Origin of the sequence: Streptomyces phaeofaciens, assembly GCF_014648915.1 — a bacterium.
Lineage (GTDB): Bacteria > Actinomycetota > Actinomycetes > Streptomycetales > Streptomycetaceae > Streptomyces > Streptomyces phaeofaciens.
In genome coordinates, this window is sequence record NZ_BMSA01000046.1 from 1 (window position 1) to 43,525 (window position 43,525).

Annotated in this window: 41 protein-coding genes; 11 read left to right on the forward strand and 30 right to left on the reverse strand. The window is 72.4% G+C overall.

The genetic code is table 11. The annotated features are described in order from the left end of the window. Positions 1-98 precede the first annotated feature (98 nt). The 5 genes from IE275_RS42225 to IE275_RS42245 form a co-directional block, all read right to left on the reverse strand. Complete coding sequence (locus IE275_RS42225; protein ID WP_189718011.1) at positions 99-782, reverse strand: hypothetical protein; 684 nt, start codon at positions 780-782, stop codon at positions 99-101. A 68-nt stretch (positions 783-850) separates the two neighbouring features. Next, positions 851-2,476: a chaperonin GroEL gene (groL, locus tag IE275_RS42230; protein ID WP_189718012.1), complete on the reverse strand. Its 1,626-nt coding sequence runs from the start codon at positions 2,474-2,476 to the stop codon at positions 851-853. Between the two features lie 112 nt (positions 2,477-2,588). After that, positions 2,589-2,897, reverse strand: coding sequence for a co-chaperone GroES (gene groES / locus IE275_RS42235; protein WP_020132158.1), 309 nt, complete (start codon positions 2,895-2,897; stop codon positions 2,589-2,591). A 293-nt stretch (positions 2,898-3,190) separates the two neighbouring features. Beyond that, positions 3,191-4,036, reverse strand: a complete 846-nt coding sequence (locus IE275_RS42240) for a polysaccharide deacetylase family protein (RefSeq protein ID WP_189718013.1) — start codon at positions 4,034-4,036, stop codon at positions 3,191-3,193. Next, positions 4,033-4,899 carry a polysaccharide deacetylase family protein gene (locus tag IE275_RS42245; protein WP_229871226.1) on the reverse strand — a complete coding sequence of 289 codons (867 nt, stop codon included), beginning with the start codon at positions 4,897-4,899 and terminating at the stop codon, positions 4,033-4,035. Before IE275_RS42245 ends, IE275_RS42240 begins: the two co-directional genes overlap by 4 nt. A 258-nt stretch (positions 4,900-5,157) precedes the next feature. Between IE275_RS42245 and IE275_RS42250 the strand changes: the two genes are divergently transcribed. Further along, complete coding sequence (locus IE275_RS42250; RefSeq protein ID WP_229871218.1) at positions 5,158-6,354, forward strand: THUMP-like domain-containing protein; 1,197 nt, start codon at positions 5,158-5,160, stop codon at positions 6,352-6,354. Here IE275_RS42250 and IE275_RS42255 read toward each other — a convergent pair. The 6 genes from IE275_RS42255 to IE275_RS42280 form a co-directional block, all read right to left on the reverse strand. Further along, positions 6,332-8,371: a cell wall-binding repeat-containing protein gene (locus IE275_RS42255; RefSeq protein WP_189718049.1), complete on the reverse strand. Its 2,040-nt coding sequence runs from the start codon at positions 8,369-8,371 to the stop codon at positions 6,332-6,334. The genes IE275_RS42250 and IE275_RS42255 overlap by 23 nt on opposite strands. A 94-nt stretch (positions 8,372-8,465) precedes the next feature. Further along, positions 8,466-9,755, reverse strand: coding sequence for an RNA polymerase sigma factor (locus IE275_RS42260; RefSeq protein ID WP_189718016.1), 1,290 nt, complete (start codon positions 9,753-9,755; stop codon positions 8,466-8,468). A gap of 59 nt (positions 9,756-9,814) precedes the next feature. Then, entirely contained in the window at positions 9,815-10,171 is a 357-nt protein-coding gene (locus IE275_RS42265; RefSeq protein ID WP_189718017.1) for a YciI family protein, read from the reverse strand. A gap of 140 nt (positions 10,172-10,311) precedes the next feature. Beyond that, the gene (locus tag IE275_RS42270; RefSeq protein ID WP_189718018.1) at positions 10,312-11,367 is read right to left on the reverse strand and encodes an LCP family protein; all 1,056 of its coding nucleotides are present in this window, start codon (positions 11,365-11,367) and stop codon (positions 10,312-10,314) included. 83 nt (positions 11,368-11,450) lie between these two features. After that, a complete protein-coding gene (locus tag IE275_RS42275; RefSeq protein WP_189718019.1) occupies positions 11,451-12,818 on the reverse strand; it encodes a glycoside hydrolase family 10 protein in 1,368 nt (455 codons plus the stop codon). Between the two features lie 74 nt (positions 12,819-12,892). Then, entirely contained in the window at positions 12,893-14,032 is a 1,140-nt protein-coding gene (locus IE275_RS42280; protein WP_189718020.1) for a LacI family DNA-binding transcriptional regulator, read from the reverse strand. A gap of 128 nt (positions 14,033-14,160) precedes the next feature. On the opposite strand from IE275_RS42280, the gene IE275_RS42285 reads away from it, so the two are divergent. From IE275_RS42285 to IE275_RS42295, 3 genes are all read left to right on the forward strand, one after another. Further along, positions 14,161-16,518 (forward strand): beta-xylosidase/alpha-l-arabinosidase, encoded by a 2,358-nt coding sequence (locus IE275_RS42285; RefSeq protein WP_189718021.1) that lies wholly within the window; start codon positions 14,161-14,163, stop codon positions 16,516-16,518. An 81-nt stretch (positions 16,519-16,599) separates the two neighbouring features. After that, positions 16,600-18,048 carry a M48 family metalloprotease gene (locus IE275_RS42290; RefSeq protein ID WP_189718022.1) on the forward strand — a complete coding sequence of 483 codons (1,449 nt, stop codon included), beginning with the start codon at positions 16,600-16,602 and terminating at the stop codon, positions 18,046-18,048. Continuing rightward, entirely contained in the window at positions 18,045-19,001 is a 957-nt protein-coding gene (locus IE275_RS42295; protein WP_189718023.1) for a hypothetical protein, read from the forward strand. Before IE275_RS42290 ends, IE275_RS42295 begins: the two co-directional genes overlap by 4 nt. Positions 19,002-19,082: 81 nt before the next feature. On the opposite strand, the gene IE275_RS42300 is transcribed toward IE275_RS42295, so the two are convergent. From IE275_RS42300 to tsaB, 4 genes are read right to left on the reverse strand one after another with little or no spacing between them, the layout of a single operon-like run. Next, positions 19,083-19,361 carry a hypothetical protein gene (locus IE275_RS42300; protein ID WP_189718024.1) on the reverse strand — a complete coding sequence of 93 codons (279 nt, stop codon included), beginning with the start codon at positions 19,359-19,361 and terminating at the stop codon, positions 19,083-19,085. Continuing rightward, complete coding sequence (gene tsaD, locus IE275_RS42305; RefSeq protein WP_189718025.1) at positions 19,358-20,449, reverse strand: tRNA (adenosine(37)-N6)-threonylcarbamoyltransferase complex transferase subunit TsaD; 1,092 nt, start codon at positions 20,447-20,449, stop codon at positions 19,358-19,360. The genes IE275_RS42300 and tsaD overlap by 4 nt, the downstream gene beginning before the upstream one ends. After that, on the reverse strand, positions 20,442-20,915 hold the full coding sequence (gene rimI, locus IE275_RS42310; protein WP_373299387.1) for a ribosomal protein S18-alanine N-acetyltransferase: 474 nt from the start codon (positions 20,913-20,915) through the stop codon (positions 20,442-20,444). The genes tsaD and rimI overlap by 8 nt, the downstream gene beginning before the upstream one ends. A gap of 29 nt (positions 20,916-20,944) precedes the next feature. Further along, a complete protein-coding gene (gene tsaB / locus IE275_RS42315; RefSeq protein ID WP_189718027.1) occupies positions 20,945-21,598 on the reverse strand; it encodes a tRNA (adenosine(37)-N6)-threonylcarbamoyltransferase complex dimerization subunit type 1 TsaB in 654 nt (217 codons plus the stop codon). 148 nt (positions 21,599-21,746) lie between these two features. Between tsaB and IE275_RS42320 the strand changes: the two genes are divergently transcribed. Further along, positions 21,747-22,298 (forward strand): hypothetical protein, encoded by a 552-nt coding sequence (locus IE275_RS42320; RefSeq protein WP_189718028.1) that lies wholly within the window; start codon positions 21,747-21,749, stop codon positions 22,296-22,298. A gap of 108 nt (positions 22,299-22,406) precedes the next feature. Here the strand turns inward: IE275_RS42320 and IE275_RS42325 are convergent, their stop codons facing one another. The 7 genes from IE275_RS42325 to IE275_RS42355 form a co-directional block, all read right to left on the reverse strand. After that, positions 22,407-22,586 (reverse strand): hypothetical protein, encoded by a 180-nt coding sequence (locus IE275_RS42325; protein ID WP_189718029.1) that lies wholly within the window; start codon positions 22,584-22,586, stop codon positions 22,407-22,409. 131 nt (positions 22,587-22,717) lie between these two features. Then, on the reverse strand, positions 22,718-23,230 hold the full coding sequence (gene tsaE, locus IE275_RS42330; RefSeq protein ID WP_189718030.1) for a tRNA (adenosine(37)-N6)-threonylcarbamoyltransferase complex ATPase subunit type 1 TsaE: 513 nt from the start codon (positions 23,228-23,230) through the stop codon (positions 22,718-22,720). Continuing rightward, positions 23,196-24,452: an alpha/beta fold hydrolase gene (locus IE275_RS42335; protein ID WP_189718031.1), complete on the reverse strand. Its 1,257-nt coding sequence runs from the start codon at positions 24,450-24,452 to the stop codon at positions 23,196-23,198. Before IE275_RS42335 ends, tsaE begins: the two co-directional genes overlap by 35 nt. Before the next feature lie 63 nt (positions 24,453-24,515). Next, positions 24,516-25,679, reverse strand: a complete 1,164-nt coding sequence (gene alr, locus IE275_RS42340) for an alanine racemase (RefSeq protein WP_189718032.1) — start codon at positions 25,677-25,679, stop codon at positions 24,516-24,518. A gap of 34 nt (positions 25,680-25,713) precedes the next feature. Continuing rightward, positions 25,714-26,598 (reverse strand): L,D-transpeptidase family protein, encoded by an 885-nt coding sequence (locus IE275_RS42345; protein ID WP_189718033.1) that lies wholly within the window; start codon positions 26,596-26,598, stop codon positions 25,714-25,716. Between the two features lie 72 nt (positions 26,599-26,670). Then, on the reverse strand, positions 26,671-28,104 hold the full coding sequence (locus tag IE275_RS42350; RefSeq protein ID WP_189718034.1) for an NAD(P)H-hydrate dehydratase: 1,434 nt from the start codon (positions 28,102-28,104) through the stop codon (positions 26,671-26,673). A gap of 27 nt (positions 28,105-28,131) precedes the next feature. Then, the gene (locus IE275_RS42355; RefSeq protein ID WP_189718035.1) at positions 28,132-28,503 is read right to left on the reverse strand and encodes a holo-ACP synthase; all 372 of its coding nucleotides are present in this window, start codon (positions 28,501-28,503) and stop codon (positions 28,132-28,134) included. Between the two features lie 131 nt (positions 28,504-28,634). Here IE275_RS42355 and IE275_RS42360 point away from each other — a divergent pair, with 131 nt between their 5' ends. Both IE275_RS42360 and IE275_RS42365 read left to right on the forward strand, forming a co-directional pair. Then, positions 28,635-29,585, forward strand: coding sequence for a hypothetical protein (locus IE275_RS42360; RefSeq protein WP_229871223.1), 951 nt, complete (start codon positions 28,635-28,637; stop codon positions 29,583-29,585). Further along, positions 29,582-31,327 (forward strand): M16 family metallopeptidase, encoded by a 1,746-nt coding sequence (locus tag IE275_RS42365; protein WP_189718037.1) that lies wholly within the window; start codon positions 29,582-29,584, stop codon positions 31,325-31,327. The genes IE275_RS42360 and IE275_RS42365 overlap by 4 nt, the downstream gene beginning before the upstream one ends. Positions 31,328-31,365: 38 nt before the next feature. Here the strand turns inward: IE275_RS42365 and glmS are convergent, their stop codons facing one another. Continuing rightward, complete coding sequence (glmS, locus tag IE275_RS42370; protein WP_189718038.1) at positions 31,366-33,213, reverse strand: glutamine--fructose-6-phosphate transaminase (isomerizing); 1,848 nt, start codon at positions 33,211-33,213, stop codon at positions 31,366-31,368. Between the two features lie 513 nt (positions 33,214-33,726). Between glmS and IE275_RS42375 the strand changes: the two genes are divergently transcribed. The 3 genes from IE275_RS42375 (at position 33,727) to IE275_RS42385 (ending at position 36,160) form a co-directional block, all read left to right on the forward strand. Continuing rightward, positions 33,727-34,101 carry a hypothetical protein gene (locus tag IE275_RS42375; protein WP_189718039.1) on the forward strand — a complete coding sequence of 125 codons (375 nt, stop codon included), beginning with the start codon at positions 33,727-33,729 and terminating at the stop codon, positions 34,099-34,101. A 135-nt stretch (positions 34,102-34,236) separates the two neighbouring features. Then, on the forward strand, positions 34,237-35,205 hold the full coding sequence (coaA, locus tag IE275_RS42380) for a type I pantothenate kinase (protein ID WP_373299388.1): 969 nt from the start codon (positions 34,237-34,239) through the stop codon (positions 35,203-35,205). Between the two features lie 16 nt (positions 35,206-35,221). Further along, on the forward strand, positions 35,222-36,160 hold the full coding sequence (locus tag IE275_RS42385; RefSeq protein ID WP_189718041.1) for a DUF389 domain-containing protein: 939 nt from the start codon (positions 35,222-35,224) through the stop codon (positions 36,158-36,160). Positions 36,161-36,506: 346 nt separating this feature from the next. Here the strand turns inward: IE275_RS42385 and glmM are convergent, their stop codons facing one another. From glmM to IE275_RS42405, 4 genes are all read right to left on the reverse strand, one after another. Continuing rightward, positions 36,507-37,865 (reverse strand): phosphoglucosamine mutase, encoded by a 1,359-nt coding sequence (glmM, locus tag IE275_RS42390; protein ID WP_189718042.1) that lies wholly within the window; start codon positions 37,863-37,865, stop codon positions 36,507-36,509. 253 nt (positions 37,866-38,118) lie between these two features. After that, complete coding sequence (gene rpsI, locus IE275_RS42395) at positions 38,119-38,640, reverse strand: 30S ribosomal protein S9 (protein WP_189718043.1); 522 nt, start codon at positions 38,638-38,640, stop codon at positions 38,119-38,121. A gap of 45 nt (positions 38,641-38,685) precedes the next feature. Further along, positions 38,686-39,129 (reverse strand): 50S ribosomal protein L13, encoded by a 444-nt coding sequence (gene rplM, locus IE275_RS42400; RefSeq protein WP_189718044.1) that lies wholly within the window; start codon positions 39,127-39,129, stop codon positions 38,686-38,688. A 203-nt stretch (positions 39,130-39,332) separates the two neighbouring features. Further along, positions 39,333-40,556 (reverse strand): glycosyltransferase family 87 protein, encoded by a 1,224-nt coding sequence (locus IE275_RS42405; protein WP_189718045.1) that lies wholly within the window; start codon positions 40,554-40,556, stop codon positions 39,333-39,335. Between the two features lie 73 nt (positions 40,557-40,629). Here IE275_RS42405 and IE275_RS42410 point away from each other — a divergent pair, with 73 nt between their 5' ends. Next, entirely contained in the window at positions 40,630-41,502 is an 873-nt protein-coding gene (locus tag IE275_RS42410; RefSeq protein ID WP_189718046.1) for a hypothetical protein, read from the forward strand. A gap of 22 nt (positions 41,503-41,524) precedes the next feature. Here the strand turns inward: IE275_RS42410 and truA are convergent, their stop codons facing one another. The 3 genes from truA to IE275_RS42425 form a co-directional block, all read right to left on the reverse strand. Continuing rightward, positions 41,525-42,382: a tRNA pseudouridine(38-40) synthase TruA gene (truA, locus tag IE275_RS42415; RefSeq protein WP_189718047.1), complete on the reverse strand. Its 858-nt coding sequence runs from the start codon at positions 42,380-42,382 to the stop codon at positions 41,525-41,527. 72 nt (positions 42,383-42,454) lie between these two features. Then, positions 42,455-42,955 carry a 50S ribosomal protein L17 gene (rplQ, locus tag IE275_RS42420; protein WP_189718048.1) on the reverse strand — a complete coding sequence of 167 codons (501 nt, stop codon included), beginning with the start codon at positions 42,953-42,955 and terminating at the stop codon, positions 42,455-42,457. Positions 42,956-43,147: 192 nt separating this feature from the next. Beyond that, the coding region (locus IE275_RS42425; protein WP_308435782.1) for a DNA-directed RNA polymerase subunit alpha C-terminal domain-containing protein at positions 43,148-43,525 on the reverse strand (378 nt) is incomplete at its 5' end.

Consider the following 43,525-nt stretch of genomic DNA (forward strand, 5'->3'; position numbering starts at 1 on the left):
CTCCTGGCCACAGCCAGTTGATCACTGTGTTGCGACGACCCCTGGAATGCGCCTCATGGAGCGGGGGCTTCCTCGTGCGCGGCGCGGCCGGTGCCGGGTCAGTCGTCGGCCACCTGGATCAGCGCGGCGAAACGCTCGCCGTCCGTGCCCACGACGAGCCCGTCGAGCGTGCAGCCGACAAGCCCCTCCGAACTGACGTCGTCGGTGTTCGACCACCAGCGCGCCCCGGGCCCTAGGCCGTGTCCGCAAAGTCCCGTCTGGCTCGCGACGCCCGGCACGCACGCTCGCCGCGTTGTCGGGATCACCCGCGTACACCCAGTACGCGGGCGACCCTCCGCCTTGCGATCGCACGCACCGGACGCCGCGAGCCCTGCCCTCCGGGCAGACGACGCCACTTTGCGGTCACGACCTAGCAGTCCGACCACCCGTCCGGCGATCCGTTCGGCGTCGGCCCGGTCCATGAGGGCGTACTCGGGGAACAGCAGATCCGCGGCCGCGAACCGCGCCATCAGCGCGACGGCCTCGGCCGGGTCCTTCGGGTGCAGCGACCACTCGATCCGAGCGACGGGGACCGGACCGGCGCCGTACGTGTACCGGTGCCAGTAGTCCTCGTACAGACCGAGGACCAGGGCGTGCACTTCCTCGGCGATCCTCCTGGTGAGGGGCCGGGCCGAGGTGTCGCTCGGGAGGAGGCCGGAGCGGACGTGGACACGGTGTTCGTGGGCGAGGGCGCCGAGGAGGCTGCCCAACTCGTGGGCGGGACCGGTCGCTTCGCGCGGCAAGGTACTCCCCCTGTGTACGCCGAGACCCGGCACCCACCGGGGTGCCGGGTCTCGGTGATGCCGTGTGCTCAGTGGGAGTGGCCGTGGCCGTGACCCGCGGCGGCCGGCTCTTCCTCTTCCTTCTTCTCGACGACCAGGGTCTCGGTCGTGAGGAGGAGGGAGGCGATGGAGGCGGCGTTCTCCAGGGCGGAGCGGGTGACCTTGACCGGGTCGATGACGCCGGCCTTCACCAGGTCGCCGTACTCGCCGGTGGCGGCGTTGAAGCCCTGGCCCTTCTCCAGATCGGCGACCTTGGAGGTGATGACGTAGCCCTCCAGGCCGGCGTTCTCGGCGATCCAGCGCAGCGGCTCGACGACGGCGCGGCGGACGACGGCCACACCGGTCGCCTCGTCGCCCGTCTTGCCGAGGCCGCCCTCCAGGACCTTCGCGGCGTGGACCAGAGCGGAGCCACCACCGGAGACGATGCCCTCCTCGACCGCGGCGCGGGTCGCGGAGATGGCGTCCTCCAGACGGTGCTTCTTCTCCTTCAGCTCCACCTCGGTGGCGGCGCCGACCTTGATCACGCACACGCCGCCGGCCAGCTTCGCGAGGCGCTCCTGGAGCTTCTCGCGGTCCCAGTCGGAGTCCGTGTTCTCGATCTCGGCCTTGATCTGCGCGACGCGGCCCGTGACCTCGGAGGAGTCGCCGGCACCGTCGACGACCGTGGTGTCGTCCTTGGTGACGGTGACGCGGCGGGCGGAGCCCAGCACGTCGATGCCGACCTGGTCGAGCTTGAGGCCGACCTCCTCGGAGATGACGGTGGCGCCGGTGAGGACGGCCAGGTCCTGGAGCATCGCCTTGCGACGGTCACCGAAGCCGGGGGCCTTGACGGCGACCGCGTTGAACGTGCCGCGGATCTTGTTGACGACGAGGGTGGAGAGCGCCTCGCCCTCCAGGTCCTCGGCGATGATCAGCAGCGGCTTCGAGGAGTTGGTCTGGATGACCTTCTCGAGCAGCGGCAGCAGGTCGGAGATCGAGGAGATCTTGCCCTGGTTGATGAGGATGTAGGGGTCCTCGAGGACGGCCTCCATGCGCTCCTGGTCCGTCACGAAGTACGGCGACAGGTAGCCCTTGTCGAAGGCCATGCCCTCGGTGAAGTCCAGCTCCAGGCCGAAGGTGTTGGACTCCTCGACGGTGATGACACCGTCCTTGCCGACCTTGTCCATCGCCTCGGCGATGAGCTCGCCGACCTGGCTGTCCTGGGCGGACAGCGCGGCGACGGCGGCGATGTCGGACTTCTCGTCGATCGGGCGGGCGGTCGCCAGCAGATCGTCGGAGATGGCCTTGACGGCGGCGTCGATGCCCTTCTTCAGGGCGGCCGGGGAGGCACCCGCGGCAACGTTCTTCAGACCCTCGCGCACCAGCGCCTGGGCGAGCACGGTGGCGGTGGTCGTACCGTCACCCGCGATGTCGTTGGTCTTGGTCGCCACCTCCTTCACCAGCTGGGCGCCGAGGTTCTCGTACGGGTCCTCGAGCTCGACCTCGCGGGCGATCGTGACACCGTCGTTGGTGATGGTGGGGGCGCCGAACTTCTTGTCGATGACGACGTTGCGGCCCTTGGGGCCGATCGTCACCTTGACCGTGTCGGCAAGCTTGTTGACGCCGCGCTCGAGGGCGCGACGGGCGTCCTCGTCGAACTTCAGGATCTTCGCCATGGGAGCGGTTCAGCCCTCTCGGAAAATGTGGGAGAAACGAACTGCGCCCCCAGCGCCCGGCTTCACTAAGTCGCGGGGGCCAGGAGCGCAGTTCACTGCAAAACTGGGTGAATTACTTCTCGATGATCGCGAGCACGTCGCGAGCCGAGAGGACGAGGTACTCCTCGCCGTTGTACTTCACCTCGGTGCCGCCGTACTTGCTGTACAGAACGACGTCGCCGACCTTGACGTCGAGCGGCAGGCGCTCGCCGTTCTCGAAGCGACCCGGGCCCACGGCGAGGACGGCGCCCTCCTGGGGCTTCTCCTTCGCGGTGTCCGGGATGACCAGGCCAGAGGCGGTGGTCTGCTCGGCGTCGAGCGGCTGGACCACAATGCGGTCCTCGAGCGGCTTGATGGCAACCTTGGAGCTGGTGGTCGTCACGATCCGACCTCCCCCTTCGGAGATCTCACGGGGCTAACTGTCTGAGGTGGCGACCAGGTGGATCCGTCGTCGCGGGTGCCGGACCTGCCCGTCGCTATTGGCACTCTCCAGGGGTGAGTGCCAGAAGCGAGACTATGACCGCGATTAGCACTCGGTCAAGCGGAGTGCCAATCCCCGCGGCGCGTCGGCCCGATTTCGGCACCCTGTGCCGGTGCGGTCGCCCTCCGGGACCGCGCGGGTGCCGGCCGCGCCGTTCTCTTTCGTGGCCCTGGGGGCGGGGCCTACCGGTAGGCCTACAGGTAGTCCTCCAGCCGTCCCACCCTCAGGCCCTGGTCCTGCACCCGGCGCAGCAGTCGTGTCGTGCGTTCCCGCAGGGTCGGGCCGAGCATCTCGTCCGGGTCCACGGCGATGATGTCGCCGGGGCGCAGGCGGTGGGTGCCGTGGGTGTAGGCGAGGTCGGCGGGGCCCATCGAGGCGCGCCACAGGACGAGCGCCGTGATGCCGCAGTCGGCGGCGGCGCGCAGGGTGGTGGTGTCGTACGTGCCGTAGGGCGGACGGAAGAAGCGGGGGCGCAGGCCGAAGCGGGCGTGGAGCTTCTCCTGCTGGCCGCAGATCTCGGCGCGCTGTCCGGCGTACGGCAGGCCGCGCAGGGCCGCGTGGTCGAGGGTGTGGTTCTGCAGGCTCGCGCCGACGGACTGCAGCCGGGCGAAGTGCCCGTAGCCGGGGCCGACCACGCTGTCCGTGAGGAACATGCTCACCGGGAGGCGCAGTTCGCGGACCATGTCGACGAAGCGGGGGTCGCGTTCGGCGCCGTCGTCGTAGGTGAGGAAGACGACCGGGTCGCGGGTGGCGACGCGGTCGACGACCGGCGGGAGTCCCGCGGCGCCGGAGTTCCCGGAGGCGGGGCTGCCCGACAGGGGGCGGGCGGGCCGGTCCGGCCGGGCGGGTGCGGGGGCGAGCGGTGCCGTCAGGCCCCACCGGCGGTACGACTGCCGGCCGTCGGGGCGGGCTTCGCTCGGGTGGACCCGCTCGGCGGCCTTCTTGCCCAGCCGTTCGATCGGGTCGACCGACTGGGCGCAGCCGCTCAGTGCCGCGACCGCCAGCGCCAGCGTGACGGCCACCAGCCCCCGCGTCCTCACAGGTAGTCCTCCAGGCGTGCCACCGCGTACCCCTTGTCCGTGACCTTGTTCAGGAACCGGCGGACCATGTCGGGCATGGTGCCCTTCCAGTCGCCCCGGCCGCGGAAGTGGCTCAGGACGATGTCGCCGGGGTGGAGGTCCCGGTCCCACTCGCGGTACTCCCAGTGGTCGACGAAGACCTCCTCCGCCCAGAGTGGCGCGTACTTCACCCCGCAGGACTTCGCGGCGATGAGCGTGTCGCGGTTGTAGTTGCCGAACGGCGGCCGGAAGAGGGTGGGCCGTTTGCCGTACTGCTCGCGGATCACCTGCTGCATGCCGCAGATCTCGTGCCTCTGCCGTCGGTAGGACAGGCCGGGCAGATAGGGGTGGTGGAGCGTGTGGTTGTTCAGGACCACGCCCCGGTCGCGCATCTTCCTGAAGTAGGCGTAGTCGTCGTTGATGACGTAGTCGCTGAGGAACGCCGTGTACGGGACCTTCAGTTCGCTCATCATCCGCAGGAAGTCGGGGTCCTTCTCGGCGCCGTCGTCGATGGTGAGGAAGACGACCTTCTGCCGGGTCGGGACCGTGGTGAAGACCGGCGGCAGGCCGAGTTCCTCGTGGCCGTCGACCTCGAAGCCCTCGCGGGTGCTGATGGGCGGCTTGCTCGCGGGCGGCGCCGGCGGGGTGAGCGGGACCTTCTTCAGGCCCCAGCGTCTGGCGGCGGCGACCTTGGCCGTGCGTTCGGCGTGGAGCCGGTCGGCGTAGGAGAGCGGGGTCTCGGCGGGGGGTGCCGCGGCGCCGGACCGCCGGCCGGGGGCCGGATCGGCGCCGCCGTCCGCGCCGCCCTGGACGCAGCCCGACCCGATCGCGGTCAGGGCCAGCATCGCGATGCCGCCACGGATCCCGGCGCGCCGGCGCGCGGCACGTGCGGTGCGCGCGCCGGCCTGGGCCGTTCCGGATGCCTGGGCACGGGCACGGCGCCCAGCCTCCGGCACACCGCTCCCCGTCCCCCCAGACGCACCATTCTTGTCATTTTGTACGACAGGTCCCATGGCGCCGGATCCTCGCAGTCACCCCCGGCAAACCCGGCCCGACACCGCCACCGGAGGCACACCGTCCACCGACTGGCCCACAATGACCCGGTGAACGACCTCGCCCCGCTCCTCACCCCCGAGGGCCGCGCCCTCCTCGACGCCGTGCACGGCACCGCACCCGCCGACGAACTCGCCGTCGCCACCCGGCTCCGCCGCGACCACCCCGCCGACCTGGTGTCCGCCGCCCTCGGACAGGCCCGGCTGCGGCAGCGGGCGGAGGCGAAGTTCGGTGCCGAGGACGCCCGGCGGATGTTCTTCACGCCGAACGGCGTCGAGCAGTCGACCCGCGCGAGCGTCGCGGCCTACCGGGCGCAGCGGATGAAGGCGCTGGGCATCACCTCCGTCGCCGACCTGTGCTGCGGGATCGGCGGTGACGCGATCGCGCTCGCCCGCGCCGGGATCCGGGTGCTCGCCGTCGACCGCGACCCGCTGACCGCGGCGGCGGCACGGGCGAACGCCGACGCGCTCGGGCTGGCCGGCCTCGTCGAGGTACGGGAGGCGGACGTCACGGAGGTGGACACCGGCGGGTACGACGCCGTGTTCGTGGACCCGGGCCGGCGGGGCGGACGCGGCCGGATCTTCGATCCCGAGGCCTACTCACCGCCCCTGTCCTGGGCGATCGGCGCCGCTCTCGCCGCTCCCCGCGCCGCCCTGAAGATCGCGCCCGGCGTGCCGCACGAGGCGATCCCCGCGGACGCCGAGGCCGAGTGGATCTCCGACGGCGGGGACGTGAAGGAGGCCGTGCTGTGGTTCGGCACCGCGCCGGGGGCCGTCCGGGCGACCCTGCTGCCGGGGCCGCGCACGCTGCTCGGCACCGGCCTGCCCGACCCGGACGTCCGCCCCGTCGGCCGCTACCTGTACGAGCCCGACGGCGCCGTCATCCGGGCCCATCTGGTGGCCGAGGTCGCCCGGCACCTCGACGGCGGGCTGATCGACGAGACCATCGCCTACATCACCGCGGACACCCTCCGCCCCACCCCGTACGCCACCGCCTACGAGATCACCGACCGGCTCCACTTCAGCGTGAAGAGGCTGAAGGCCCTGCTGAGGGAACGGCAGGTCGGCATCCTGACGGTGAAGAAGCGCGGCTCGGCGGTGGAACCGGAGGAGCTGCGCAGGAAGGTGCTCCCCAAGCCGCACGGGCCGCACGCGGTGACCGTGTTCCTGACCCGGGTGGCGGGGGCCCCGACGATGCTCCTCGGGTCCCCCGCCGCCCCGGCGGCTACTGCCGGTGGACCGTCTTGAGGCGGTCCATGGTGGGGTCGGCGCCGGCCGGCCCCGAGCGCTCCAGCGTGGCCTCCTGGCCGTCGTTGGTGCGCAGCGCGAACGTCGTCGCGCTCGTGGCCGCCGGGATGACGCCGTTGTAGTACGGGCGGTAGTCGAACCAGCTGCTGCCCGCGCTGATCGAGGCACCCACGGTGTTCACCGCCTCGGTGGTGACGGCGCCGGTGTTGCCGAAGGCGGCGGTGAAGCCGGTGCTCGCGGACTCGCGCAGCAGATAGCTCTTGACCTCGGTGGACAGGGCCGAGCGGCCGGTCCACAGCAGTGGTCCGAAGACGTTCATCGCGGCGGCCGCGGACACCCCGTCCCGCCACTGGCCGGTGAAGGCGAGCGAGGTCTGGCCGGGCGCGCTCCACCAGAACTTGGCGATGTTGACCGAGATCGCCGCGTCCGTGCTGCCCGAGATCGGGTAGTAGTAGTACGTCGACGGCCACCGGGAGAAGCTCGTGTGGGTGAGCGCGTACTTCGCCGCCGAACCGACGGGGATGACCATGGTCTTGGCGGGGTTCAGACTGTTGAGGTACGACTTCACCGACGCGGTCAGCTTGTTGCCGTTGGTGAGGACCACGCCGCCCGCGCTGCCGCTGCCCTCGGCGCTCGCCGCGGAGGCCGCGGACAGGGCCGCGCGGTACTCGGTGCCGCCGGCGAGGAAGACGTACTTCGGGGCGGTGGTGACGGCCTTCGCGACGGCGACCGAGGTCGCGTAGCGGTCGGCGCCGGACAGCCGCTTCGGGACGTAGCCGAGGGACGTCAGCTGGGTGGCGACGGTACCGCTCAGGACGGACGTGCCGCCGACGAGGTACACGGTCTTCCCCGGCTTCAGCGACCGCTTCAGCTCCTTCTTCACCGCCGACGACAGCCCCGACTTCGGGGTCAGCAGCACCGGGCCCTGCTTCTTGCCGGCCAGGGCGGGCGCGGTGACGGAGTACGCCGCGTCGTCCTGGTTGACGAGCACCGCGGACTTGGCGTTCATCAGGCCGGGGACGCTCTCGCCGATCGTGTTCCAGGTCCAGCGGGAGGCGGCGATGTTGGTCGCGTAGGCGTCCGAGCCCCAGACCCGGCCGACGCCGTTCTTGCGCAGCGGCTGCCAGCTGGGGTTGTTGACGGAGCTGCTGCGCGAGGCGTCCGTGACGGGGGTCGGCTCGCCGGTGGCCGCATCGACGTACTTGATGGTGTGTACGTCGTTGCTGTTCGGCGAGGTGTGGGCGTCGAGGACGATGCGCTTGCCGGTGGGCGACCAGGACGGGTTGGCGTACCGGTCCGGGCCGGTGGTGAGCTGCTTGACCTCGGTGCCGTCGGCCTTCGCGAGGAAGACCTGCGGGGTGCCGTCGATGTCCTTGCGGACGAACGCCAGCTTGGTGCCGTCCGGGGAGAAGGCGGGCTGCTCGGCGTCGGTCAGGACGCGCTTGACGGTCTGCGCGGTGCCGTCGAAGACCCATACGCCGGGCGTGCCGGTGCAGTTGGCGGTGCGGCGTTCGAAGGCGAGCAGGCCGTTCACGTTCACGGTCGGCTCGCTGTCGCAGACGGTGGACGGTTCCTGGGCCGCCGTCAGCAGCGGGCGGGGCGCCCACGCGCCGTCGGAGGGGCCGTGGACGATCTGGCCGCCGGTGGCGAAGACGACGTAGCGGCCTCCCCACCAGAAGGCCAGGTCCTCGTACGGGGCGCTGGAGCGCACGTCCTGCGCCCACGGCAGGGTGATCCTGCCGGTGCCGTTGGGGCGCACGCTGGAGATCTGGCTCCAGGAGGAGATCACCCGGCTGCCGTCCGGGGCCCAGGCGGCGTAGTTGTCGACGTTGGGGATGGAGGTGCCCGCGCTGGTGGCGGGGTCGATCAGCAGGCCGCCGTCGTTGAGGATCCGTCCCTCGGTGCCGGGCCAGGGGCCCGCGTCGTCGGCGGCGGCACCCGGCGCGGTCGCCAGGGTGCCCACGGCGGCGAGCGCCGCCGCGGTGGCGAGCGCCGCGGCACGGCGGCGCGTGAACATTCTCAAGTTGTCGTCCCCCCAGGGATCACACGTCACAGCCGTTTCACAACGGCTCGAACACTTTAGTGGTCAACCCGGGCCGGTAGGAACGGAGTTACGAACGGCAGGCGGTGGCCCGCGCCAGCAGCAGCTCCCGTTCCCGCTCGTTGCGCGTCAGCGACGCCGCCCGTTCGAACTCGGCCCGCGCCTCCGCCGTACGCCCGAGGCGCAGCAGCAGGTCGCCCCGGACGCTGGGCAGCAGGTGGTAGTCGCTCAGGGCGGGCTCGGCGGCCAGGGTGTCGACGATCTCCAGGGCGGGGCCCGGGCCGTCGGTCATGGAGACGGCGACCGCGCGGTTGAGCTCGACGACCGGGGACGGGGCTCGTACGGCCAGCAGGCCGTACAGGGTGGCGATGCTCGCCCAGTCGGTCCCGGCGTACGTGTACGCGTGCGCGTGGCAGGCGGCGATGGCGGCCTGGAGGGCGTACGGGCCCGGGGCGCCGACGGCGGTGGCGCCGGCCCGGTCGAGGGCGGTGATGCCGCGGGCGATGAGCATGCGGTTCCAGCGACGGCGGTTCTGGTCCCTGAGCAGGACCGGGGTGCCGTCCGGGGCGGTGCGGGCGGCCGTCCGGGAGGCCTGGAACTCCAGCAGGGAGACCAGGCCGTGCACCTCGGGCTCCTTGGGCATCAGCGCGGCGAGCTGCCGGGCCAGCCGCAGGGCGTCCTCGCACAGCGCCGGGCGCAGCAGGTCGTCGCCGGCGGTGGCCGCGTACCCCTCGTTGAAGATCAGGTAGATGACGTCGAGGACCGAGCCGAGCCGGGCCTCGCGGCCGGGTCCGTACGGCACCTCGAAGGCGATGTTCCGCGTGGCGAGGGTGCGCTTGGCGCGGACGATGCGCTGGGCGACCGTGGGTTCGGGGACCAGGAACGCGCGGGCGATCTCGGGGGTCGTCAGGCCGCCGAGCAGCCGCAGGGTGAGGGCGGTGCGGGCCTCGGCGGAGAGCACCGGGTGGCAGGTGGTGAAGACGAGCCGCAGGAGGTCGTCGTCGATGTCGTCCGGGGCGGCGGGCTCCTCCGGCGGCGGTACGTCGGTGAGGTCCCGGCCGATCTCCTGGAGCTTGCGGGTGTAGTTCTCCCGGCGGCGGACCAGGTCGACGGCGCGGCGGCGGGCGGTGGTGGTGAGCCAGGCGCCCGGGTGGTCCGGCACGCCGTCGCGCGGCCACTGCTCCAGCGCGGCGACCAGCGCGTCCTGCGCCAGTTCCTCCGCGATGCCGATGTCCCGGACGATCCGGGTGACGGTGGCGACGACCCGGGGGAACTCCAGGCGGAAGACGGTCTCGATGGCGGTGCGGGCGTCGGCCGCGGTGCGGGGGGCGATGGCGGGCTGCTGTTCCACAGCCCCCATCGAACACCCCCGGCCACGGTGGCGTCGGCGGAAACCCGCCGGCGCCCCGGACCGCGCGCTCAGCCCTCGGCGATCTCCCGCACCTCGCAGGTCACCGTCCAGAACTCCTCGTGCACCTTCAGGAAGCGCTTGGTCCACTCCAGGGCTTCGGCCATGTCCTTGCACTGCATGATCGCGTAGCCGCCGACGACCTCCTTGGACTCGGTGAAGGGTCCGTCGGTCACGGAGATCCTGCCGCCCTCCCAGTGCACGCTGGTGCCCTGCGCGGACGGCGTCAGCCCGGCGGTGTCGAGCATGACGCCCGCCTTGGTGACCTCCTCGATCAGCTCGCCCATCCGCTGCATCAGCGCGGGGCTGGGGCCCTCGGCGGGGGCGGAGGCCTCGTCGATCTTCACGAGGGAGAGATAGCGGGGCATGGTGGCTCCTCGGGTCCGGCGGGCCGGGTCCTTCCCGGCCGCTCACCCCTGCGTCGATCGGGAGACCGCCGGATCGACACCGTCGCCGGATTTTTCCGAGGAAATTTTCCGGCGGGCGTTTTCGCAGGTGAGCGGCTATGTCACGTCAGTGACTTCCACAGATCGCTCGCCTCCGGCTCGTCCGCCACCACACGGTTGGGGTCGGAGGGGGCCGTGACGACCGGCAGGGTGACCGTGCTGACGTTCTCGGCGGCCAGGCCCTTCAGGCTCTCGGCGAGTCGGGTCAGCTCGGCGAGGGAGTTCAGGCCGGTGTCGGTGGTGAGGCTGCCGGTGGCCGCGTCGGCGACCGCGTAGAGCTTGGTGGGGCTGGTCAGCAGGTCCGTCGAGGCGATCTGTTCGAGCAGTGCCTTGACCAGTTTCTGCTGGAGGCCGATCCGGCCGAGGTCGCTGCCGTCGCCTATGCCGTGCCGGGTGCGGGCGAGGGCGAGGGCCCGCTTGCCGTTCAGGTGGTGGGTGCCCGCCGCGAGGTGCAGATGGCTGTCGTCGTCGTCGATGTCCTCGTCCGTGGTGACGGTGACCCCGCCGAGCGCGTTCACCAGCTTCGCGAAGCCCGAGAAGTCGACCTCGATGTAGTGGTCCATGCGGACGTTCGTGATCGACTCGACCGTCTTGACCGCGCAGACCGGCCCGCCGACCGCGTACGCGGTGTTGAACATCGCGCCGTGGGCCAGGGCGGTGGAGCCGCCCGAGGAGAGCGGGCAGGACGGGCGGGTGACGAGGGTGTCGCGCGGGATGCTGACCACGGTGGCTCCGGTGCGCCCGGCGTCGATGTGCACGACCATCGCCGTGTCGGAGCGGGCGCCGCCGCTGTCGCCGCCGCCGAGTTCCTGGTTCTCCTCGCCGCTGCGCGAGTCGGAGCCCAGGACCAGGATGTTGACGGCCTCGGTGGGCAGCGGGGAGGCGGACGCCGAGCCGGAGGGCGTCGGGGTGGTGACGGCCCGCGCGGGGCGGTTGTCGCCGAGCGCGCTGTCGATGTCGACGCTGGTGATGTTGTCGTTGAGGTGCCAGTAGGCCCAGCCCGCCGTCCCCGTGCCCAGCACCAGGGCGGCTGCCAGGGTGAGGCCGGCGGCCTTCAGCGCTCTCGACCGCCGGCCCACTCTTCTGCCGTCTTCGCCGTGCTCCTCGTGTCGCGTCACGGTGAGGAACGTAGGTCCGGTTTATTAGCGGACTGTTAGGACGGGGACAGCGAGCGGTATTTCTTGTGAAAATCTCACGATTCTCAGCCCAGTGTCACGGTCGGCACGGGATTGCTGCCGCTCCAGCTCGCGTTGAACCCGAAGCTCACCGAACCCCCGTCCGGCACGGTCCCGTTGTACGACGCGTTCTGGCACGACACCGCCGCCCCCGACTGGGTGCAGGTGGCGTTCCAGGCCTGGGTGATCTGCTGCCCCGCCCCGTACGTCCAGCTCACCCGCCAGGACGAGAGCGAGGCGCCCGAGCAGGAGATCGTCACGTTCCCGGTGAACCCGGTGTTCCACTGGCTCCCGACGCTGTACGCCGCCGTGCACGCCCCGGTCGGCGGCGGGGTCGTGGTCCCCCCGAGCGCCTCGGAGATGCCGTAGTACGCCGGTTTCGGCGCGTAGTTCGCGTCGTACGGGGTCGCCGCGCCCTGCCCCGGGAAGGTGCTCTCCACCCAGGAGTCGGAGTCGGTGAAGCCCCAGACGGTGAAGTTGACGCAGCGCGCGACCGCCACGCAGGCGGCGGTGACCGCCTTGTAGTCGGCCTTCTGCTGGGCGAGCTTGGTGCTGTCCGAGGGCAGCGTCATCCGGATGTCCAGCTCGGTGATCGCCACGTCGACGCCGAGGTCGGCGAAGCGCTGGATGTTCTGCTGGAGGGTGGACGGCACCTGCCCGAGGATCAGGTGGGCCTGAAGCCCGACGCCGTCGATCGGGACGCCGCGCTCCTTCAGCGACTTGACCAGGTTGTACAGGGCGGTGCTCTTGGCGTTGACGCCCTCGACGTTGTAGTCGTTGATGTACAGCTTGGCGGCAGGGTCGGCGGCCCGCGCCCGGGTCAGGGCGGTGGCGATGTAGTCGGCGCCGAGGCCGTTGTACCAGAGGGTCGAGCGGTAGGTGCCGTCCTCGTTGAAGGGCTCGTTGACGACGTCCCAGGCCGCGATCCTCCCTTTGTAGCGGCCGACCTCGGTGTCGATGTGGTTCTGGAGCAGGGTGCTCAACTGGGCGGACGTCCAGCTGCCGTTGGTGAGCCAGCCGGGGTTCTGGCTGTGCCAGACCAGGGTGTGGCCGCGCACCTGCTGGTTGTGGGCCTGGGCGAAGGCCACGATCTGGTCGGCCTCCGCCCAGTTGAAGGTGCCTTGCGTCGGCTCGACCGAGCCCCACTTCATGGCGTTGCCGGGGGTGAGCGAGCCGAACTGCGTCCCCGCGATGTCGCCGTAGGTCCCGGTGAGCTTGGAGCCGGTGACCGCGGTACCGATGACCTTGCCCTTGGCCGCGCCGAGGTCGCGCAGCGGGGTGTCGGCGGCATGCGCGGCGGGGGCGGCGGCGGTGAGCAGGGCGCCGACGGTGGCCGCCGAGGCGAGCAGGGCGGCGGCGATGCGTGCACGGAACGATGAACTGGAGGATCTCATGGCGGGCGCCTCCGAAAGTTTCGGTCGTGCAACCGATTGACTTCGGAGGAGTGTGGAGGCACCGGCCACACCCGTCAATACGTCAACTTCCAGCCACCCGCGCCTCCCTGGGGAACCGGCGGTGCTCCCGTGCTCGCCCGCACCACCAGACTGGTCGCCAGTTCCACCCGGGTGGCCGTCGGGGTCTCCTCGGACGAGGACCGTCCCAGCTCCAGCACCAGTCGGGCCGCCGCCTCGGCCATCTCCGTCAGCGGCTGCCGTACGGTCGTCAGCGGCGGGCCCACCCAGCGGGCCACCGGAAGGTCGTCGAAGCCGACCACGCTCACGTCCTCCGGGATGCGCAGCCCCAGCTCGCGGGCGGCCTCGTAGCAGCCGAGCGCCTGGAGGTCGTTGCCGGCGAAGACGGCGGTCGGCCGGTCCGGGCGGTCGAGCAGCTCACGGCCCAGCCGGTAGCCGGTCTCGTGGTGGAAGTCGCCGGTCATGATCATCCCGGGGTCGACCGGCAGCCCGGCCGTCTCCAGCGCGGCCCGGTAGCCGTCGATCCGCGCGCGGCTGCACATCATCTGCGGCGGCCCGCTGATCGCCCCGATCCGCCGGTGCCCCAGCTCGACCAGATGCCGGGTGGCCGCGAGCCCGCCCTGCCAGTTGGTCGCCCCGATCGACGGCACGTCGGCGCCCGGGTCGCCGGCCGGGTCCATCACCACGAACGGGATGGACCGGCTGGTCAGCAGCGCCCGCTGGGACTCGTCGAGCCCGGACAGGACGAGGACGACGCCGTGCGGACGGCGGGCGGCGACCTGGTCGGCCCAGGTCCGCCCCGGGGTGAGCCGCCCGGCGCTCTCGCTCAGCACCACGCTCAGCCCGGCGTCCCGGGCCACGTTCTCCACCCCTCGGATGACCTCCATCGCCCACGCGCTCTCCAACTCGTGGAAGACCAGGTCGATCAACGGCGAGCGGGTCGCCTCGGCGCGCCGGCGCCGGTAGCCGTGGGCGCGCAGCAGTTCCTCGACGCGGGTGCGGGTCGCGGGGGCGACATCGGCACGGCCGTTGAGGACCTTCGAAACAGTCGGCGCCGAGACGCCGGCCTCGCGGGCGATCTCCGCGAGGGTCGCGGTCTGTGCGGACCGACCGTCCGCACGCGTTGCCGACCGGCCGCCGGCAGGCGCTGCCGACCGGTCTTCCGTCCGCGTCTCAGCGGGCTCCGAGGGTGTCATGGCGGCGATCGTATCCTCGCGCGGCCTCTTGACGAACCCCGTACGGCGCCATAGGTTCCCGGAACATTCGATGTGAGTTACGAAACATTCGAATCCTTCGGGACAGGATCCCCCGGGACAGGAGTTTCATGACCACCGCCCCCTGGCGTGACCGCGCCCTGCCCGCCGCCGCCCGCGTCGACGATCTCCTCCCCCGGATGACCCTGGAGGAGAAGACCGCCCAGCTGTACGGCGTCTGGGTCGGCGCCGCGACGGACGGCGACGGAGTCGCCCCTCACCAGCACGACATGACCGCCGACCCCGCCGACGACTGGGACGAGCTGATCACCCGGGGGCTGGGCCAGCTCACCCGCTCCTTCGGCACCGCCCCCGTGGACCCGGCGCTCGGCGCCCGCGCCCTGGCCCGCGCCCAGCGCCGTATCGCCGAGGCGGGCCGCTTCGGCATCCCGGCCGTCGCCCACGAGGAGTGCCTGGCCGGATTCACCGCCTGGCGGGCCACCGCCTACCCGGTCCCGCTGGCCTGGGGTGCCGCCTTCGACCCGCCGCTGGTCGAGGAGATGGCCCGGCACATCGGCCGTGACCTGCGCACGGTCGGCGTGCACCAGGGACTGGCCCCCGTCCTGGACGTGGTCCGCGACCCGCGCTGGGGACGGGTCGAGGAGACGATCGGCGAGGACCCGTACCTGGTCGGCACCCTCGGCACCGCCTACGTGCGGGGGCTGGAGTCGGCCGGGATCGTGGCCACTCTCAAGCACTTCGCCGGGTACGCGTCCTCGGCGGGCGCCCGCAACCTGGCGCCGGTCCGGGCGGGAACGCGCGAGTTCGCGGACGTCACCCTGCCCCCCTTCGAGATGGCGCTGCGCGAGGGCGGGGCGCGCTCGGTGATGGCCGCCTACACCGAACGGGACGGCGTCCCCGCCTCCGCCGACCCCGAACTGCTGACCCGGCTGCTGCGCGAGGAGTGGGGCTTCACCGGCACGGTCGTCGCCGACTACTTCGGCATCGGCTTCCTCCAGACCCTGCACCGGGTGGCCGGCACCCCGGCCGAGGCGGCCCGCCTCGCGCTGGAGGCCGGCATCGACGTCGAGCTGCCGACGGTGAAGTACTACGGCGACGCGCTGGTGGCCGCCGTCCGGGCGGGCGAGATCCCGGAGGCGCTGATCGACCGTGCCGCCCGCCGCGTCCTGCTCCAGAAGTGCGAGCTGGGCCTGCTGGACGAGGACCGGCGAGCGGAGAGCCCGGAGACCGTCGACCTCGACTCGGCGGCGAACCGCGCCCTGGCCCGCAGGCTCGCCGAGGAGTCGGTGGTCCTGCTGGACAACCCGGACGGCCTGCTCCCGCTCGCCCCCGACACCCGGATCGCGGTGATCGGCCCGCGGGCGGCGGACGCGCTGGCGATGCTGGGCTGCTACTCCTTCCCGTCCCATGTCCTCACCCACCACCCCGGGGTGGACCTGGGCATCGGGATCCCCACGCTCCTCGACTCGCTGCGGGCCGAACTCCCGGACGCCAAGGTGACGTTCACCCAAGGGTGCGGCGTCTCCGACCCTGATCCGTCCGGCTTCACGGAGGCGATCGCGCGGGCCTCGGAGGCGGACGTCTGCGTGGCCGTCCTCGGCGACCGGGCGGGCCTGTTCGGGCGGGGCACCTCCGGCGAGGGCTGCGACGTGGCCGACCTGAGCCTGCCGGGCGTCCAGGGCGAACTGCTGGACGCGCTGGTCGCGACGGGCGTGCCCGTGGTCCTGGTCCTCCTCACCGGACGGCCGTACGCGCTGGGCCGCTGGCAGGGCCGGCTCGGGGCCGTCGTCCAGGCGTTCTTCCCCGGGGAGGAGGGCGGTCCGGCGGTCGCGGGAGTGCTGTCGGGCCGGGTGAACCCCTCGGGCCGTCTCCCGGTGAGCGTGCCGCGCGTGCCGGGCGGCCAGCCCTGGACGTATCTCCAGCCGCCGCTGGGCCTCGCGGGCGAGGTCAGCAATCTGGACCCGACCCCGCTGTACCCGTTCGGACACGGCCGCTCGTACACGGAGTTCGGGTGGGAGGACTTCGTCGCGGGCCCCGACGAGGGGGCCCGCGCCCCCCAGGACTCCCCGTCCGGCGCCCCGGAGACGGAGATCGGCACCGACGGCTCGTACGAGGTATCCGTGACCGTCCGCAACACCGGGGAGCGGGACGGCACGGAGGTCGTCCAGCTCTATCTGCACGACCCGGTGGCGAGCGTGACCCGACCCGACGTCCGGCTGATCGGCTACCGGCGTCTCGACCTGGCCGCCGGCGAGTCCGCCCGGGTCACCTTCGGCTTCCACGCCGACCTGTCGGCGTTCACCGACCGCGCGGGCCGGCGGGTGGTCGAACCGGGCGCGCTGGAGCTGCGGCTGGGGACGTCCAGCGCCCAGGTGCGGGAGGTGGCCCGGATCCGGCTGACGGGGGCGGAGCGGGAGGTGGGGGCGGAGCGGCGGCTCCACTGCGAGGTGCGGGTGCGGCGGAACTGAGGTAGGGCCACGGGGTGCCTCTGTGTCACAATCCGCCGACGTTCACACCGGTATTCCAGGCACGCACGCGACGGGAACGCGATGGACACCCCGAGATCCGACGACCACCACAGAGTCAGGGAATGGCTGCTGGGCACCACCCTGCTGGCGGTCGCCTGGCTGCCCACCGCCGTCGTCGCGGCGGTACTGCTCGTCGTCTGTCTGCGCTGGGGCCCGGCCTGGGCGGCCCTGGCCCCCGTCGCCCTGGTCGCGGGCCGGCTGTCGTCGGTCCTCGGCGGCCGCGGTCCGCTGCCGGGCCGCGCCGTGCGCCCCGACGACGAGCCGGAACTGGCCGCGCTGGTCCAGGACATCGCCGGACGGCTCGGCTTCGACCAGCCGCTGCTCGTCCGGATCGTGCCGGGCGTCCAGGCGTCCCTGGGCCGCACCCGGATCTCCGGGGTCCGCGCCCATGTCCTCCTGCTGGGCCTGCCCCTGCTGCGCCGGCTCACCGAGGCCCAGCTGACGTCCGTGATCGCCCACGAACTGGCGCACGAGCGTCATGTGGGCGACCGCCGCGCGACCCTGCTGCGGTTCGCCCGCGCCCAGGCCGCCGACCGTCTCGACAGCCGCTTCCGCCCCACCGCGCCCCTGGCCGGGCCCCTGCTGCGCGCCTCGCAGCCGCTCCTGTGGCGGGCCGAGACGGCGGCCGACGCCGACGCCGTCCGGATCGCGGGCACCGAGGCCACCACCGAGGCCCTGCACCGAACCGTCCTGCTGCACGCCGTGTTCGAGGGCCTCGGCGAGGCCTGGCTCGCCGCGCTGGCCGAACAGGACAGCCACCCCGAGGACTTCTACGACGCCCTCGACGCCGCCCTGGACGACCCGCACGTGGCCCGCCGCGCCGCCCGCGCCTTCGCCGAGGAGGACGCCCTCGACCCGTACGCCGCGGCCGACCACCCGCCCCTCGACCTGCGCCTGGCCGCCCTGCCGGAGCACACCGGGACCCCGTTCGGCAGCACGCCGGTCCCCCTGCGGACGGCCGCCGGCATCGAGCGGTGGTGCCGCCGCGCGCTGACCCACGGGGACGAGGAGTTCGACGACGGGGAGCTGCGCCCGGTCCGCCTCCTGGAGATGACACCCCACCAGCTCCGGGAACTCGGCGACGACACCGGCTCCCTGCTGCTGCACCGCGCCACCGGCCGGGACACCCCCGCCGAGGCGGTGTCCGCCGCCCTGGACGCGGTCGCCGACGGCACCTGGACCGCTCTCGCCCGCCGCCTGGAGCCGTCCCTGCGCTGGGCCCCGGCCTCCCTGCGCAACCCGCTGGCCCGCACCGTCCTCGCCTCCGCCGTCGCCCGGACCCTCGCCGGGGCACTGCGCACGGCCGGCTGGACCCCCGCCGGCCGCTGGATCGACACGGTGCTCACCGCGCCCGACGGCGGCCGGATCGTCGATGTGCACGAGATGGCCGGCACCGCCGTGGACACCGGGGACCCGGGCCCGCTGCGCGCGCTGCTGACGTCCAGCGGACCGAAGGAGGCCGCCGTATGAAGCGCCCCGGCCCGGCCCTGCGCGTGGGTCTCCTCGGTGTGGCGGTCACCCTCACCGGCTTCGCCCTGTTCGCCGGCTGGCTCACCCTGCACCTCGAACGCCGCTACGACGCCCTCGACCGCGCCACGGCCACGGCCACCGGAGTGGTCGTCGCGGACGGCATCGGCGACGAGGACGACATACGGGTGCGCTGGACGGACGACCGGGGCCGCACCCACGTCCAGCGCTTCGGCGTCTACGACACCGACCGCTACACCCAGGGCGCCGACTTCCCCCTGCTGTACGCCCCCGGCGGCACGGAGGCCTTCCCCGCCGACCCGGACGAGACCGCGGCCGAGGACGACCTGATCGCCCCGGTCTTCCTGGCCGGCGCCTTCGCCCTCCCCATGGTCGGGGTCTGGGGCTGGCGCGGCCTGCGCTTCCTTCTCACGGCCCGCCGCTCCGGCCGCCCGATGACGGCCCGGGTCCACCGGGGCGGCCACCGGGCGGCGGCCTGGCGCGGACCGACGACGACCTGGCTGGAGCTGACGGCACCGGACTGCGCCACGCACTGGCAGCGGGTCATGTGGCACCCGGCGCTGGACGACGTCCCCGCCGGCACCCCGGTGAGCGTGCGCAACCGGTCCCGCCGCCCGGCCGTCGTCACCCTCCCCGACGGAACGCGGCTGGTCCCCCTGGGCCGGTTCCGCCGCCGTCCGCCGGCCGGTGTGCCGCTCGGTCACGAGGCCGTCCGCGCCGACCTGCGGGACGCCTTCCTCCTGCCGCCCGGCACCGTCGTACGGCCCACGCACCCCTGGCGGCAGGGCGCCCTGACGGCCGCGGCCGGCGTCGGCCTCGGCGCCGCCACGGGCCTCGCCCTCACCGGCGGCACCCTGATCGCCACGGTCGGCTTCGCCCTGTGCGGGACGACCCTGATGACGTCGGTCTGGGCTCTGTCGGCTCCACAGCCGTAGCGGCAGGCGCGGCCGTCGGTCCGTCGGTCGCCGCGGCAGACGTGTCCGTCGGTCCGTCGGTCCCTGCGGCAGGCGCGTCCGTCAGTCGGCGGGTCCGCCGTCGGACAGGTCCGGCACCGACTCGAACCGCCACCGGTGCACCGCCCGGCTCACCAGCCCCCCGGCCGGCTCCGGCAGCTCGGGGAGGTCGGCGTCGTACGCCGCGTCCCACCAGGTGATGACCAGGACCCGGTCCTGGGGGGCGCGGAAGGTCTCGCGGCGCACGGGCCGCTGTGCGAGTTCCTGCGCCCGCGCCCAGGCCAGCAGCTCCTCGCCGCGCCCGGCGGCCGCCCGGGCCTCCCACATCAGCGCGACCGTCACGAGTAGAGGTTCTCCTTGCTGACCTCGTGCACATGGTCGTGGCCGTGTCCGGGCACATGGGTGTCCGTCACCGGGAGGGAGGAGTCGGCCGAGAGGTCCCAGCTCGACGCCGTCCGGTTCCTCGACACCATCTCCGCGCCCAGGGCCGCCACCATCGCGCCGTTGTCGGTGCACAGCTTGGGGCGTGGGACGCGCAGCCGGATGCCCGCGGCCTCGCAGCGCTCCAGGGCCAGGGCGCGCAGCCGGGAGTTCGCGGCCACGCCGCCGCCGATCATCAGGTGGTCGACGCCCTCGTCCTTGCAGGCCCGCACGGCCTTGCGGGTCAGGACGTCCACGACCGCCTCCTGGAAGGAGGCCGCCACGTCCCGCACCGGGACCTCCTCGCCCACGGCCCGCTTCGCCTCGATCCAGCGGGCGACGGCGGTCTTCAGACCGGAGAAGGAGAAGTCGTACGCCGCGTCGCGCGGGCCGGTGAGGCCGCGCGGGAAGGCGATCGCCCTCGGGTCGCCCTCACGGGCGTAGCGGTCGATGACCGGCCCGCCGGGGAAGCCCAGGTTCAGCACGCGCGCGATCTTGTCGAAGGCCTCGCCGGCAGCGTCGTCGATGGTCGAGCCCATCGGGCGGACGTCCGAGGTGATGTCGGACGACAGCAGCAGGGAGGAGTGGCCGCCGGACACCAGCAGCGCCATCGTCGGCTCCGGCAGCGGGCCGTGCTCCAGCTGGTCGACGCAGATGTGGGAGGCGAGGTGGTTGACGCCGTAGAGCGGCTTGCCGAGGGCGTAGGCGTAGGCCTTCGCCGCCGAGACGCCGACCAGCAGCGCGCCGGCGAGGCCGGGGCCCGCCGTGACCGCGATGCCGTCGAGGTCCTTGGCGGAGACGCCCGCCTCCTTCAGCGCCCGGTCGATGGTCGGGACCATCGCCTCCAGATGGGCGCGGGAGGCGACCTCCGGGACGACCCCGCCGAAGCGGGCGTGCTCGTCGACGCTGGAGGCGATGGCGTCGGCCAGCAGGGTGGTGCCCCGGACGATGCCGACGCCGGTCTCGTCGCAGGAGGTCTCGATGCCGAGGACGAGGGGTTCGTCAGCCATGGGTCTCGGTTCCTTGTACTGAGGTCGATGGGTCGGTGCGGCGCATCACCAGCGCGTCCACGTTCCCCGGCTGGTAGTAGCCGCGCCGGAAGCCGATCGGCTCGAAGCCGTAGCGTTCGTAGAGTTTCTGGGCGCGGACGTTGTCGACCCGGCACTCCAGCATCACTTCGGCGCACTCGAAGGAGGTCGCGGCCCGCAGCAGCTCGGTCAGCAGCCGGCCGCCGAGGCCGGTGCCCCAGTGGCCGCGGGCGACGGCGATGGTCTGGACGTCGGCGATGTCCGCGTTGGCGGCGAGCCCCGCGTAGCCGACGATCCGCTCGCCCTCGGTCGCCACGAGGTACCGGCGGGTCGCCTCCGCCCCGCGGGCGTGCGCCAGGTCGGACCAGAACATGCCGCGCGACCAGGCGTCCTCCGGGAAGAGGTCCTTCTCCAGTTCGAGCACGGGTTCGATGTCCCACCAGCGCATCTCACGCAGCACGGGAATGACGGATTCGGTCACTTGGGGGTGACCACCTTGTAGTTCTTGGGGACCTGGGCGTCCGGCCGGCGCAGATACAGCGGGCGCGGCGCCGGCAGCTCCTCCCCCCGGGCGAGCCGCTCGGCGGCCAGCGAGGCGAGGGCGGCGGCGGAGACGTGCTCGGGCTCGTGCGCGTTCGGGAACGTCTCCGGGTACAGCAGCGCGCCCGCGCCGACGGCCGGCAGCCCGGCGACCTGCTCCGCGATGTCTCCGGGCCGGTCCACGGCCGGGCCGAAGACCCGGGTGCGGGAGTCGTCGTAACGCGCCCAGTAGACCTCCTTGCGGCGGGCGTCCGTCGCCACGACGAACGGTCCGTCGAGGTCGGACGCGTACGCGAGGCCGTCGAGCGTGCACAGACCGTGCACCGGCACGCCGAGCGCGAGCCCGAAGGTGTCGGCGGTCATCAGTCCGACGCGCAGCCCGGTGTAGGGGCCGGGGCCGGTGCCGACGACGATCGCGGTGACGGCGTCCAGCGCGCGTCCCGCCCCGGCGAGCAGCCGGTCGACGGCCGGCAGCAGCAGCTCGCCGTGCCGGCGCGCGTCCACCTGGCTCGAGGAGGCGATGACGTCCGTGCCGTCGTGCAGGGCGACGGTGACGGCGGGGGTGGCGGTATCCAGAGCGAGCAAGAGCACGCCAACAGCCTACGGCTCCTCGGCGCCCGTGTCGGATGTCCCGGTCGGGGCCGCGACGGCTGCTAACGTCACCGCGGAGCGGGACCGAAAAGCGCAGAAGCACCGCGGAAGCACGACATACGACGATTTCCACGATGGGGTGGTCACGGTGGCAGGCAGCAGTGCGACGGTCGTCGCCGGGCTCACCGCGGCGGCCGTCGCGACGGTCGGGTTCCTCGCCTACCAGGCGTCCGCGCACGTGCCCGCCGGCCTCGGCAGGCCGCAGGCCGCCGCCGCGTCCCCGACGGCGACCAAGGCGCCGCGCGACAAGAAGCACCCCGCGGCGCTGCCGGGCGGCTCCGGCACCGGCGAGCGGGTCGTGTACTCGGTGGACGACGACCGGGTCTGGCTGGTCCTCGCGGGAGACAAGGTCGAGCGCACCTTCACGGTGACCCCCGGCAACGTCGACCCCCTGCCGGGCGTGTACGCCGTCACGTCCCGGTCGAACGCGGTCATCGGCACGGACGGCACGCCGATCGAGCACGTCGTCCGCTTCGCCAGCGCCAAGGGCGTGACCGTCGGCTTCAGCGCGGCGGTGGACGACTCCACCCCGGAGCCCGCGCTCGGCCGGCGCACGGGCGGCGTGCGCGCGTCCCGCGAGGACGCCAAGGCGATCTGGTTGTTCGCGACGATCGGGGAGCGGATCGTCGTGATCCGCTAGGCCCCGTACGACCCCCCGTACGACCCCCCGTACAGCCCTGTCCGACCCCGTGGCCGCCCTGTCGGACCCGTGGCCGCCCTGTCCGGCCGGTGGTGCCGGAGGGTGCCGTCAAGCGGCCTTGGGACGGCCGACGGACCGCTCCACGTGGTCCGGCACCCGCGGCGGCGTCGAGACGGCCCGCGCGGCCGCGCACGAGGCCAGCAGATCTCTCATGGACACCCCGGCGAGCGCGAACGGCCGTGCCTGGTCCTGCGAGGCCTGGGGGGCCTGGGGCTCGGTGGCCGACATGAGCGCCTCCTCGGGGTGGGGCGGGACCTAGTTAGGTAGACCTAACCAAGGACTGGATACCATGTGACCACGCACAAGACGCCGAACGCAACATTTTGCCGACGTCCTGTCGGAAACGTTCCCGAATCCGGCTACGCCGCCAGCACGCTCAGGTCCGCCGCGGCCCACCGCTCCCCGAGCCCGGTGACCGTCACGTGCCGCACCTCGTCGGTGGTGTCCCCGACGGCCCGGTGGATCCGGACCTGAAGCCGCTCGTCGGTCAGCTCCTCGACCTTCCCCTCGCCCCACTCCACGACGATCACCGAGTCGGACAGCGACACGTCGAGGTCCAGGTCCTCCATCTCGTCGAGCCCGCCGCCCAGGCGGTACGCGTCGACGTGGACGAGCGGCGGACCGTCCCCCAGGGAGGGGTGGACACGGGCGATCACGAAGGTCGGCGAGGTGACGGCACCCCGGACCCCGAGCCCCTCGCCGAGCCCGCGGGTCAGCGTCGTCTTGCCCGCGCCGAGCTCGCCGCTGAGCATCACGAGGTCGCCGGCGCGCAACACCTTGGCCAGGCGGCGGCCCAACTCCCGCATCTGTTCGGGAGAGTTGACGATCAGCTCGGTCTCAGCCGGGTTGCGCGGTGCTGCTGGTGCTTCCATAGCCACCCACGGTAGCCCCTGCCGGCACGGCACCCGCGCGGGTGAGCAGGTCGGCGAGACGGTCGGTGACCACTTCCGGGTGTTCCAGCATCACCAGGTGCCCGGCGTCCGGGACCAGCACCAGCTCGGCGTCCGGCAGCAGGTCGGCGATGGCCTCGCTGTGCTCGCTGGGCGTGACGAGGTCGCCGATCCCGGCCAGCACCAGCACCGGCATCTCCGTGAAGAGGGCGAGCGCCTCGGTCTTGTCGTGGTCCGTGAACGCCGGATAGAACTCGGCGACGACGTCGATCGGCGTGCCCTCGATCATCCGCTCGGCGAACCGCGCGACCGCCGGGTCCACGTCCCGGGACGCGAACGAGTACCGCTTGATGATCCCGGCGAAGAGATCGGCGGTGACCCGCCGCCCCTTCTCCACCAGCGCGGCCTGCTGCCCGAGCGCCTTCAGCACGCCCGGCAGCACCCGCCGGACCGCGTTGACGCCCGCGACCGGCAGGCCGAAGTTGACCTCGCCGAGCCTCCCGGACGACGTACCGACGAAAGCGGTGGCGACGACCCGGTCCCGGATCAGCTCCGGGAACTGGGCGGCGAGCGCCATCACCGTCATCCCGCCCATGGAGTGCCCGACGAGCACGATCGGCCCCTCGGGCGCTGCCGCGTCGATCACGGCCTTCAGATCGCGCCCCAGCTGGTCGATGCTGACCGGCACACCGTCCTGGAGCTGGGCCGCCCCGCGCGCGGAGCGGCCATGACTGCGCTGGTCCCAGTGCACGGTCCGTACGACGCCGCGCAGCGCGGCACGCTGGAAGTGCCAGGAGTCCTGGGTGAGGCAGTAGCCGTGGCTGAAGACGACGGTGACGGGCAGCGGCGCCTTGCGGCCGAAGAGCCGCCGGCGCCGGGTGGCCGGGCCGCCCTGCGGCTCGACGTCGTCGACCTCGTAGTACAGCTCGGTGCCGTCGTCGGCGTACGCCTTGCCGGGGGTGCCGCGCAGGGCGCCGTAGGGCCCCGCCGAGTCGAGGGCGAGCCGGGCCTTGGCCCGCATGCCGCGCCCCACGGTCATCCGCTCCACGGCGACACCGGCCGCGGCGCCCGCGGCGATCACGCCTATCGCGGCACCGGCGATACCGGTCGCCCGGCGCCAGCCCCCGGCCGCCCCCGTGGCGGAGGCGGCGACGACGGCCGCCGAGGCGGCGCTCGCCACTGCCTCCGCACTGCTCTCGCTCACGTACCGCTCCTTAGGTCCGCCGGGTCCTGCTCGTGGAGTGCTGTGTGTGGGTTACCCGTCTCGTCACTCGTTCACGTAGACGCGCGGAACGCGTGCGCCGATGCGTGTGACGATTTCGTACCCGATGGTTCCGGCCGCCTGCGCCCAGTCCTCCGCCGTGGGCTCGCCGCGGTCGCCGGGGCCGAAGAGGACCGCCTCGTCGCCCGGCCGCGGCTCGTCGCCGCCCAGGTCGACCACGAACTGGTCCATGGCGATCCGCCCGGCGGCGGTCCGCCACTTGCCGCCGACCAGGACCGGCCCGGTCCCGGACGCGTGGCGCGGGACACCGTCGGCGTAGCCCAGCGGGACCAGGCCGAGGGTGGTGTCCCCGGGGGTGACGTAGTGATGGCCGTAGCTCACGCCGTGCCCGCCCGGGACGTGCTTCACCAGGGCCAGCGGGGTGGTCAGGGTCATCACCGGGCGCAGGCCGAGGTCGGCGCTGGTGCCGACCTCCGGGCTGGGCGAGAGGCCGTACATCGCGACACCGGGGCGGACCAGGTCGAAGTGGGCCTCCGGGAGGGTGAGCATGGCCGGGGAGTTGGCGATGTGCCGCACCTCGGGCCGTACGCCCTGCGCCTCGGCGTGGCCCACCATCTCGTGGAAGCGGGCGAGCTGGGCGGCGACGGACGGATGCCCGGGCTCGTCGGCGCAGGCGAAGTGCGACCACAGGCCGGTGATCCGGACGAGTCCGTCGCTCTCGGCCCGCAGCGCCCCGGCGACCAGCTCGGGCCAGTCGGCGGGCTGGCAGCCGCCCCGGCCGAGTCCGGTGTCGGCCTTGAGCTGCACGCGCGCGGGACGGCCGGCGGCGCGGGCGCCCTCGACGGCTTCCCGCAGCGCCCACGTCCCGCTGAGGGACACGTCGATCCCGGCCTCGACGGCCTCCCGCCAGGGCCCGCCCGGCGTCCACAGCCAGCACATGATCCTGATGTCCGCCGGCAGCCCGCCCCGGGCGCGCAGCGCGAGCGCCTCCTCGGGCGTGGCGGTGCCCACCCAGGTGGCGCCGGCCTCCACGGCCGCGCGGGCGCACGGGAACGCGCCGTGGCCGTATCCGTCGGCCTTGACCACGGCCATGAACGCCGCGCCCGGTGCCTTGGCGCGCAGGGTCCGCACGTTGGCCCGCAGCGCGGCCAGGTCGATCTCGGCGCGGGCGCGGGGCGGGGCGGCGGGCGGTCGTGGCGTCTCACTCATCGCGCCCAGTGTCTCAGAGCGGTCGGACAGCCCCTCAAGTGCCGGGCCGGTGCCCCCAGGCATAGACCCGGTCCCCCTTCTTCAGCACGTCCCACAGCTTGCGCGCGTCCCCGACCGTGAGGTTGACGCAGCCCATGGAGCCGATGGTGGTGTGGATGGTGTCGTAGACGGCGTGGAAGGCCTGTCCGCCGCTGAAGAACTGGGCGTAGGGCATGGGGGTGTTGTAGAGCGTCGAGGTGTGGTTCTTGTGCTTCCAGTAGACGGTGTGCCAGCCCTTCCGGGTCGGGTACGCGGCCCGCCCGGTCCGCACCGACACCGGTCCGAACACGACCTTCGTCCCTTTCTGCACCCAGGTGAGCTGCCGGTCGAGATCGACGCAGGCGACCCGTGCGGCGGCCTTCACGGGGCACTTCTTCGCGGCGTTGGGGTTCTCCCGCGCCGCGATCAGCTGCATCCGCGCCCAGGTGACGGGCCCGGCGAAGCCGATGGCCGGCTTGATCTTCTCCTTCTTCTGGAAGGCCTGGATCGCCCGGCAGTCGGCGGCGGACTGCTTCCCGTCCGCCGTGAGCCCCAGCCACCGCTCGACGGCCCGCTGGTACGGCCCGGTGCTCTTGCTGCACGCCACCCGCGCGGCCGCCTCGCCCAGCGGCACGTACTCGATCAGGTCGTACGTCCCCTCCGGCGCGTCCCTCGGCTCGACGGCGTCCTCCTGTGCCGTGGGCTCGTGGACGACCGGTGCGAGCAGCTGGTCGGGGGTGTCCCGCTGCCAGGGCCGCGCGGGGCCCGGCGCGATCCCGGGCACCAGCTCGCTCTCGGGGGCGGGCGGCGCCGGGGCGGCGGCGGCGGTCCCGGCGGGCAGCAGGGCCGCCCCGGCGAGCAGTACGGCGAGAGCAGGGGGCGCGATACGTCTGCTGATCATGCGATCAGACAATCGTGAGGGGGGAGGGCGACGGGGAGTGCCGCGCGGCGGGGTCACCCTTTCAGCCCCGCCTCACCCCCGCACGTCCCGCCACACCCCCGGCAGCGCCTCGGCCACGTCGTACGCCCCCACCGGCGCCCCCTGCGCCGCGAACCGCCCCGCCAGCCCGTGCAGATAGGCCGCCACGCTCCCCGCGTCCAAGGCGCTCAGCCCCGCCGCCAGCAGCGACCCCGCGAGCCCGGACAGCACGTCCCCGCTCCCGGCGGTCGCCAGCCACGGCGTCCCGGTGGGATTCACCCGAACGGGCCCCCCGTCCGGCCCGGCGACCAGCGTGGTCGAGCCCTTCAGGAGAACGGTCGCCCCGTACCGCGCGGCGAGTTCGCGCACCCAGGCCAGCCGGGCCGCCTCGACCTCCTCGCGCGCCACCCCGAGCAGCGCGGCGGCCTCTCCGGCGTGCGGCGTCATCAGGGTCGGCGCGGTCCGGGCCCGCACCGCGTCCGGGTCGGCCAGCCGCAGCCCGTCCGCGTCGAGCAGCACCGGTACGTCCGTCCCCAGCACCTGCGCGACGGCGGCGGAGTCGTCCCCCGCCCCGGGTCCCGCCACCCACGCCTGCACCCGCCCCGCCGCCGACGGCCCCCCGGCCGACACCAGGGTCTCCGGGAAACGGGCGAGCACGGCGGGACCGGCGGGACCGACGTACCGCACGGCACCCGCCCCGCCCCGCAGCGCGCCCGCGACGGCGAGCACGGCGGCCCCCGGATACCGCGCGGACCCGGCGGCGACGCCCACGACCCCGCGCCGGTACTTGTCGCTCGCCGCCCCCGGCACCGGCAGCAGCGCGGCCACGTCCGCGTGCTGCAACGCCTCCGCCTCGGCCCCGCCCGGCGGCAGTTCCAGCCCGATGTCCACGAACCGCACCGACCCGGCGTACTCCCGCGCCGGATCGATCAGCAGCCCCGGCTTGTGCGCGCCGAAGGTGACGGTGAGGTCGGCCCGTACGGCCGCCCCCCGCACCTCGCCGCTGTCCGCCTCCACCCCGCTGGGCAGATCGACGGCGACGACGGCCGCCGGCGCCCCGGCGACCAGTTCGGCCAGGGCGGCGGCGTCCTCACGGAGCCCGCCCCGCCCGCCGATCCCGACGATCCCGTCCAGCACGAGGTCGGCCCGCCGGATCGCCGGTCCGGCGTCCCCCGGCGCCACGGACCTGCCCCCCGCCCGCCGCAGGGCATCCAGTCCCCGGGCGTGGGTGCGCGCGGGCGCGAGCAGCACGGCCGTCACCCCCGCGCCCCGCCGGGCGAGCCGGGCGCCGGCGTACAGGGCGTCACCGCCGTTGTCCCCGCTGCCCACCAGCAGGACGATCCGCCGTCCGTACACCCGGCCCAGCAGATCCGCGCAGGCGGCGGCGAGCCCGGCGGCGGCGCGCTGCATCAACGCCCCGTCGGGAAGCCGTGCCATGAGCACCCGCTCGGCCGATCTGACCGTCTCTACGCTGTACGCGGTACGCATACGGCCGAGTCTGTCACTCCCCGGCCGTCATCCCTCGGCAATGACCACGGCCGAGGCCACGCCCGCGTCATGACTGAGCGACACATGCCAGGCCCGCACGCCCAGTTCGGCCGCCCGGGCCGCGACACTCCCGCGCACCCGCAGCCGTGGCTGACCGCTCGCCTCCACCCACACCTCCGCGTCGGTCCACAGCAGCCCCGCCGGTGCCCCCAGCGCCTTGGCCACCGCCTCCTTCGCCGCGAACCGCGCCGCCAGCGAGGCGACCCCGCGCCGCTCCCCGCTCGGCAGCAGCAACTCCCTCTCGACGAACAGCCGCTCGGCGAGCGCGGGCGTCCGCTCCAGCGACGCCGCGAACCGCTCGATCTCGGCCACGTCGATACCGACCCCGATGATGCTCATGCCGAGCACCCTACGGCCGGGTACACCGCACCCACCGCTGTCACAGCCGACTGCTAGCCTGCGGCGACTTGATCACGATCATCGGCGTGGTGCCAGGGGGCGGAGGAATGAGCAGTACCGGCGGAAGACCCATGGGCTCGACAGGGCCGACCTTCGACCCGTTCGACAACACACCCGAGCTGATCCCCCTGCGGACCGCCGCGCAGGCGGGCCAATGGCCCGCCGTACGCGCCTGGTTCACGGGGCTGGACTCGGCGGAGAAGATCTCCACCGGCTCGGCCGTACTCGCCGACATCGACGGCGTGGAAACGTTTCTGGAGCGGGCGGCGGCCGAACTCCCCGGCGACCCCCTGCCCCGCACCCTGCTCGCCGAGCGGTACATCCACATCGGCTGGGACATCCGCAGCGGCGCCCGCGCCAACCACGTCTCCCGGGACCAGTTCGACCAGTTCCACGCCTGGCTGCGCAGGGCCGAACAGTTACTGATCGACGTCTGCGCCGAGCAGCCCGCGTACGCGCCGGCCTGGACGGCCCGGCTGCTCACCGCGCGCGGCCTGGAGCTGGGCCAGGCCGAGGCCCGCCGCCGCTTCGACCGGCTCTCCGCCCACCACCCGCATCTCTACCGCGCGCAGAGCCAGCTGCTCCAGCAGGTGTGCCCGAAGTGGGGCGGCTCCTGGGACGCGGCACACGGCTTCGCCCGGGAGTGCGCGACCTCCGCGCCCGACGGCACCAACGCCGGCGCCATGGTCGCCCTCGCCCACATCGAGCACTGGCTGGACCTGGACGGCACCGAACGCACCGCCTACCTGCGGGGCGTGCCGGTCCGTGACGACCTGCGCTTCGCCGCCCAGGTCTCCGTGCTGCACCCGTCCTACCGGCCCGACTGGAACGCGATCGGCGCGCACAGCGCGTTCGCGTTCGCCTTCTCCCTCGGCGGCCATTCCGAGCTGGCGGCCCCGCACTTCGCCTTCCTCGGCGACCGGGCCTCCGAGTTCCCGTGGCAGTACCTGGGCGACCCGAAGACCGGGTTCCACACGTTCCGTACGTCCGCCCTGGAGACCCGAGGGAGCGCCCACCGGTGACCACCGACCTCCACGACCAGGACGGCCTGGCCGCCCTCGACGGCCTGCTCTCCCACACCACCGTCGACGGCATCCCCACGCTCTACGCCCCCGCGGCCGGCAAGGAGATCACCGCCGGCCTCTTCTTCCGCGTGGGCCGCGCCGACGAGACCCTGGCCACCGCCGGGATCACCCATCTCGTCGAACATCTCGCCCTGCACCGCCTCGGCCTGTCCGACCTGCACTACAACGGCGCGACGGCGAACGCGTACACCCTCTTCCACGTCACCGGCAACGAGGAGGAGGTCGTCTCCTATCTCAACAGCCTGTGCGCGGGCCTGCGGGACCTGCCGATGGAGCGCCTGGAGACCGAGAAGGAGATCCTGCGCACCGAGGCGGCCGGCCGGGGCGGCGGCCCCCAGCACCAGATGCCGCTGTGGCGGTACGGCGCCCGGGGCTACGGCCTGTCCAGCTACACCGAGCTGGGCACCTGGAGCCTCACCCCCGACCAGGTCAGGCACTGGGCCGAGACCCGCTTCACCCGGGACAACGCGGTCCTGTGGATCACCAGCGACCACGTCCCCGACGGCCTCGACCTCACCCTCCCGGCGGGCTCCCGCTTCCCGGCCCCCGCCCCGACCAGCGCCCTGCCGGTCACACCCGCCTACATCCACGGCGACGACGGCCATGTGGTCCTCACCTCCGTCGTCCGCCGCTCCACCTCCGCCTCCGTCTTCGCGGACGTCCTCGGCCGGGCCCTCTTCCAGGACCTGCGCCAGGAGGGCGGCTACTCGTACTCGGCGGAGGCCGACTACAGCCCGCGCGACGCCGAGTTCGCCACCCTCACCGCGTACGCCGACTCCCTCCCGCAGAAACAGGACGCGGTCGTCGGCGGCTTCGTCGACACCCTCGCCCGGCTGCGCGCGGGCCGCATCGAGCAGTCCGAACTGGACTCCGTGCGCACCAAGCTCCTCAAGATGTACGACACCCCCGACCTGGGTGCCGCCTCGCTCCCCTCCTACGCGCTGAGCCTGCTGCTCGGCCACCGTGTCCTGAGCCCCGACGGGCACCGGGCCGAGCTGGACGCGGTGACCCTGGCCGACCTGCGCGAGGTCGCCCGCGAGGTGTGGGGCGGCGCGCTGCTCCAGGTCCCCGGCCGGGGCGTCGACTGGGCGGGCCTCACCGTCGCCCCGCAGTACTCCCAGGAGGCCGTCACCGGCACCCGGCACGAATCCCTGGAGGACGACCGGGTCACCCTGGTCATCGGCACCGACGGCGTGAGCCTGCTGACCCCGAAGGGCCCGGTCACCGTCCGCTTCGACGCCGTCTCGGCGATGACCACCCGCCCCGACGGCGCCCGCGCCCTCACCGGGCACGACGGTTTCTCCGTCACCGTCGAACCGACCCTCTTCAAGAAGGTCACCCCGGAGCGGATCGCGGCGCTCGACGCCGCCGTCCCGGCGGCCGCGGTGGTCCCGATGCCGGCCCGCGACGCCGACCGGATCCCGCGGCCCCGCAAGCGCGAGAAGCCGCCCCGCGACCGGCGCGCGACGGCGCGCGCCTGGGGCTGGACGGCACTCCTCGTCCTGCTGGGCGCGCTGGCCGCCGTCTGGCCGGTGATCTGCGGGTACCTCATCGTCGACCGGATCGAGGAGGACCGCATACCCCCGCTGCACGGCATGTTCGGCATGGGTGTGCTGGAGTTCGCGCTGATCCGCTGGGCCCGCTCGGTGAACCGGCGCCGCCGGGACGCCCGCGTCTGACCGGGGAGAGGGCCGTCCCGCGCCGGGACGGCCCCGCCTCACTCCACGGTGACCGACTTCGCCAGGTTCCGGGGCTGGTCCACCTCGTTGCCCCGCGCGGTGGCCAGCTCGCACGCGAACACCTGCAACGGCACCGTCGCCACCAGCGGCTGCAACAGCGTCGGCGTCACCGGCACCCGCACCAGATGGTCGGCGTACGGCACCACCGCCTCGTCCCCCTCCTCCGCGATCACGATCGTCCGGGCCCCGCGGGCCCGGATCTCCTGGATGTTGGACACGATCTTGTCGTGCAGGACGGACCGTCCCCGGGGCGAGGGCACGACCACGACGACCGGCAGATCGTCCTCGATGAGCGCGATCGGCCCGTGCTTCAGCTCACCCGCGGCGAACCCCTCCGCGTGCATGTACGCCAGTTCCTTCAGCTTCAGCGCACCCTCCAGGGCGACCGGATACCCCACGTGCCGCCCGAGGAACAGCACGGTGTCCTTGCCGGCCAGCGAACGGGCCAGCTCCCGTACCGGCTCCATGGTCTCCAGCACCCGCTCGACCGACCCGGAGATCCGCGCGAGGTCCCGGATGACCGCCGAGATCTCGTCCCCCCACTTGGTGCCCCGCACCTGCCCCAGATACAGGGCCACCAGATAGCAGGCCACCAGCTGCGTCAGGAACGCCTTGGTGGACGCGACCGCCACCTCGGGCCCGGCGTGCGTGTACAGCACGGCGTCCGACTCTCGCGGAATGGTCGACCCGTTGGTGTTGCAGATGGCGAGCACCTTGGAGCCCTGCTCCCGGGCGTGCCGCAGCGCCATCAGCGTGTCCATGGTCTCGCCGGACTGGGAGATGGCGATGACCAGCGACCGCGAGTCCAGGATCGGGTCCCGGTAGCGGAACTCGCTGGCCAGCTCCACCTCGCACGGGATGCGCGTCCAGTGCTCGATGGCGTACTTGGCGATGAGCCCCGCGTGGAAGGCCGTACCGCAGGCGACGATGACGACCTTGTCGACCTCCCGCAGTTCGGAGGCGCTGATCCGCACCTCGTCCAGCGTCAGCGAGCCGGCGGCGTCGATGCGCCCGAGCAGGGTGTCGGCGACCGCCTTGGGCTGCTCGGCGATCTCCTTGAGCATGAAGTAGTCGTAGCCGCCCTTCTCGGCGGCCGACGCGTCCCAGTCGACGTGGTACGAGCGGACGTCCGCCGGGCTTCCGTCGAACCCGGTGACCGTCACCCCGTCCCGCCGCAGCTCGACGACCTGGTCCTGGCCCAGCTCGATCGCCGAGCGGGTGTGCGCGATGAACGCGGCGACGTCCGAGGCGAGGAAGGCCTCGCCCTCCCCGACGCCCACCACGAGCGGCGAGTTGCGGCGTGCCCCGACGACCACGTCCGGCTCGTCGGCGTGCACCGCGACCAGCGTGAACGCCCCGTCCAGCCGCCGGCACACCAGCCGCATGGCCTCGGCGAGGTCGGCCGTCACCGAGAACTCCTCGGCGAGCAGATGGGCGACCACCTCGGTGTCGGTCTCGGAGAACAGTTCGTGCCCCCGCTCGGCCAGTTCGGCCCGCAGCACGGCGAAGTTCTCGATGATCCCGTTGTGGACGACGGCGACCCGGCCCGCGTTGTCGAGGTGCGGATGCGCGTTGGCGTCCGTCGGCCCGCCGTGCGTGGCCCACCGGGTGTGCCCGATGCCCGTCGTGCCGGTCGGCAGCGGCCGTTCCGTCAGCTCCTTCTCCAGATTGACGAGTTTGCCCGCCTTCTTCGCGGCGGCGAGCCCCCCGTCCGCCGGTACGGCGACACCCGCCGAGTCGTACCCCCGGTACTCCAGCCGCTTCAGCCCGGCCATGACGACCTCGAGCGCCGACTGAGACCCCACGTATCCCACAATTCCGCACATGCGCGGCAGCCTACGGCCGAGCAAGGTCCCGAAAGAGCCTCCGCGTGCCCGAATTCGGAAATTCCCACGGGGGTACGAACGCCCGGGACGCACCGCGAGGTCACTCCTAAATCAGTTGTCCCCAGGAACACACGTTCGTAGACTGGCGCCGCGCCGGGCCGGTGCTGACCACATCCGCCCTCGCACACACCGGTCAGCGGCCGGGGGAACGATGTCGCTACGGGGAGGACCTTTCATGTCGCAGTACCTGCGATCCGCGTGTCTCACGCGCACCCACGCCCGACGTCCCGAACGCCGGGCGTTCTCCTAGCGCCATTCCGCGCCGCCCGACCGTCACGCCGAGGCGAACGACACCACGACCCGCACCACCCCTCGTCACCTTGACGGGGACGGGTGCGCCCGGGGATCGACCACCGTCCCGGTGATCACTTCACTGCAATTCCTCCAGTAAGACGCACTTCCGTCCGTCACACATGGGGCTTTTTGTCATGCCCTGAACGAGAGGAAGACTCCATGCTCAAGTCCAAGCTCAGCCGCCTGGCACTCGTCGGCGCGGGAGCCGCCGCGCTGATGGTCACCATGGCGCCCTCGGCCCAGGCCGTCACCGACAAGACCATCAAGCTGCCCCACGACCGCGGCTACATGAAGTTCATCGACGACGGCGACGTCTTCAAGGTCTGCGACACGAAGGCCGACGGCTACGGCGTCACGGGGACCCTGTTCGTGCGCAACGCCAGCGGGCTGGTGTCGGTGGCGGCGACCATCGACGACGGCGGCGACGAGGGCTGCGACAAGCAGGGCTACAACATCGGCCAGCTGGCCAGCTACCAGATGCGGGTCTGCTGGGACGGCGGCGGCTGTGTCTCCTCCGAGTGGTTCAACGAGTAGGACCGCACCCCGCGGGTGAGGTGAGCCGCCGCCCGCGTCCCGTCACGGGGCGCGGGCGGCGGTACGTGACGGACCCCACCCGCCATCCCGTTCAAACTCCGTTAACAATGGACTGTGATCTCTCCGGTCTCCTCGATGCCCCGGAGCGCCCACCGGCACAGGCCGGAGGCGACTCCCTACGTCGACCTCACCCGCCCCGAGTGGAGCGCGCTGCGTGAGAAGACGCCGCTGCCCCTGACCGCCGAGGAGGTCGAGCGGCTGCGCGGCCTGGGCGACGTCATCGACCTCGACGAGGTCCGCGACATCTACCTGCCGCTGTCCCGCCTCCTCAACCTCTACATCGGTGCCACGGACGGCCTGCGGGGCGCGCTCAACACGTTCCTCGGCGAACAGGGCTCCCAGTCCGGCACCCCCTTCGTCATAGGGGTCGCCGGCTCCGTGGCCGTGGGCAAGTCCACCGTCGCCCGGCTGCTCCAGGCCCTGCTCTCCCGCTGGCCGGAACACCCCCGCGTCGAGCTGGTCACCACCGACGGCTTCCTGCTGCCCACCCGGGAGCTGGAGAACCGCGGCCTGATGTCGCGGAAGGGTTTCCCCGAGTCCTACGACCGCCGGGCCCTGACCCGCTTCGTCGCCGACATCAAGGCGGGCAAGGACGAGGTCACCGCACCCGTCTACTCCCACCTGATCTACGACATCGTCCCCGGCGAGAAGCTCACCGTGCGCCGCCCCGACATCCTGATCGTCGAGGGCCTGAACGTCCTCCAGCCCGCCCTCCCCGGCAACGACGGCCGCACCCGCGTCGGCCTCGCCGACTACTTCGACTTCAGCGTGTACGTCGACGCGCGCCTCGAGGACATCGAGCGCTGGTACCTCAACCGCTTCCGCAAGCTGCGCGACACCGCCTTCCAGGACCCCAACTCGTACTTCCGGAAGTACACCCAGGTCTCCGAGGACGAGGCCCTCGACTACGCCCGCACGATGTGGCGCACCATCAACAAGCCCAACCTGGTGGAGAACATCGCCCCCACCCGTGGCCGGGCCACCCTGGTCGTCCGCAAGGGACCCGACCACAAGGTGCAGCGCCTGAGCCTGCGAAAACTGTGACGGCTACCCTGCCCCCATGCTGCATCTGCGCCTGATCACACCGTCGGAGAAGACCGACGACGTGATCCGCCTGATCGAGAAGACCGTCGGCACCACCCACCTGGTGGTGCTGCCCGGCACGGCCCGCAACCCCGTCGGCGATGTCGTCCTGTGCGACGTGGCCCGCGAGGCGGGGGACGAACTCCTCACCGGGCTCCAGGAACTGGGGCTGGACCGGACCGGTTCGATCGCGGTCGAGAACATCGACCTCTCCCTGTCCCGGAGGGCCGACAAGGCCGAGGCGGAGGCCCCCGGCGAGGGCGCCGACGCGGTCCTGTGGGAACACCTCACGGACGCCACCCACGAGGAGTCGACGCTCTCCGTCACCTACCTCATGTTCATCACGCTGGCCACGATGATCGCGGCCTGCGGTGTGGTCCTCGACAACGCCGTCCTGATCGTGGGCGCCATGGCGGTGGGCCCGGAGTTCGGCCCTCTGGCCGGCATCTGCACGGCGATCGTGCAGCGCGCCCCACGGCTGGCGGTCCGCTCACTGATCGCCCTGCTGGTGGGCTTCGCGGTGGCGATGGCCGTGACCGCGGGCTTCAGTCTCTTCATGGACGCCGTGGGCCTGTTCACCAAGGAACAGCTGGAGGCGGACCGTCCGAACACGGGCTTCATCTACGCCCCGGACTGGTTCTCCTTCGTGGTGGCCGTCCTGGCCGGAGCCGCCGGCACGCTCTCGCTCACGTCCGCGAAGTCGGGCGCCCTGGTCGGCGTCGCCATCTCGGTGACGACCGTCCCGGCCGCCGCCAACGCGGCCGTGGCCCTCAGCTACGGCGACATGAAGCAGACCTGGGGTTCCACGGAACAGCTCCTGCTGAACCTGCTCGGCATCGTCCTGGCCGGCACCCTGACCCTGCTGACCCAGAAGTGGCTCTGGGCGAAACAACGGGGACGCGTCAGCGCCGGCTAGGGCCTTTCTTTCGGATCAGGCCCGGCCTCAGTCCGCGGGACTTGCCGGCGCGGCCGAGCGGGGTCGTGGGGGCCCCTCCCGCTCGAGCGAAGCCGAGAGTGGGGGAGCGTGCAGCTGCAAGGCGGAGGAGGGCGGCAACGCGGTGGGGGCACCCCCGGCCGGAGGCTGGGGGACGTTGACAACCGACGACAACGCCGCAGATGGGCGTGCCAGACCCCGCGACCCCGGCAAGATCCGAAAGAGAGGCCCTAGGGGAGATCGCCTTCAGGGGCGCGGGGAACTGCGCGACCAGCCACGACGACGCCGCGGCCCGCATCCCACAGATCCCCCCGCCCCGCACCGGGGCCTAACCCAGCGCGGACTTCACCACATCGGCCAGCCGCCCGGCGACGGACCGGGCCTGATCGATGTCGGCCGCCTCGACCATCACCCGCACCAGCGGCTCGGTCCCCGAGGGCCGCAGCAGCACCCGGCCGGTGGAGCCCAGCTCCCGCTCCGCCTCGGACACGGCGGTGGCGAGCTCGGCGGAGGACGACACCCGGGTCCGGTCCACGTCCGGCACATTGACCAGCACCTGCGGCAGGCGCTCCATCACGGAGGCCAGCTCCCGCAGCGACCGCCCGGTCTGCGCGACCCGCGCCGCCAGCATGAGCCCGGTCAGCGTGCCGTCCCCGGTGGTCGCGTGATCGAGGATGATCACATGCCCGGACTGCTCGCCGCCCAGCGCGTACCCGTGCTCCTTCATCTCCTCCAGCACATAGCGGTCGCCGACCGCCGCCTGGACGAGGTGGATCCCCTCACGCTCCATGGCGAGCTTGAACCCGAGGTTGGACATCACGGTCGCGACAACGGTGTCGGACCGCAGCACCCCCCGCTCCCGCATGGCGAGGGCCAGCACGGCGAGGATCTGGTCCCCGTCGATCTCCTCGCCGCCCTGGTCCACGGCGAGGCAGCGGTCCGCGTCCCCGTCGTGCGCGATGCCGAAGTCGGCCCCGTGCTCGACCACGGCCGCCTTCAGCTTGTCCAGGTGCGTCGACCCGCATCCGTCGTTGATGTTGAGCCCGTCGGGCTCGGCGCCGATCGTCACGACCTCGGCTCCGGCCCGCGCGAACGCCTCGGGCGAGACCCACGCCGCCGCGCCGTGCGCCTCGTCCAGGACGATCTTCAGTCCGTCGAGGCGGTTCGGGAGCACGGCGACGAGGTGCGCGACGTACCGGTCGAACCCCTCGTCGTACGCCCGCACGCGCCCGACCCCGGACCCGGTCGGCCGCTCCCACGGCTCACCGCGCCGGTGCTCCTCGTACACGGTCTCGATCTTGTTCTCGAGTTCGTCGGGGAGCTTGTGGCCGCCGCGGGCGAAGAACTTGACCCCGTTGTCGGGCATGGCGTTGTGGCTGGCGGAGAGCATCACGCCGAGGTCGGCGCCGAGCACTCCGGTGAGGTAGGCGACGGCGGGCGTCGGCAGCACGCCGACCTTCAGCACGTCCACGCCGGCGCTGGCCAGGCCGGCCACGACGGCGGCCTCCAGGAACTCCCCGGACGCGCGCGGGTCCCGTCCCACGACAGCCACCGGCCGGTGGCCCTCGAAGGTGCCCGCCTCGGCCAGCACGTGCGCCGCGGCGACGGACAGACCGAGCGCCATCTCGGCCGTCAGATCCGCGTTGGCGACACCGCGCACGCCGTCCGTGCCGAAGAGTCGTCCCACTTGTCCTCCTGAAGAAGCATCAGTTTCAAAGGCTGTGCGGCCGCGTTCCCTGTCGGAGCGGCTCCCGCATCTCAGGCATTTGATGCCCTGAACATCCGATCACACAAGCCTTTGAGCACCTTGTGCCGTTATACGCCCACGGCTGCGATAAAACGAACGCCCCGACGGCACAATGGCGTGCCGCCGGGGCGTTCGGAGTACGAGGGAGCGAGCCCGAGAGCTCGCTCCGAGACGTACGAGCAGGCAGCGAAGCTTAACGCTTGCTGTACTGCGGGGCCTTACGGGCCTTCTTGAGACCGGCCTTCTTGCGCTCGACCGCACGGTCGTCGCGCTTGAGGAAGCCGGCCTTCTTCAGGGCGCCACGGTTGTTGTCGACGTCCGCCTCGTTCAGCGCACGGGCGACACCGAGACGGAGCGCACCGGCCTGACCGGAGACGCCGCCGCCGGAGATGCGGGCGATGACGTCGTAGCGGCCCTCGAGCTCGAGCACCTTGAAGGGCTCGTTGACTTCCTGCTGGTGCACCTTGTTCGGGAAGTAGTCCTCGAGGGTGCGACCGTTGATCTTCCACTTGCCGGAGCCCGGAACGATCCGGACGCGGGCGATGGCGTTCTTGCGACGGCCCAGGCCGGCAGCCGGCTGCGGGTCGCCGAAGCGGGAAGCCAGCGACTCCGAGGTGTACTCGCCCTCGACGGGGACCTCGGACTCGGTGGTGTAGCTGTCGATGTCGACGAGCTCGGTCTCTTCGAGCGGCTGCTCGGCAGTGGTCTCAGCCACGGTGATTCCTCAGATTCTCTTTGGTCTGGTTTGGTCTGGCCGGAGTTACTGCGCGACCTGGGTGATCTCGAACGGCTGCGGCTGCTGCGCGCCGTGCGGGTGCTGGTCACCCTTGTAGACCTTCAGCTTCGAGAGCATCTGACGGCCCAGCGTGTTCTTCGGGAGCATGCCCTTGACGGCCTTCTCGATGGCCTTCTCGGGGTTCTTGTCCAGCAGCTCGTCGTAGCGGACGGAGCGCAGACCACCCGGGTAGCCGGAGTGGCGGTACGCCATCTTCTGGGTCCGCTTGTTGCCGGACAGGTGCACCTTGTCGGCGTTGATGATGATGACGAAGTCACCGGTGTCAACGTGAGGGGCGTAGATCGGCTTGTGCTTGCCGCGCAGGATGGAGGCGGCAGTGCTGGCGAGACGGCCCAGGACGATGTCCTGAGCGTCGATGACGTGCCACTGGCGCGTCACATCGCCGGGCTTGGGGCTGTACGTACGCACGGTTCGTAGCCTTCGCTTCTTCAGTGAATGGTCCTGACAGGCTCACCGAAGACGATCACGACAGCCCTGACCGCACTGCGGTGACGCATACCGCGTGCTGGTCGCTGGTCATCGGCCCGGTGGACCGGTGTAAGGGCCCGTCCCGTGAGAATGAGCAAGCCAATACACAACGCACAAGAGCTTACCGGCGTGACCCGGAAGGGTCAAAACGGCGCCGTCTCGCGACTGCGTCGCCGCAGCTCACCACGGGGTCCGACGAAGATCCCCGGCCCCCGCCCGGGGGTGCCCGGCGCCCCGCTTCCCCTATTGTGCGCGGCCACCGTCACCGCCAGCACGCACAGGGTGAACGCGTCCCTGAAGGCCCGCCGCCGCACCGATTCCAGATACGGCCAGGTCAGGCCCGGGACCTGCGGCACCAGCGCCACCCAGAACCACGGCCGCCGCGCCACCGAGTCCGCGCACGGCAGCCCCGCGAGCAGCACCGGCATCACGACCAGCAGATAGTGGTCGTACGACGGCCTGGACACCAGGAACGCCGACAGCATCAGCCCCGCGGCCGTCTCCGTGAGCCGCGACACCCCTGGGCCGGCCCGCCGCCAGCGCAGATACGCACACCCCACCCCCGCGGCGGACGCCACCAGCGCCAGCCCCTGGGCGAGCGGCTCGGGCACCCCCAGCCGGGGCAGCACCGCGACCGGCGAGGCCTCGTACAGCCGTACGAAGGCGTCGTGGCCGTTCAGCAGGAACGGCAGGGTGCGGGTGAAGAAGCCGGCCGGGTCGGGCAGCAGCAGCGCGCAGAACCCCGAGCCGACCGCCGGCACCAGCACCAGCACGGCCAGGGCCCGCCACCGCCGGGCGAAGACGAACAGCAGCGCCAGCGGGGCCAGCAGCGGCTTCAGCGCCAGCGCCAGGCCGAGCACCGCGCCCGCCGCCACCCACCGGCCCCGGCCCGCCAGCAGCAGCCCGACCGGCAGGGCGAGCACCGCCGTGACCGTCCAGTTCCCCAGCAGCACGAGATGGCCGAAGGGCGCGAAGCCCACCGCGAGACCCGCGAGCCCCAGCACCGCGAACCGGCTGCGCAGCGCGACCCCGTGCAGCCGCAGCGCGCACGCCCAGCCGCCCGCCAGGCAGACCGTCACCACCGTCGGCACCAGCACGCGCAGCGCGAGGGGCGGCAGCAGGGTCTGCGGGGCGGCCGCCAGGACCGCGCTCGGCAGGTACAGGAAGTGCGGGTCGTCGTACGGGGAGCCGCCGGCCAGCCAGAGCCGCGCCGCCCCCACCACGATCGCGTTGTCCATCCCGCCGTCCGAGGTGGCCCGCGCCACATGTCCCGCCATCGCGCCCAGCACCGCCACCAGCCCCAGCCACAACGGCCAGGGAGAACGCCGTACCAACCACCCGGAGATGTCGCCTTTGCCCAGACTCATCCACCGAACGCTAGGGGCTCGGGCGCCCGTTGGGGCGGAACAGCACACCTCGCGCCCGTCTAAGATGCGGCCCATGAGCTATGGGCAGGGGGGACCTCCGTCCCAGTGGGATCCGTGGAAACCGAACTCCCAGCAGCCGTGGACCGACGGCGACGACGGCGTGTCCCCGGACTGGGCGGCGCTGGCCGACGCGTCCGAACAGCGCAGTAAACGTCGTCGACTGTTCTTCATAGGCGGCGGCGTGCTCGCCACGCTCGGGATCGGCACGGCCGTCGCCATGGCCGTGGTCTCCGCGGGCAGCGACGACGAGGCCAACCGGCCGACGTCCTCGCTGCCCGCCGCCGAGCTGCCGAGCGCGTCCGGCACGCCGTCCTTCGCGCCGACCACGGCTCCGCCGCCGCTGGACCCGAAGGACTTCGTCTCCAGCAAGGCCAAGGACAAGGCCCCGATCAGCCCGGACCTCCTCTTCCCCGGCACGCAGCTCACCATGGGCTCCAACGTGTACAAGAAGGGTCCGACGGCCGACTCCACCACCTGCTCCACGGGCGCCGCGGGCACCCTGGCCAAGGTGCTCACCGCCAACGACTGCACGCGTGTGCTGCGCGTCACGTACACCAAGGACAACATCGCGGTGACGGTCGGCGTGGCGGTGTTCGACACCGAGGCGCAGGCGCTGAAGGTGAAGAGCCAGTCCGACAGCAAGAGCATCGTGAAGGCCCTCACGGGCAAGGGCGTCAAGGCGTTCTGCAACGGCGCGATCTGCCGCTCGACGACCAATTCCTACGGCCGCTACGCCTACTTCACGATCACCGGCTTCACCGCCGACAAGGACGTGACGACGAAGGACACGGCGGTCTTCACCACCGGCGACGACCTCGCCGAGTCCGCGTTCCAGCAGATCCGCCGCCGCGGCGAGGCCCAGGCCTCCGCCGCGGCGAACGGCTGATCCGCAGCTCCCGGGGGCCGGCTCAGCAGCAGCCGGCCCCGGGCAGCGTCCGCTTGTTCCGCGCCTCCTTGCTGCGCGCGGCGAGCAGTTCGTCGGCCGGATAGCCGACCTCCTCCAGCGTCAGCCCGTGCGGCCGTACGACATGGACGGCCGAGTCCCGCACCCCCGCGGCCAGCACCTTCCCCGGCCACTCGGTGCCCCGGTGCCCGTCCCCCACGAACAGCAGCGCCCCGATGAGGGAGCGCACCATGTTGTGGCAGAAGGCGTCGGCGCGGACGGTCGCGGTGATGATCCCGTCGTCGCCCTTGACCAGGCTCAGCTCCTGGAGCGTACGAATGGTCGTCGCGCCCTCCCGCCGCTTGCAGTACGCGGCGAAGTCGTGCTCCCCGAGCAGCCGTCCGGCCGCCTCGTTCATGACGTCCACGTCGAGCGGCCAGTCGTGCCAGAGGACGTGGTTGCGCAGCAGCGGGTCCACACCCCCCGGGTTGTCCGTCACGCGGTAGGCGTACCGCCGCCAGACGGCCGAGAACCGCGCGTTGAAGCCGCTCGGCGCCTCCCTCAGGGCCCACACCCGCACATCGCGCGGCAGCCGCCCGGCAAGGCGCTTCAGCAGCTTCTCGTGATGTTCACGCCAGACCTGCTCCGGCAGATCGACATGGGCGACCTGCCCCCGCGCGTGCACACCGGCGTCCGTGCGACCGGCCACGGTCAGCTCGTACGTCGTGCCGTGCGACCGGGTGACGGTCCGCAGCGCGTCCTCGATCTCCCCCTGCACGGTCCGCCGTCCCCCGGCCTGCTTGGCCCATCCGGAGAACTCGGTCCCGTCGTAGGAAAGGTCCAGCCGCACCCGTACGAACCCGGGCTCCACTTCGTCACTCACCCCTGGATCCTTTCAGCGAACGCGGAACGGGCCCGCCCCCAAGGGCGGACCCGTTCAGTGCGAGGCAGAGCCTCAGGCGTCCTTGGCCTCGTCGGCCGGAGCGGCGTCCTCGACGACCTCGTCGGTCGCGGTCTCCTCGACCTTGACCTCCTCGGCCTCCTTGACCGCGCGCTTCGTCGCGGCCTCGGCCTCACCGGTCGCCTGCTGCGCCACCGTCAGCGCCTCGACCAGCTCGATGACAGCCATGGGCGCGTTGTCGCCACGGCGGTTACCGATCTTGGTGATGCGGGTGTAGCCACCCGGACGGTTCTCGTAGCGCGGGCCGATCTCGGTGAAGAGCGTGTGGACGACGCTCTTGTCCGTGATCACCTGGAGCACCTGACGGCGGTTGTGAAGGTCGCCCTTCTTCGCCTTGGTGACCAGACGCTCGGCGTACGGACGCAGCTTGCGCGCCTTCGCCTCGGTGGTGGTGATACGGCCGTGCTCGAAGAGGCTCTTCGCGAGGTTCGCGAGGAGGAGCTTCTCGTGCGCGGCGCTGCCGCCCAGACGGGCACCCTTGGTGGGCTTCGGCATGGTGTTCTCCTAGGTGTCTGCCCCGGCCGTATGAGGTACCGGAGTCAGTATCCGAGCAAGCGGTCGCCTGTCGGAGATCCGGGCACCTCTTTCGAGATGCCCGGAGGATCCGCGCCCCCGAAGGGGCGCGGGGAACTGCGCGACCAGCCGAAGCGGACCCGCAGTCACGAAACCGGCCTCCTCGCGGAGCGCTCAGTACTGCTCGGTCTCCACGAAGCCCGCGTCCGCGTCGTCGTCCGCGCCGAACGCGTCCGCGGCGGCCGTGGGGTCGAATCCGGGCGGGCTGTCCTTCAGGGCCAGGCCCATGCCGGCCAGCTTCGCCTTGACCTCGTCGATCGACTTCGCGCCGAAGTTGCGGATGTCGAGCAGGTCCGCCTCGGAACGCGCGACGAGCTCACCCACGGAGTGGATGCCCTCACGCTTGAGGCAGTTGTACGACCGAACGGTGAGCTCCAGCTCCTCGATCGGCAGCGCCAGATCGGCGGCGAGCGCGGCGTCCGTCGGGGACGGACCCATGTCGATGCCCTCGGCGTCGATGTTCAGCTCGCGGGCGAGACCGAACAGCTCGAC

What these genes read in the sequence shown, in the direction of transcription:
- IE275_RS42325 (WP_189718029.1), bottom strand. Translation starts at nt 22,586, where the DNA reads ATGTCGGCCACCGAGCCCCAGGCCCCCCAGGCCTCGCAGGACCAGGCA.
- groL (WP_189718012.1), bottom strand. Translation starts at nt 2,476, where the DNA reads ATGGCGAAGATCCTGAAGTTCGACGAGGACGCCCGTCGCGCCCTCGAG.
- IE275_RS42375 (WP_189718039.1), top strand. Translation starts at nt 33,727, where the DNA reads ATGCTCAAGTCCAAGCTCAGCCGCCTGGCACTCGTCGGCGCGGGAGCC.
- IE275_RS42385 (WP_189718041.1), top strand. Translation starts at nt 35,222, where the DNA reads ATGCTGCATCTGCGCCTGATCACACCGTCGGAGAAGACCGACGACGTG.
- IE275_RS42290 (WP_189718022.1), top strand. Translation starts at nt 16,600, where the DNA reads ATGGACACCCCGAGATCCGACGACCACCACAGAGTCAGGGAATGGCTG.
- IE275_RS42265 (WP_189718017.1), bottom strand. Translation starts at nt 10,171, where the DNA reads ATGCCCCGCTATCTCTCCCTCGTGAAGATCGACGAGGCCTCCGCCCCC.
- alr (WP_189718032.1), bottom strand. Translation starts at nt 25,679, where the DNA reads ATGAGTGAGACGCCACGACCGCCCGCCGCCCCGCCCCGCGCCCGCGCC.
- IE275_RS42355 (WP_189718035.1), bottom strand. Translation starts at nt 28,503, where the DNA reads ATGAGCATCATCGGGGTCGGTATCGACGTGGCCGAGATCGAGCGGTTC.
- IE275_RS42275 (WP_189718019.1), bottom strand. Translation starts at nt 12,818, where the DNA reads ATGAGATCCTCCAGTTCATCGTTCCGTGCACGCATCGCCGCCGCCCTG.
- IE275_RS42350 (WP_189718034.1), bottom strand. Translation starts at nt 28,104, where the DNA reads ATGCGTACCGCGTACAGCGTAGAGACGGTCAGATCGGCCGAGCGGGTG.
- IE275_RS42295 (WP_189718023.1), top strand. Translation starts at nt 18,045, where the DNA reads ATGAAGCGCCCCGGCCCGGCCCTGCGCGTGGGTCTCCTCGGTGTGGCG.
- IE275_RS42345 (WP_189718033.1), bottom strand. Translation starts at nt 26,598, where the DNA reads ATGATCAGCAGACGTATCGCGCCCCCTGCTCTCGCCGTACTGCTCGCC.
- IE275_RS42260 (WP_189718016.1), bottom strand. Translation starts at nt 9,755, where the DNA reads ATGGGGGCTGTGGAACAGCAGCCCGCCATCGCCCCCCGCACCGCGGCC.
- IE275_RS42405 (WP_189718045.1), bottom strand. Translation starts at nt 40,556, where the DNA reads ATGAGTCTGGGCAAAGGCGACATCTCCGGGTGGTTGGTACGGCGTTCT.
- IE275_RS42360 (WP_229871223.1), top strand. Translation starts at nt 28,635, where the DNA reads ATGGGCTCGACAGGGCCGACCTTCGACCCGTTCGACAACACACCCGAG.
- rplQ (WP_189718048.1), bottom strand. Translation starts at nt 42,955, where the DNA reads ATGCCGAAGCCCACCAAGGGTGCCCGTCTGGGCGGCAGCGCCGCGCAC.
- IE275_RS42245 (WP_229871226.1), bottom strand. Translation starts at nt 4,899, where the DNA reads ATGCTGGCCCTGACCGCGATCGGGTCGGGCTGCGTCCAGGGCGGCGCG.
- tsaD (WP_189718025.1), bottom strand. Translation starts at nt 20,449, where the DNA reads ATGGCTGACGAACCCCTCGTCCTCGGCATCGAGACCTCCTGCGACGAG.
- IE275_RS42285 (WP_189718021.1), top strand. Translation starts at nt 14,161, where the DNA reads ATGACCACCGCCCCCTGGCGTGACCGCGCCCTGCCCGCCGCCGCCCGC.
- IE275_RS42280 (WP_189718020.1), bottom strand. Translation starts at nt 14,032, where the DNA reads ATGACACCCTCGGAGCCCGCTGAGACGCGGACGGAAGACCGGTCGGCA.
- IE275_RS42410 (WP_189718046.1), top strand. Translation starts at nt 40,630, where the DNA reads ATGAGCTATGGGCAGGGGGGACCTCCGTCCCAGTGGGATCCGTGGAAA.
- tsaE (WP_189718030.1), bottom strand. Translation starts at nt 23,230, where the DNA reads ATGGAAGCACCAGCAGCACCGCGCAACCCGGCTGAGACCGAGCTGATC.
- glmS (WP_189718038.1), bottom strand. Translation starts at nt 33,213, where the DNA reads ATGTGCGGAATTGTGGGATACGTGGGGTCTCAGTCGGCGCTCGAGGTC.
- coaA (WP_373299388.1), top strand. Translation starts at nt 34,237, where the DNA reads ATGCCCCGGAGCGCCCACCGGCACAGGCCGGAGGCGACTCCCTACGTC.
- IE275_RS42255 (WP_189718049.1), bottom strand. Translation starts at nt 8,371, where the DNA reads ATGTTCACGCGCCGCCGTGCCGCGGCGCTCGCCACCGCGGCGGCGCTC.
- rimI (WP_373299387.1), bottom strand. Translation starts at nt 20,915, where the DNA reads ATGCGCTGGTGGGACATCGAACCCGTGCTCGAACTGGAGAAGGACCTC.